The sequence below is a fragment of the Acinetobacter sp. CAU_H_29a_1 genome (assembly GCF_058599505.1).
The window spans coordinates 2,822,174-2,878,476 of the sequence record NZ_CM178655.1 but is presented as its reverse complement, the minus strand read 5'-3'; the positions used below and the strand labels follow the sequence as shown (position 1 = coordinate 2,878,476).

The 56,303-nt window shown below is 42.3% G+C and carries 57 protein-coding genes, 2 tRNA genes, 3 rRNA genes and 4 pseudogenes (2 of these 66 running past the window's edge); 44 read left to right on the top strand and 22 right to left on the bottom strand.

Going from position 1 to position 56,303, the window contains the following annotated elements; genetic code table 11:
• Positions 1-93, top strand: partial view of a hypothetical protein gene (locus AC4MDD_RS14550; RefSeq protein WP_490751989.1) — the 3' end only. The gene continues 468 nt to the left of window position 1, outside the view; the window shows 93 of its 561 coding nt (coding positions 469-561); its start codon lies off the left edge, out of view; the stop codon is at positions 91-93.
• A 43-nt stretch (positions 94-136) separates the two neighbouring features.
• Here AC4MDD_RS14550 and AC4MDD_RS14545 read toward each other — a convergent pair whose 3' ends face one another.
• From AC4MDD_RS14545 to AC4MDD_RS14515, 7 genes are all read right to left on the bottom strand, one after another.
• Positions 137-562: an organic hydroperoxide resistance protein gene (locus tag AC4MDD_RS14545; RefSeq protein WP_490751991.1), complete on the bottom strand. Its 426-nt coding sequence runs from the start codon at positions 560-562 to the stop codon at positions 137-139.
• Between the two features lie 217 nt (positions 563-779).
• Positions 780-1,268, bottom strand: a complete 489-nt coding sequence (locus AC4MDD_RS14540) for a transposase (protein ID WP_490753591.1) — start codon at positions 1,266-1,268, stop codon at positions 780-782.
• 44 nt (positions 1,269-1,312) lie between these two features.
• Entirely contained in the window at positions 1,313-1,561 is a 249-nt protein-coding gene (locus tag AC4MDD_RS14535) for a transposase (protein ID WP_248115011.1), read from the bottom strand.
• A 224-nt stretch (positions 1,562-1,785) separates the two neighbouring features.
• A complete protein-coding gene (locus AC4MDD_RS14530) occupies positions 1,786-2,610 on the bottom strand; it encodes a carbon-nitrogen hydrolase family protein (protein WP_168159490.1) in 825 nt (274 codons plus the stop codon).
• 23 nt (positions 2,611-2,633) lie between these two features.
• Complete coding sequence (gene gigB / locus AC4MDD_RS14525) at positions 2,634-3,155, bottom strand: anti-anti-sigma factor GigB (protein ID WP_004692241.1); 522 nt, start codon at positions 3,153-3,155, stop codon at positions 2,634-2,636.
• 112 nt (positions 3,156-3,267) lie between these two features.
• On the bottom strand, positions 3,268-4,236 hold the full coding sequence (gigA, locus tag AC4MDD_RS14520; RefSeq protein ID WP_490751993.1) for an RsbU family protein phosphatase GigA: 969 nt from the start codon (positions 4,234-4,236) through the stop codon (positions 3,268-3,270).
• 98 nt (positions 4,237-4,334) lie between these two features.
• Positions 4,335-5,237, bottom strand: a complete 903-nt coding sequence (locus AC4MDD_RS14515) for an MlaA family lipoprotein (protein WP_490751995.1) — start codon at positions 5,235-5,237, stop codon at positions 4,335-4,337.
• 548 nt (positions 5,238-5,785) lie between these two features.
• Between AC4MDD_RS14515 and AC4MDD_RS14510 the strand changes: the two genes are divergently transcribed.
• The 9 genes and pseudogenes from AC4MDD_RS14510 to AC4MDD_RS14470 all read left to right on the top strand — a co-directional run bounded on the left by AC4MDD_RS14510 (position 5,786) and on the right by AC4MDD_RS14470 (position 13,521).
• A 16S ribosomal RNA gene (locus AC4MDD_RS14510) occupies positions 5,786-7,323 on the top strand.
• Positions 7,324-7,384: 61 nt separating this feature from the next.
• Positions 7,385-7,461, top strand: a tRNA-Ile gene (locus tag AC4MDD_RS14505).
• A gap of 67 nt (positions 7,462-7,528) precedes the next feature.
• Positions 7,529-7,604, top strand: a tRNA-Ala gene (locus AC4MDD_RS14500).
• A gap of 435 nt (positions 7,605-8,039) precedes the next feature.
• Positions 8,040-10,933: ribosomal RNA gene (locus AC4MDD_RS14495) — 23S ribosomal RNA — on the top strand.
• A gap of 175 nt (positions 10,934-11,108) precedes the next feature.
• Positions 11,109-11,223: ribosomal RNA gene (gene rrf / locus AC4MDD_RS14490) — 5S ribosomal RNA — on the top strand.
• Together the 16S, 23S and 5S rRNA genes with 2 tRNA genes alongside form the textbook arrangement of a ribosomal RNA operon.
• A gap of 464 nt (positions 11,224-11,687) precedes the next feature.
• Positions 11,688-11,870: pseudogene (locus AC4MDD_RS14485) on the top strand (aromatic acid/H+ symport family MFS transporter); the annotation flags it as partial.
• A gap of 52 nt (positions 11,871-11,922) precedes the next feature.
• Positions 11,923-12,948 carry an IS30-like element ISAba125 family transposase gene (locus AC4MDD_RS14480; RefSeq protein WP_491881931.1) on the top strand — a complete coding sequence of 342 codons (1,026 nt, stop codon included), beginning with the start codon at positions 11,923-11,925 and terminating at the stop codon, positions 12,946-12,948.
• Positions 12,949-12,992: 44 nt separating this feature from the next.
• Positions 12,993-13,148: a hypothetical protein gene (locus tag AC4MDD_RS14475; RefSeq protein WP_491881930.1), complete on the top strand. Its 156-nt coding sequence runs from the start codon at positions 12,993-12,995 to the stop codon at positions 13,146-13,148.
• 61 nt (positions 13,149-13,209) lie between these two features.
• The gene (locus AC4MDD_RS14470; RefSeq protein ID WP_178927795.1) at positions 13,210-13,521 is read left to right on the top strand and encodes an ankyrin repeat domain-containing protein; all 312 of its coding nucleotides are present in this window, start codon (positions 13,210-13,212) and stop codon (positions 13,519-13,521) included.
• A 55-nt stretch (positions 13,522-13,576) separates the two neighbouring features.
• Here AC4MDD_RS14470 and AC4MDD_RS14465 read toward each other — a convergent pair.
• The 3 genes and pseudogenes from AC4MDD_RS14465 to AC4MDD_RS14455 form a co-directional block, all read right to left on the bottom strand.
• A pseudogene (locus AC4MDD_RS14465) lies at positions 13,577-13,705 on the bottom strand (DJ-1/PfpI family protein); the annotation flags it as partial.
• Positions 13,706-13,771: 66 nt separating this feature from the next.
• A protein-coding gene (locus AC4MDD_RS14460; protein ID WP_227509860.1) for an IS3 family transposase occupies positions 13,772-14,904 on the bottom strand; the annotation gives its coding sequence in 2 pieces (ribosomal slippage) (positions 13,772-14,652 and positions 14,652-14,904; 1,134 coding nt in all).
• 53 nt (positions 14,905-14,957) lie between these two features.
• On the bottom strand, positions 14,958-15,416 hold the full coding sequence (locus AC4MDD_RS14455) for a DJ-1/PfpI family protein (RefSeq protein ID WP_491881929.1): 459 nt from the start codon (positions 15,414-15,416) through the stop codon (positions 14,958-14,960).
• Between the two features lie 325 nt (positions 15,417-15,741).
• Between AC4MDD_RS14455 and AC4MDD_RS14450 the strand changes: the two genes are divergently transcribed.
• The 7 genes and pseudogenes from AC4MDD_RS14450 (at position 15,742) to hisG (ending at position 20,848) form a co-directional block, all read left to right on the top strand.
• Positions 15,742-17,196 carry an RNA polymerase factor sigma-54 gene (locus tag AC4MDD_RS14450; protein WP_005400217.1) on the top strand — a complete coding sequence of 485 codons (1,455 nt, stop codon included), beginning with the start codon at positions 15,742-15,744 and terminating at the stop codon, positions 17,194-17,196.
• Between the two features lie 171 nt (positions 17,197-17,367).
• A pseudogene (gene hpf / locus AC4MDD_RS14445) lies at positions 17,368-17,628 on the top strand (ribosome hibernation-promoting factor, HPF/YfiA family); the annotation flags it as partial.
• Between the two features lie 58 nt (positions 17,629-17,686).
• Positions 17,687-18,388 carry an IS1 family transposase gene (locus tag AC4MDD_RS14440; protein WP_004282344.1) on the top strand — a complete coding sequence of 234 codons (702 nt, stop codon included), beginning with the start codon at positions 17,687-17,689 and terminating at the stop codon, positions 18,386-18,388.
• A 27-nt stretch (positions 18,389-18,415) separates the two neighbouring features.
• Positions 18,416-18,496 (top strand): annotated as a pseudogene (locus AC4MDD_RS14435) (ribosome hibernation-promoting factor, HPF/YfiA family); the annotation flags it as partial.
• Positions 18,497-18,632: 136 nt separating this feature from the next.
• Positions 18,633-18,884 carry a BolA family iron metabolism protein IbaG gene (gene ibaG / locus AC4MDD_RS14430; RefSeq protein WP_004695019.1) on the top strand — a complete coding sequence of 84 codons (252 nt, stop codon included), beginning with the start codon at positions 18,633-18,635 and terminating at the stop codon, positions 18,882-18,884.
• Between the two features lie 6 nt (positions 18,885-18,890).
• On the top strand, positions 18,891-20,150 hold the full coding sequence (gene murA / locus AC4MDD_RS14425) for a UDP-N-acetylglucosamine 1-carboxyvinyltransferase (RefSeq protein WP_004695018.1): 1,260 nt from the start codon (positions 18,891-18,893) through the stop codon (positions 20,148-20,150).
• On the top strand, positions 20,147-20,848 hold the full coding sequence (gene hisG / locus AC4MDD_RS14420; RefSeq protein WP_004984172.1) for an ATP phosphoribosyltransferase: 702 nt from the start codon (positions 20,147-20,149) through the stop codon (positions 20,846-20,848). The genes murA and hisG overlap by 4 nt, the downstream gene beginning before the upstream one ends.
• A gap of 122 nt (positions 20,849-20,970) precedes the next feature.
• Here hisG and tnpC read toward each other — a convergent pair whose 3' ends face one another.
• The 4 genes from tnpC to AC4MDD_RS14400 all read right to left on the bottom strand — a co-directional run bounded on the left by tnpC (position 20,971) and on the right by AC4MDD_RS14400 (position 23,808).
• Positions 20,971-22,596, bottom strand: a complete 1,626-nt coding sequence (gene tnpC / locus AC4MDD_RS14415; protein WP_201949790.1) for an IS66 family transposase — start codon at positions 22,594-22,596, stop codon at positions 20,971-20,973.
• A 74-nt stretch (positions 22,597-22,670) separates the two neighbouring features.
• A complete protein-coding gene (tnpB, locus tag AC4MDD_RS14410) occupies positions 22,671-23,006 on the bottom strand; it encodes an IS66 family insertion sequence element accessory protein TnpB (protein WP_004642106.1) in 336 nt (111 codons plus the stop codon).
• On the bottom strand, positions 23,003-23,386 hold the full coding sequence (locus AC4MDD_RS14405; protein ID WP_491881928.1) for a transposase: 384 nt from the start codon (positions 23,384-23,386) through the stop codon (positions 23,003-23,005). Before AC4MDD_RS14405 ends, tnpB begins: the two co-directional genes overlap by 4 nt.
• Before the next feature lie 71 nt (positions 23,387-23,457).
• Positions 23,458-23,808, bottom strand: a complete 351-nt coding sequence (locus AC4MDD_RS14400; protein WP_490752003.1) for a nuclear transport factor 2 family protein — start codon at positions 23,806-23,808, stop codon at positions 23,458-23,460.
• A 176-nt stretch (positions 23,809-23,984) separates the two neighbouring features.
• Between AC4MDD_RS14400 and hisD the strand changes: the two genes are divergently transcribed.
• Both hisD and hisC read left to right on the top strand, forming a co-directional pair.
• A complete protein-coding gene (gene hisD / locus AC4MDD_RS14395; protein WP_178927802.1) occupies positions 23,985-25,286 on the top strand; it encodes a histidinol dehydrogenase in 1,302 nt (433 codons plus the stop codon).
• Positions 25,287-25,460: 174 nt separating this feature from the next.
• Entirely contained in the window at positions 25,461-26,552 is a 1,092-nt protein-coding gene (gene hisC, locus AC4MDD_RS14390; protein ID WP_178927791.1) for a histidinol-phosphate transaminase, read from the top strand.
• Positions 26,553-26,623: 71 nt separating this feature from the next.
• On the opposite strand, the gene pabB is transcribed toward hisC, so the two are convergent.
• A complete protein-coding gene (gene pabB, locus AC4MDD_RS14385) occupies positions 26,624-27,973 on the bottom strand; it encodes an aminodeoxychorismate synthase component I (RefSeq protein WP_178927790.1) in 1,350 nt (449 codons plus the stop codon).
• A gap of 129 nt (positions 27,974-28,102) precedes the next feature.
• Entirely contained in the window at positions 28,103-28,651 is a 549-nt protein-coding gene (locus AC4MDD_RS14380) for an NUDIX hydrolase (protein ID WP_058868997.1), read from the bottom strand.
• A 123-nt stretch (positions 28,652-28,774) separates the two neighbouring features.
• On the opposite strand from AC4MDD_RS14380, the gene AC4MDD_RS14375 reads away from it, so the two are divergent.
• The 9 genes from AC4MDD_RS14375 (at position 28,775) to AC4MDD_RS14335 (ending at position 37,036) form a co-directional block, all read left to right on the top strand.
• Complete coding sequence (locus AC4MDD_RS14375) at positions 28,775-29,377, top strand: NUDIX hydrolase (RefSeq protein ID WP_004984200.1); 603 nt, start codon at positions 28,775-28,777, stop codon at positions 29,375-29,377.
• Positions 29,378-29,400: 23 nt separating this feature from the next.
• Positions 29,401-29,931 carry a gamma carbonic anhydrase family protein gene (locus AC4MDD_RS14370; RefSeq protein ID WP_058868999.1) on the top strand — a complete coding sequence of 177 codons (531 nt, stop codon included), beginning with the start codon at positions 29,401-29,403 and terminating at the stop codon, positions 29,929-29,931.
• 128 nt (positions 29,932-30,059) lie between these two features.
• Positions 30,060-30,725 (top strand): tRNA (adenosine(37)-N6)-threonylcarbamoyltransferase complex dimerization subunit type 1 TsaB, encoded by a 666-nt coding sequence (tsaB, locus tag AC4MDD_RS14365; RefSeq protein ID WP_010325977.1) that lies wholly within the window; start codon positions 30,060-30,062, stop codon positions 30,723-30,725.
• A gap of 12 nt (positions 30,726-30,737) precedes the next feature.
• On the top strand, positions 30,738-31,562 hold the full coding sequence (locus AC4MDD_RS14360) for an undecaprenyl-diphosphate phosphatase (RefSeq protein WP_078426256.1): 825 nt from the start codon (positions 30,738-30,740) through the stop codon (positions 31,560-31,562).
• Positions 31,556-32,374 carry a class I SAM-dependent methyltransferase gene (locus AC4MDD_RS14355; protein WP_491881927.1) on the top strand — a complete coding sequence of 273 codons (819 nt, stop codon included), beginning with the start codon at positions 31,556-31,558 and terminating at the stop codon, positions 32,372-32,374. Before AC4MDD_RS14360 ends, AC4MDD_RS14355 begins: the two co-directional genes overlap by 7 nt.
• Before the next feature lie 123 nt (positions 32,375-32,497).
• Complete coding sequence (locus AC4MDD_RS14350) at positions 32,498-33,874, top strand: C13 family peptidase (protein WP_491881926.1); 1,377 nt, start codon at positions 32,498-32,500, stop codon at positions 33,872-33,874.
• Positions 33,875-33,897: 23 nt separating this feature from the next.
• Positions 33,898-34,734 (top strand): S-formylglutathione hydrolase, encoded by an 837-nt coding sequence (gene fghA / locus AC4MDD_RS14345; RefSeq protein WP_491881925.1) that lies wholly within the window; start codon positions 33,898-33,900, stop codon positions 34,732-34,734.
• Between the two features lie 126 nt (positions 34,735-34,860).
• Positions 34,861-35,970: a YjgN family protein gene (locus AC4MDD_RS14340; RefSeq protein WP_491881924.1), complete on the top strand. Its 1,110-nt coding sequence runs from the start codon at positions 34,861-34,863 to the stop codon at positions 35,968-35,970.
• 10 nt (positions 35,971-35,980) lie between these two features.
• Positions 35,981-37,036 (top strand): M48 family metallopeptidase, encoded by a 1,056-nt coding sequence (locus tag AC4MDD_RS14335; protein ID WP_491881923.1) that lies wholly within the window; start codon positions 35,981-35,983, stop codon positions 37,034-37,036.
• Between the two features lie 17 nt (positions 37,037-37,053).
• Here the strand turns inward: AC4MDD_RS14335 and AC4MDD_RS14330 are convergent, their stop codons facing one another.
• Positions 37,054-37,329 (bottom strand): DUF2218 domain-containing protein, encoded by a 276-nt coding sequence (locus AC4MDD_RS14330; RefSeq protein ID WP_004984216.1) that lies wholly within the window; start codon positions 37,327-37,329, stop codon positions 37,054-37,056.
• 178 nt (positions 37,330-37,507) lie between these two features.
• On the opposite strand from AC4MDD_RS14330, the gene rpe reads away from it, so the two are divergent.
• From rpe to AC4MDD_RS14285, 9 genes are all read left to right on the top strand, one after another.
• Positions 37,508-38,194: a ribulose-phosphate 3-epimerase gene (gene rpe, locus AC4MDD_RS14325; protein ID WP_491881922.1), complete on the top strand. Its 687-nt coding sequence runs from the start codon at positions 37,508-37,510 to the stop codon at positions 38,192-38,194.
• 431 nt (positions 38,195-38,625) lie between these two features.
• On the top strand, positions 38,626-39,099 hold the full coding sequence (locus tag AC4MDD_RS14320) for a hypothetical protein (RefSeq protein WP_491881921.1): 474 nt from the start codon (positions 38,626-38,628) through the stop codon (positions 39,097-39,099).
• 45 nt (positions 39,100-39,144) lie between these two features.
• A complete protein-coding gene (locus tag AC4MDD_RS14315) occupies positions 39,145-41,013 on the top strand; it encodes a copper resistance system multicopper oxidase (protein WP_491881920.1) in 1,869 nt (622 codons plus the stop codon).
• Positions 41,000-41,293, top strand: a complete 294-nt coding sequence (locus tag AC4MDD_RS14310; RefSeq protein WP_491881919.1) for a hypothetical protein — start codon at positions 41,000-41,002, stop codon at positions 41,291-41,293. Before AC4MDD_RS14315 ends, AC4MDD_RS14310 begins: the two co-directional genes overlap by 14 nt.
• Positions 41,280-42,200 (top strand): copper resistance protein B, encoded by a 921-nt coding sequence (locus AC4MDD_RS14305; RefSeq protein WP_491881918.1) that lies wholly within the window; start codon positions 41,280-41,282, stop codon positions 42,198-42,200. Before AC4MDD_RS14310 ends, AC4MDD_RS14305 begins: the two co-directional genes overlap by 14 nt.
• Positions 42,201-42,433: 233 nt before the next feature.
• Positions 42,434-42,751: a quaternary ammonium compound efflux SMR transporter SugE gene (gene sugE / locus AC4MDD_RS14300; protein ID WP_348928935.1), complete on the top strand. Its 318-nt coding sequence runs from the start codon at positions 42,434-42,436 to the stop codon at positions 42,749-42,751.
• A gap of 82 nt (positions 42,752-42,833) precedes the next feature.
• Positions 42,834-43,151: a quaternary ammonium compound efflux SMR transporter SugE gene (gene sugE / locus AC4MDD_RS14295; RefSeq protein WP_010325989.1), complete on the top strand. Its 318-nt coding sequence runs from the start codon at positions 42,834-42,836 to the stop codon at positions 43,149-43,151.
• 33 nt (positions 43,152-43,184) lie between these two features.
• Positions 43,185-43,670: a methylated-DNA--[protein]-cysteine S-methyltransferase gene (locus AC4MDD_RS14290; RefSeq protein ID WP_491881917.1), complete on the top strand. Its 486-nt coding sequence runs from the start codon at positions 43,185-43,187 to the stop codon at positions 43,668-43,670.
• A 120-nt stretch (positions 43,671-43,790) separates the two neighbouring features.
• Positions 43,791-44,444, top strand: coding sequence for a nuclease-related domain-containing protein (locus AC4MDD_RS14285; protein ID WP_491881916.1), 654 nt, complete (start codon positions 43,791-43,793; stop codon positions 44,442-44,444).
• A 113-nt stretch (positions 44,445-44,557) separates the two neighbouring features.
• On the opposite strand, the gene AC4MDD_RS14280 is transcribed toward AC4MDD_RS14285, so the two are convergent.
• Positions 44,558-45,325, bottom strand: coding sequence for a hydroxymethylpyrimidine/phosphomethylpyrimidine kinase (locus tag AC4MDD_RS14280; RefSeq protein ID WP_419276005.1), 768 nt, complete (start codon positions 45,323-45,325; stop codon positions 44,558-44,560).
• A gap of 93 nt (positions 45,326-45,418) precedes the next feature.
• Between AC4MDD_RS14280 and AC4MDD_RS14275 the strand changes: the two genes are divergently transcribed.
• Complete coding sequence (locus AC4MDD_RS14275; protein ID WP_419276003.1) at positions 45,419-46,063, top strand: HAD-IA family hydrolase; 645 nt, start codon at positions 45,419-45,421, stop codon at positions 46,061-46,063.
• 97 nt (positions 46,064-46,160) lie between these two features.
• Here the strand turns inward: AC4MDD_RS14275 and AC4MDD_RS14270 are convergent, their stop codons facing one another.
• Positions 46,161-46,904, bottom strand: coding sequence for a sporulation protein (locus AC4MDD_RS14270; RefSeq protein WP_491881915.1), 744 nt, complete (start codon positions 46,902-46,904; stop codon positions 46,161-46,163).
• Positions 46,905-46,988: 84 nt separating this feature from the next.
• The gene (locus tag AC4MDD_RS14265; protein ID WP_078426271.1) at positions 46,989-47,453 is read right to left on the bottom strand and encodes an Lrp/AsnC ligand binding domain-containing protein; all 465 of its coding nucleotides are present in this window, start codon (positions 47,451-47,453) and stop codon (positions 46,989-46,991) included.
• 137 nt (positions 47,454-47,590) lie between these two features.
• Between AC4MDD_RS14265 and AC4MDD_RS14260 the strand changes: the two genes are divergently transcribed.
• The 5 genes from AC4MDD_RS14260 to AC4MDD_RS14240 all read left to right on the top strand — a co-directional run bounded on the left by AC4MDD_RS14260 (position 47,591) and on the right by AC4MDD_RS14240 (position 53,260).
• Entirely contained in the window at positions 47,591-48,850 is a 1,260-nt protein-coding gene (locus AC4MDD_RS14260; protein ID WP_004694945.1) for a D-amino acid dehydrogenase, read from the top strand.
• A 36-nt stretch (positions 48,851-48,886) separates the two neighbouring features.
• Positions 48,887-49,984: an alanine racemase gene (gene alr / locus AC4MDD_RS14255; protein WP_201950171.1), complete on the top strand. Its 1,098-nt coding sequence runs from the start codon at positions 48,887-48,889 to the stop codon at positions 49,982-49,984.
• A gap of 37 nt (positions 49,985-50,021) precedes the next feature.
• Complete coding sequence (locus AC4MDD_RS14250; RefSeq protein ID WP_078426274.1) at positions 50,022-50,381, top strand: RidA family protein; 360 nt, start codon at positions 50,022-50,024, stop codon at positions 50,379-50,381.
• A gap of 141 nt (positions 50,382-50,522) precedes the next feature.
• The gene (locus AC4MDD_RS14245) at positions 50,523-51,965 is read left to right on the top strand and encodes an amino acid permease (RefSeq protein ID WP_058869021.1); all 1,443 of its coding nucleotides are present in this window, start codon (positions 50,523-50,525) and stop codon (positions 51,963-51,965) included.
• A gap of 188 nt (positions 51,966-52,153) precedes the next feature.
• A complete protein-coding gene (locus AC4MDD_RS14240; protein WP_491881914.1) occupies positions 52,154-53,260 on the top strand; it encodes an acyltransferase family protein in 1,107 nt (368 codons plus the stop codon).
• An 82-nt stretch (positions 53,261-53,342) separates the two neighbouring features.
• On the opposite strand, the gene hemJ is transcribed toward AC4MDD_RS14240, so the two are convergent.
• Together hemJ and AC4MDD_RS14230 are read right to left on the bottom strand one after the other, a co-directional pair.
• Positions 53,343-53,795: a protoporphyrinogen oxidase HemJ gene (gene hemJ, locus AC4MDD_RS14235; RefSeq protein WP_151836669.1), complete on the bottom strand. Its 453-nt coding sequence runs from the start codon at positions 53,793-53,795 to the stop codon at positions 53,343-53,345.
• 23 nt (positions 53,796-53,818) lie between these two features.
• A complete protein-coding gene (locus AC4MDD_RS14230; RefSeq protein WP_491881913.1) occupies positions 53,819-55,048 on the bottom strand; it encodes a beta-ketoacyl synthase N-terminal-like domain-containing protein in 1,230 nt (409 codons plus the stop codon).
• 278 nt (positions 55,049-55,326) lie between these two features.
• Here AC4MDD_RS14230 and AC4MDD_RS14225 point away from each other — a divergent pair, with 278 nt between their 5' ends.
• Positions 55,327-56,303, top strand: partial view of an EcsC family protein gene (locus AC4MDD_RS14225; protein ID WP_491881912.1) — the 5' portion only. Its footprint extends 481 nt past the window's final position; 977 of the gene's 1,458 nt are visible here — the first part of the coding sequence; the start codon lies at positions 55,327-55,329; its stop codon lies beyond the right edge, outside the window.

Here is a 56,303-nt window from a genome sequence, read left to right as displayed (position 1 = left end):
TTTGATCCAAAAGGAAATTTGATTTTACTGGCAGATGAAATCGATGATCAAAAGAAATTTAAAAAGATATTTCCAAATCCTTGTAAGTTATGAAATCTCTATCCCAAAGCTATGACTTTAGGATAGAAGAGATGACTTAAACAATTACATTCAATGTCACATCAATATTGCCACGTGTTGCATTTGAATAAGGGCAAACAATATGTGCTGCATCCACTAATTTTTGCGCTTCTGCTTGCTCTAAACCTTCTAAATGAATGTTCAAGGTCACTTGAATACCAAAGCCTGTTGGAATCGGGCCAATATCTACATCACCTTCGATATAAACATCAGGTGTAATTTTTAATTGGTCACGGTTAGCAACAAACTTCATTGCACCTAGAAAACATGCAGAATAACCTGCGGCAAAAAGCTGTTCAGGGTTCGTTCCACCACCTGCGCCGCCCATTTCTTTAGGAACGGTGAGTTTTACATCTAAAATTCCATCAGAAGTGGTTGCCCGACCATCACGGCCACCTGTCGCTTTAGCATGTGCTGTATAAACTACTTTTTCTAAAGACATTGTGATTCCCTGAATATTGTATTTGAGTTCTTATCCTGTCCTAAATTGCAGAAAGAATAAGCAGTGTTTTTGTAAATTTATACAGAGTATGCTTGCGTTTAAATTGAGGGTTTAGTTAATTAAAAATCAATGGTATAGAATTTTATTATTGTTTTTTTAACATTCGCAATCGGGGCTTATCGATGTGAATGAAAACTGAGAGTGATTCGAGCTATAGCTAAATACTAAATAAATCATTACAGTAATCTTTAAACAATTTATCAATATCTTTAACTCTAAATTTATTGCGAATCATTTTTACTCGTGACCACATTTTTTCTATAGGATTTAAGTCCGGGCTATATTTAGGAAGCCACACAATGTAATGGCCTGCACAACATATCAACTCCTGAAGCCTTGTTCCTTTGTGAAAGGTGGCATTATCCATAATCAATACACTGGTTTTTTTCAGCTTTGGCAATAAATCCTGTTCAATCCAGCATTCAAATACCTCGGTATTCACTGAACAATCAAATACTCCAACTGTAAGCAATCTATTTTCGATTAATGCGCCAATCGCATTGCTACAATTTTTTAACTGCCAGTTAAATTCAGCTTCAGCTCGCGCTCCTTTAGGGCTATAACTATGCGATCTCGTACTTTCGCTTTGAAAACCACTTTCATCGATATAAACCAGTGGTAATTGTTGTTCTAAACATTCAATCAAGTTCTGAAATTGCCGACGTTGATTTTGATCTGCTTTAGGGTGCTTTAACGTCTTTTTTTACGCGATATTCCTGCAGCATGTAGCGCATTAAATACTGCATGTGTACTGACACCAAAACGTTCTGCCCGTTCACTGATGTAATCATCGGGATATTGTTCAACATCATTCAATATTTGCTCTTTGCTAATTTTAGCTGGGCGACCAGGAATAGGTTTAGTTACAGTGGACTTTTTCCAATTCTGAATCGTCTGTATACAGACGTTAAAATGCTGTGCTGCTTTTCGCACAGACATTTTATCTCTAGTCATAATTTCTATGACTTTGTCTTTAAAATCTTTTGAATATCCCATGTTTCTATTGTTCTATATTTTTAAGTATTTGGCTATACTATTAATTTTAAAGATAAATAGAGTCATGTATTTTATGAGAGCTAGAGCTATTCCATGAAAGAGCAGCAGTGAATCAATATGAAGTTTTTGCGCGAAGACTGACGTTATTTTAAATGATCGTGGCTTGATTAAAATTGCACTAATTTTCGGTGTTGCATTAACGGCATGCTTTCACGGATTTGAGCTTGTTCTGCCAAGTCAAAAGGTACCGTAATCAACTGTGCACCTGGGTTAAGAATCAGATCCAAAACTTGACCACGGCTATTAGTTGCTGCTGCATGTCCCCAAGTCTGTCTTTTTTCACCATGCCAGCCTTGTTGCGCTGCGCCTAACACGATGCTTTGGCTATCCATCGCACGGGCTTGTAATAATAACTGCCAGTGCATTTGCCCCGTAGTGTAGGTAAATGCAGCAGGAGCAGTTAAAATATTTGCACCACGCGCGCGTAAAGTTAAAGCCAGTTCAGGAAAGCGTAAGTCATAGCAAACCATTAAGCCAATATTACCAAAAGGTGTTTTTGCCACAACGACATCTGTACCAGGTTCAAAAAACTTAGATTCTTGGTAGCCACCCACAGCATCGCCAACTTGTACGTCAAACAAATGAATTTTGTCATAACGTGCTTCAGTACGTTCAGGGCTAATGCAAAGACTGACTGTACGAACACGACCATCTTCAATAACAGAACCATCTGGACGGAACGGGCATGGGAGAGTACCTGCGACGATCCAGATCTGATATTGATGAGCAAGATTTTCTAAACGCTTTTGAATGTCTTCAAACTGTGCAGCGGTCTCACGTTGTTTGCCTGCGGCAAAACAAACGAAGTTTTCGGGGAATACAATAAGTTCAGCACCATTTGCTTTACTTTGTTGAATGAGAGACTCAATGACAAGGAAGTTTGCTTCGATGTCATTTTGAGAGTTCATCTGTACAACAGAAAGTAAAGTCATAAATGGGCCTATAAAATTTGTTGTTATGCGTTTTGTTGCTGTGACACTTGATCGAGGCTGTCTTGTTCTTTTTGCAACTGTTTGACCAGCGGTTCAAACATATTTTGATTACTTTGATTCAGTTCCATCAAAGTCTTATGCGCATCTAGTACGGTGTTTAACATATTACGATGTGTAATGTGTTCTTCCATCAGTTCGAGGGTACAAACGTTTGGATCGCCACAGTAGTTTAAAATCACAAAAACCTGCCCTAGCCCCATACTGTTGGCTAAGGTAGTGATATCAGAGTTGGTGGACAACATGACAGCTTGGATATTATGGATCTGTTTAAGCTTTAAGCCTAACTTTGCCAAAATGCCTAACACAGTGCTGTCGATGAATGTAGTTTGGGTTAAATCTACGATTGCACCAACAACATTTGACTGTTGTTCAATACGGTTTAAAAGTTTGTCTAGACTGATACAAGATTGGGCACGCACTTCGCCAATAAGCTTAAAAATATGCGTTCCATTCAAGCTTGCATATTCAACATGACCTGTTGACATATAAATGCCATTTGCAGAGAAGGATAGGAAATTATCCCATAGGGCAAATACTTACTCAAGTATCTAACAGCCTTAGAAGATAGGATATTGTAATAAGTTATTGATAATTTGATTAATTCATTCGACGTAAACTTAAAATGGCAATATCGTCTGCAACATGCTCTGGTGCTTCAAAGGATTGATTTTGCAAATGATAGACCAATTGTGTGAACTGATCGTTCAGTCCACCATTGAAGGGTTCGAGTGCGCCATCGGAACAAATAATGAAGCGGGCATGACGGTTGAGCACACATTCATGCTCTTCAACTTTCAGTTCTTCAGTAAGGCCTAAAGGAAAACTACTGGTATGTAATATTTTAGGAGCTTGATTTGGCTCAAAGATAATTGCGGGGGGGTAATGTCCTGCACTCGACCAACGAAGTTGATGTGTTTCGAGGTTTAAAATCCCTGCAATCATGGTGATGTGCTTTTCAATATTCTCTTGCACTAACATACCATTCAGTTTTTTAATGAGTTCACGCGGTGTTTTGGCACGACCATGAAAAGCCGCCATCCAAGAGGTTAATAAACTACTGGTGACCCCATGACCGGATACATCAGCCAAATAGAACATCACTTCTTTATCGCTAATTTTCCAATAATCAAACCAGTCTCCAGACAAATAAGCAGAAGGCTGAAAAAATGTTTCAACGGTGTAGTTTTGGAGCTCTATAGGGTTTGGTAAAAGTCGCTTTTGTAACTCTGCTGCGGAAGGCAGATCGCGACTGTCTTGATTACGCTTATATTGCGCATCAATTTTGAGTAAGGATTGCTGTGGATTGCTGGGGAGTTTATTCCACATCCAACCTGCTAAAGCACCGAGTTCCCATGCTTGGGCTAAAGCACTACCTTCATTTTCAAAGGCAAGGACAATGGTGGGCAGTGTCCATTTATAATCTAAATAATCTTGGATATCGGCAATAGCAATAATAGTCGGGTCATAAAGATCAAGGTCTTCTATGCGAATCATTTGCACACTTGGCAGTGTGTCTAGCACCTGTTCTAAATATGGAATATGGCGAGAGGGTTGAATGAAATACATAAAAAAAATGGCTTATCCTTAGCATTAAGCTATTGCTTTACTATAACAAGCAAATTACAGCTAGAGAAAAAAAATTCAACTCTAGCTGCAATACATTGTTATTCCGTATCTAACATTTGACGCGATTCATTGGTTGATGGAGAGCTAGAAGAATCATCATCACCGACATCATCAATGAACATCCCTTCAGATTCTTGGCCTTTTTTCTCGGCAATAATGAAGTTTTTACGTTGTAAATAAATATCACGAATTGAGGAATATTTGTCGCCTTGAATCGCACCTTCAATATCAATCAGTTGTGATCGCACATCAATACCACGTAAAGTCTGTTCCGCCCAATACAGGCCTTCTTCATCTTCTAATATGTATCTTTGTGGGCGCGCATAGCCATCAACAACCAAGCCAAAGCCATCACGGAAAGTACTTGGCCCAAAAATAGGAAGTACTAGGTATGGGCCAGATGGAACCCCCCAATAGCCAAGAGTCGTACCAAAGTTTTCATCTTCAGTTTCTAAACCTAAGCGCGAAGCAGGATCTGCAAAACCTAAAGTAGTTACCGTATTAATGGTAAATCGACCTAAAGTTTTTGCGGCACGGCCGGGACGACCTTGTATAAGTTGGTTCACCGCATTCCAAGGTTCACCGAGGTTTTTACGAAAGCCACTATAAGAGTCACGAATCGGAGAAGGGATCTTTTCTTTATATTCCACCGCAATTGGGCGAACGATCGCACGGTCTAAAGCATCATTGACGGCAAAAATTTGTCTATTTAAAGGTTGAAGCGGATCTTTTACATTATCAGGTTGTGCTGCATTGGCATCTACTTTTAAATCTTTTGCTTTAATATCCTTTAATTCTTTAAGCGAAGAAGATTGAGCTGTTTGCGGATCAGCACTGGTATCTATTTCGCTGGCAGCTGTAGGCGCTACATCTTCAGCAAATGCAAATGTTGTAAAGCCTACAAAGAGTAGACCAGCACATAAGTGGCGAATGTGTTGCATATAAAAGAGTTCCGGAACTTTATAATCAGCAGGTGAATTAAAAAAATAATCTTTTAACTATCTTAACAGCTCTTTATTGCTCATTGTTAAATCAAATTTTAAGAAATGTTAGTAAAAAAGCATCATTTTGCTGAATAAATAAACAAGTGGGAGTTTTTTTATAAATAATTGAGAAAAGGGGGTTGTGTTGAGTCGGGAATACTGTAGAATGCACATCCATCGGCGGTGATGTTGATTAAAACTTGTTAAGAAACAAGGATTTAGCCCAAGCGGCAGAATCTGAAAGTCTTGAATGAGTTTAAAATAATTAACAAAACCAGTTGACTTCTTCTTGGAAGAGAGTAGTATAGCCGACCTAGCTTGCTGATGACGAATCAGCAAGAAGATCATTAAGAGATTATGAAGAACAACTTGTGTGGATTTTTACTGATTGATCGATCGAAAATATTTCATTGATTGATGGTAAAAATTACTCGAAGTTTATTTGAGAAATATTTGTCAGAAAATTGATGAGCCAAGATTTGTAGCCATAAGCTACTAATGATTTTTAACTGAAGAGTTTGATCATGGCTCAGATTGAACGCTGGCGGCAGGCTTAACACATGCAAGTCGAGCGGGGAGATGTAGCTTGCTACATTTCCTAGCGGCGGACGGGTGAGTAATGCTTAGGAATCTGCCTATTAGTGGGGGACAACATTCCGAAAGGAATGCTAATACCGCATACGCCCTACGGGGGAAAGCAGGGGATCTTCGGACCTTGCGCTAATAGATGAGCCTAAGTCAGATTAGCTAGTTGGTGGGGTAAAGGCCTACCAAGGCGACGATCTGTAGCGGGTCTGAGAGGATGATCCGCCACACTGGGACTGAGACACGGCCCAGACTCCTACGGGAGGCAGCAGTGGGGAATATTGGACAATGGGCGAAAGCCTGATCCAGCCATGCCGCGTGTGTGAAGAAGGCCTTTTGGTTGTAAAGCACTTTAAGCGAGGAGGAGGCTACTTAGATTAATACTCTAGGATAGTGGACGTTACTCGCAGAATAAGCACCGGCTAACTCTGTGCCAGCAGCCGCGGTAATACAGAGGGTGCGAGCGTTAATCGGATTTACTGGGCGTAAAGCGTGCGTAGGCGGCTTTTTAAGTCGGATGTGAAATCCCTGAGCTTAACTTAGGAATTGCATTCGATACTGGGAAGCTAGAGTATGGGAGAGGATGGTAGAATTCCAGGTGTAGCGGTGAAATGCGTAGAGATCTGGAGGAATACCGATGGCGAAGGCAGCCATCTGGCCTAATACTGACGCTGAGGTACGAAAGCATGGGGAGCAAACAGGATTAGATACCCTGGTAGTCCATGCCGTAAACGATGTCTACTAGCCGTTGGGGCCTTTGAGGCTTTAGTGGCGCAGCTAACGCGATAAGTAGACCGCCTGGGGAGTACGGTCGCAAGACTAAAACTCAAATGAATTGACGGGGGCCCGCACAAGCGGTGGAGCATGTGGTTTAATTCGATGCAACGCGAAGAACCTTACCTGGTCTTGACATAGTAAGAACTTTCCAGAGATGGATTGGTGCCTTCGGGAACTTACATACAGGTGCTGCATGGCTGTCGTCAGCTCGTGTCGTGAGATGTTGGGTTAAGTCCCGCAACGAGCGCAACCCTTTTCCTTATTTGCCAGCGGGTTAAGCCGGGAACTTTAAGGATACTGCCAGTGACAAACTGGAGGAAGGCGGGGACGACGTCAAGTCATCATGGCCCTTACGACCAGGGCTACACACGTGCTACAATGGTCGGTACAAAGGGTTGCTACCTAGCGATAGGATGCTAATCTCAAAAAGCCGATCGTAGTCCGGATTGGAGTCTGCAACTCGACTCCATGAAGTCGGAATCGCTAGTAATCGCGGATCAGAATGCCGCGGTGAATACGTTCCCGGGCCTTGTACACACCGCCCGTCACACCATGGGAATTTGTTGCACCAGAAGTAGGTAGTCTAACCGCAAGGAGGACGCTTACCACGGTGTGGCCGATGACTGGGGTGAAGTCGTAACAAGGTAGCCGTAGGGGAACCTGCGGCTGGATCACCTCCTTAACGAAAGATTGACGATTGGTAAGAATCCACAACAAGTTGTTCTTCATGACGATGTATCTGAGGGTCTGTAGCTCAGTTGGTTAGAGCACACGCTTGATAAGCGTGGGGTCACAAGTTCAAGTCTTGTCAGACCCACCAAATCTGACTAACAAGCATTGTTAAATGCTGAATACAGAAAACAGAAACATTGACTTATTGATAAGCTGGGGACTTAGCTTAGTTGGTAGAGCGCCTGCTTTGCACGCAGGAGGTCAGGAGTTCGACTCTCCTAGTCTCCACCAAATTTTAAGAATAGAAAACTTAAAGCACTGCTTTAAGGCTTTTCCTTGAAATTTAAGCAAGAAGCTATGCTTCGCGCAGATAGGTTGGATTACAGAAATTAGTAAGTAGATAACTTATTAACTTCTGTGATTTATCACAGTTTCCTGACCTGACGAAGGCTGGAAAAATCATTAACAGAATATATTTGAGTTGAAATAATTTGTTCATACTCGTTTTTAAGATCGACATTAACAGTGATTTATTACTGATTGATGAAGATTGAAGAAATGAGTTACTAGCGAAATTAACTGAATCAAGCGTTTTGGTATGTGAATTGAATTGAAGCTGTACAGTGTTTAAGTACACAGAACAACAAACTGTAAGGAAGTGATGAGAAATCATCATAGACTGTCTTAATCCTACTTGTAGGGATTAACGACTGTTTGGGGTTGTATAGTCAAGTAATTAAGTGCATGTGGTGGATGCCTTGGCAGTCAGAGGCGATGAAAGACGTAATAGCCTGCGATAAGCTCCGGGGAGGCGGCAAATATCCTGTGATCCGGAGATTTCTGAATGGGGAAACCCACCTGTCATAAGGCAGGTATCGTATGATGAATACATAGTCATACGAGGCGAACGAGGGGAAGTGAAACATCTCAGTACCCTTAGGAAAAGAAATCAATTGAGATTCCCTCAGTAGCGGCGAGCGAACGGGGAAAAGCCCATTAAGTCATATCAGTTTTAGTGGAATGCTCTGGGAAGTGCAACCATAGTGGGTGATAGTCCTGTACACGAAAGGGCTGATATGATGATGTCGAGTAGGGCGGGGCACGTGAAACCTTGTCTGAATATGGGGGGACCATCCTCCAAGGCTAAATACTCCTGACTGACCGATAGTGAACCAGTACCGTGAGGGAAAGGCGAAAAGAACCCCTGTGAGGGGAGTGAAATAGATCCTGAAACCGCATGCATACAAGCAGTGGGAGCCGACTTGTTCGGTGACTGCGTACCTTTTGTATAATGGGTCAGCGACTTACATTCAGTAGCGAGGTTAACCGCATAGGGGAGCCGTAGAGAAATCGAGTCTTAATAGGGCGTTTAGTTGCTGGGTGTAGACCCGAAACCGGGTGATCTATCCATGAGCAGGTTGAAGGTTGGGTAACACTAACTGGAGGACCGAACCCACTGTCGTTGAAAAGCCAGGGGATGACTTGTGGATAGGGGTGAAAGGCTAATCAAACTCGGTGATAGCTGGTTCTCCCCGAAAGCTATTTAGGTAGCGCCTCGGACGAATACCATTGGGGGTAGAGCACTGTTTCGGCTAGGGGGTCATCCCGACTTACCAAACCGATGCAAACTCCGAATACCAATGAGTACTATCCGGGAGACAGACTGCGGGTGCTAACGTCCGTAGTCAAGAGGAAAACAATCCAGACCGCCAGCTAAGGCCCCAAAATTATAGTTAAGTGGGAAACGATGTGGGAAGGCATAGACAGCTAGGAGGTTGGCTTAGAAGCAGCCACCCTTTAAAGAAAGCGTAATAGCTCACTAGTCGAGTCGGCCTGCGCGGAAGATGTAACGGGGCTAAAACTATATGCCGAAGCTGCGGATTTGCAATTTATTGCAAGTGGTAGGGGAGCGTTCTGTAAGCCGATGAAGGTGTATTGAGAAGTATGCTGGAGGTATCAGAAGTGCGAATGCTGACGTGAGTAACGACAATGCGAGTGAAAAACTCGCACGCTGAAAGACCAAGGGTTCCAGTCCAACGTTAATCGGGGCTGGGTGAGTCGACCCCTAAGGCGAGGCCGAGAGGCGTAGTCGATGGGAAATTGGTTAATATTCCAATACTTCTATGTAATGCGATGAGAGGACGGAGAAGGTTAAGTCAGCCTGGCGTTGGTTGTCCAGGTGGAAGGTTGTAGGCATGTATCTTAGGCAAATCCGGGGTACTGTATGCTGAGAACTGATAGCAAGCTGTACTTGTACAGTGAAGTGGCTGATACCATGCTTCCAGGAAAAGTCTCTAAGCTTCAGTTACATAGGAATCGTACCCGAAACCGACACAGGTGGTCAGGTCGAGTAGACCAAAGCGCTTGAGAGAACTCTGCTGAAGGAACTAGGCAAAATGGTACCGTAACTTCGGGAGAAGGTACGCTGCCGACGGTGATAGGATTTACTCCTTGAGCTATTGGCAGCCACAGAAACCAGGCCCCTGCAACTGTTTATTAAAAACATAGCACTCTGCAAACACGAAAGTGGACGTATAGGGTGTGATGCCTGCCCGGTGCTGGAAGGTTAATTGATGGGGTTAGCGTAAGCGAAGCTCTTGATCGAAGCCCCAGTAAACGGCGGCCGTAACTATAACGGTCCTAAGGTAGCGAAATTCCTTGTCGGGTAAGTTCCGACCTGCACGAATGGCATAATGATGGGGGCGCTGTCTCCAGCAGAGACTCAGTGAAATCGAATTCGCCGTGAAGATGCGGTGTACCCGCGGCTAGACGGAAAGACCCCGTGAACCTTTACTGCAGCTTGACATTGAACTTTGATCTTACTTGTGTAGGATAGGTGGGAGGCTTTGAAACCGAGACGCTAGTTTCGGTGGAGCCAATCTTGAAATACCACCCTGGTAATATTGAGGTTCTAACTCTGTCCCGTTATCCGGGACGAGGACCATGTCTGGTGGGTAGTTTGACTGGGGCGGTCTCCTCCTAAAGAGTAACGGAGGAGTACGAAGGTGCGCTCAGCGTGGTCGGAAATCACGCGTAGAGTATAAAGGCAAAAGCGCGCTTAACTGCGAGACCCACAAGTCGAGCAGGTACGAAAGTAGGTCTTAGTGATCCGGTGGTTCTGTATGGAAGGGCCATCGCTCAACGGATAAAAGGTACTCTGGGGATAACAGGCTGATACCGCCCAAGAGTTCATATCGACGGCGGTGTTTGGCACCTCGATGTCGGCTCATCTCATCCTGGGGCTGAAGCAGGTCCCAAGGGTATGGCTGTTCGCCATTTAAAGAGGTACGCGAGCTGGGTTTAGAACGTCGTGAGACAGTTCGGTCCCTATCTACCGTGGGCGTTGGAAATTTGAGAGGATCTGCTCCTAGTACGAGAGGACCAGAGTGGACGAACCTCTGGTGTACCGGTTGTGACGCCAGTCGCATCGCCGGGTAGCTATGTTCGGAAGGGATAACCGCTGAAAGCATCTAAGCGGGAAGCCTACCTCAAGATAAGATTTCCCTAGGACTTTATGTCCTCTAAAGAGCCGTTGAAGACTACGACGTTGATAGGTTGGATGTGGAAGCATAGTGATATGTGAAGCTGACCAATACTAATTGCTCGTGAGGCTTGACTATACAACACCCAAACAGTTGGTGTTGTGGTTCAAATCACTGCAAACAACTTGATTTAGTTATAAAGCTAGATAAAATATCCAACTCAAATATACCTGTTAATAACTCATTTGATGAAAGTTAGGCACGAAGAGCACTGCTCTGAGGTTAGACCCAACGAATAGTCATAAACAGTTGTGCTGGCGACAATAGCAAGAGTGAACCACCTGATCCCTTCCCGAACTCAGAAGTGAAACCTCTTAGCGCTGATGGTAGTGTGGAGTTATCCATGTGAGAGTAAGTCATCGCCAGCTCATTAATTCTAAATCCCCCTCCGCTAAGCGCTGAGGGGGATTTTTTATGCTGAAAATATTAAATAATAAACGAATCAATCGTCTAATTGAGATTTATCGTAATTAAATAAAACATCCTAAATAGTCATAATTATTATTTAAATTAAACTTTATATTTTTTATTCCTATTTTGAATTAATTTTTACTCTCAGCTAAATACTATATCTAATTTAAGTTAGGCTTTTATTGTAGATTTTTATTTTCTACAAGAAAATCGAGTATTAATAGTTGGTTTTATTTATTTTTAATGCGAATTAAATCACTTATTTAGACTAATGTTGAATTTTTATATCACTATAAATTGTGTGAATATAACACCAAATTACTTTGGTGAATGACTTCTGTTTGGGCTGAATTAGCACATTATAAAAACTGAAGGGCGCTAGTTAAAGTGCAATGAAACAATAGCTCATAGGAGGTGAATAATGTCAGCTAAAGCAGTTAATGTGAATGATATTATTGATCGTGCAAAATTTTCGGGTTTCCATTTTCAAGTTGTTGCTTGGTGTCTGCTAATTATTTTATTTGATGGTTATGATTTGGCAATTAATGGTGTGGTATTGCCATTATTAATGGAAGACTGGGGCTTAAGTGCTGTACAGGCGGGGCAGAGTAAAACTTGAAGTGCGACATAAACCACCTAATTAATTTAAAGGGTTTATGGAGTATATAAAATTGTCATACCATCATCTTAACTTTGAAGATCGTACTGCATTAATGCTTGAGTCAAGAAAAGAAGGCTTTTCAGCCAGAAAATTTGCTGAACTCATTAAAAGACATCCTAGTACGATCTATCGTGAGCTTAAAAGAAATAGCATCAATGACGTTTATCAAGCTCAATATGCTTCTGATAACACCTTCGCTAGACGTAGACGTGGTCATAGAAAACTCAAAATCGATTCAATCCTTTGGAAATTTATTGTTGAAGCGATCCGTTGTTTATGGTCTCCTCAGCAAATAGCAAAGCGTTTAAAGACATTTCCTGATTTGGATCAAACAATGAATGTAAGCCATACAACGATTTACTCAACTATACGAGCATTACCAAAGGGTGAGTTGAAAAAAGACTTATTATCCTGTCTGCGTCATGAAAATAAAAAGCGAAAAGCTAACGGTGAACCTAAAAAAGATTCTATATTACAGGATATTAAAACTATTCATGAGCGCCCAGCCGAAGTTCAAGAAAGAAAAATACCGGGTCATTGGGAAGCTGATTTAATTAAAGGTAAAGACAATAAAAGTTCGATAGCAACACTTATTGAACGAAATACACGGCTCTGTATCTTGGCAACATTACCTGATGCAAAGGCAGAATCCGTGCGCAAGGCTTTAACTGAAGCTCTGAAATATTTACCTGCAGAACTGCGTAAAACGTTGACCTATGACCGTGGACGTGAGATGTCAGAACATAAAAAACTCGAAGAAGATTTAGGCATAGATGTATATTTCTGTGACCCACATTCACCCTGGCAAAAAGGCACATGCGAAAATATGAATGGTTTAATTAGGCAATATTTACCTAAAGGGATTGATTTAAATCAGGCAGATCAGCATTATTTAAATCAAGTTGCCATGTCACTGAATACTCGTCCTAGAAAAGCGTTAGATTGGCTTACACCATTAGAGAAGTTTGCTCAGCTTGTTGATTATCATAAGGCTTTTGAAACTGTCGCACCTCATGTTTGAATTCGCCGTTGTATAAAGGGGAAATTCATCGGAAAGTTGCGTTAATGGCACGTAAGGGTAAATTTGAACATTGGCATGATGATTTTACTGATATTTATAACCAAAGATATGGTTATCGGCATCATGGTAAGTATGATAAGAACTTTAAAGATGCATTTAATATTGTGAAAAATAATATTGAAAAAAATGGAGAGCTTTAATATTTGTTGACCACAGAGTACTTTATGCATTTAATAAATCCAAAGCTTTGGAATAAAATATATGAAACTTACCTCATTCTCCCCAATTCCTGAAAACGATGATGAACTGCATTTACCTGAACTGGTGTATTGGGCATCTTTAGGTGAACTCGCTGAAGTAGAAAAAAGTCTCGCCAATGGTGTAGATGTGAACTCGACAGATGATGAAGGCTATAGTGCACTCCAAGCGGCGGCTGAAAATGGCTATCTAGATGTGGTGAAACTACTGGTTGAAAAAGGTGCGAATATCCACTACAAAGGTGAATATACTGCGCTTCAACTGGCTGAAATGGCAGAACAAGTAGAAATTATTGAATACTTAAAAAGTCTGTAACTTTTAAAAATGAATAAAAGAGCCTGCTCAATATCAGGCTCTTTTTTTTTGCATCTTAAATGGACGAATTGGATTCGAGTTCTTTTAATATTGCTTGATTAAAAGCGGGAATATCCTCTGAACTACGTGAACTGATGAGTGTCCAACCACCTACTTTACATTTGTGAACGGCTTCATCGACCCATATAGAGAGGTGGTCCCACTTGTTTGAACAACTAAAAGCGTATTTATAAGTGATATTCCGCTCTAGTTAAGCCACCTTGTTTTGTTGGGGTAGCTGATCATAGTAAAACTCATTTGGTGTCAATTTGTCTAGACTCGAATGAGGTCGTTTCAAATTATAAAACTCAAAATATGCACTCAATTGCTTTTTCGCATCTGTGACACTGCTATAAGCTTTGAGATACACCTCTTCATATTTAACGCTCCGCCATAATCGTTCAACCATCACATTATCAATCCATCGACCTTTACCATCCATACTGATTTGAATGCCATTTGATTTCAATACATCAATAAATGCATCACTGGTGAACTGACTGCCTTGGTCTGTATTAAATATTTCAGGTGATCCATATTTTTCAATTGCTTCATTTAAAGCCGAAATACAAAAATCCACCTCCATACTAATCGATACCCTATGCGCAAGTACCTTGCGGCTATGCCAATCAATCACAGCACATAAATAAACAAAGCCTTTTGCCATAGGGATATACGTTATATCCGTAGACCACACTTGATTACTGCGCAGAATAGCCAACCCTTTGAGCAGATATGGATATTTACGGTGAGCTTGATTAGCCTGGCTTAAATTTGGTTTGCAATATAACGCCTGAATACCCATTTTCTTCATTAAAGTACGTGTATGACGTCGTCCTATATGATGCCCTTGACGATTCAACAAATCACGCATCATACGACTGCCTGCAAAAGGATATTGCATATGTAATTCATCAATACATCGCATCAGTTTCAGATCTGATGAGCTAACAGGTTTTGGGCGATAATAATAACAACCACGAGAGACTTTCAGTAACTTAGCCTGTTTAGATACTGAAATCTGAAGTGAGTGATCGATTAACTTTTGTGGTTGAAGCGGCCCAGTTTCTTCAACACACCTTCTAAAAAATCAATTTCTAATGCCTGCTCACCGATTTTTGCATGTAACTTTTTAAGATCAATGGGGGGTTCTGATGGAGCTTTTGATTGATCGAAAGCTTGCGAGGAAGCTGAGATCAATTGATTTTTCCAGTCAATAATTTGGTTTTGATGAACATCAAACTCAGAACTCAATTCAGCAAGTGTTTTTTCTGCTTTGATCGCAGCAAGTGCTACCTTAGCTTTAAAGTCGTTTGAATGATTTCTTCTTGGTCTACGTGCCATAAAATACTCCATATATTGATGTTTATAACATCATTTGAGGAGCAGAATATCACTTATAGGAGTTGTTCAAATTTCCGGATCCATCTCTTAGCACCTGCATTTTCCAGATCGAGTCGTATACTTTGATGCGAAGTCAGATGCTTAGTTTTAATCCGTTCAGCATTAATCAAAACCCAAGCCGCATGACAAATCACAGCTATCGGTTTGGCTTGGTTGCTAAAACTTTGGATAATTTCGAGCGCTTTAGGATGGTGGCGTAAGAGATCAGCATTAACTGCACCGCCGGGGATAATTAGCAAATCGTAGTCGTCATAATGAACATGATCCAAATCGACGTCTGGAGGATAGCTTGCTGCCGATTCTGAGTCCATTTTGACAGTTCGAACATCGTGAGCTTCAATCGCGGCATGAATGCATTCTATGCCTTTGGACTGTAGAAAATGGAGAGGCTGAATTAGCTCATCATACTCTACGCCTACATTTGAGGTTATAAACAATACTTTTTGAGTCATATAAACCCCCTAAAAAATGTCTATGCTTTAGCCTAACAAAGCAGCATGATTCAGATGTTTTGATTTAACGGACTCTTGTAAGTAAGTGAAAGTAGCCGATGCAGTGTTTCGTGTAACTTTAGACTGTGTGAGGGTTTTAATGAGCCTTTTCAATAATTGATATGCATTAATACATCCATAAAATCTAAAACTAGGTAGGAAATAAAAAACAATCTGCTCAAAAAATGTAGGTTTTTTGAATTTTCTATGCTATAAAAAATAAAACGGCACAAAAATTGCTTATAAAGCGTGCTTTAAAAATAGTTGTATTGATGAGTAGAGTTTTATGAAGTTATCGGTTGGATTGAAAGTTTCGAACTCTTTGTCGTTAACCCCCCAATTACAACAAGCTATTCGATTGCTTCAATTGTCGAGCCTTGAACTTGAACAAGAAATTCAGATTCAACTCGACAGCAATCCACTCTTAGAAAAAGTAGAAGAACAGTCATCTATCGAAAGCTTATCCAGTGTGCAAGAGCAAGAACAGGATAAGAAAGATTTGACCAACGAACTCAACGCCGACCATTTACCCGATGATTTACCCGTCGATACCGACTGGGATGATGTCTATACGCATCAACCAACCAGTTTGGGCGCGGCAGAATTTGAAGAGCGAGAAGATAATCGCCAAGGTCATTTGGGCTTAAAAGAGCATATGCTTGAGCAAATCAATCTGTTGCATTTTTCGCAAGTAGATATGTTGATTGCTTATTGCATTATTGACTCGTTGGACGATAAAGGTTTTTTAGACAGTGATATTTCAGAAATAACGACTTCAGTTCAACATCTTTTAACCAGCATGGACTATGACGACGAAGTCGAAGATGACGAAGTGGTTGTGGTGCTCAAGCATATTCAGCGTTTAGACCCACTTGGCGTTGGGGCGCGGAATCTTGCAGAGTGCTTAATGGTACAGTTGGAAGCCTTGCCGATGCAGACCGCATGTCGAAATGATGCCATGAATCTGCTGAAAAACTATGAACTATTGATCAGCAATGAACTAGCGAAACTGATTAAACAAACGGGTTTAAATCAAGAGCAGCTCAAGTGCGCGGTTGATTTATTGAAAACGCTAAAAGCACATCCAGGACTTGAGTTTGAAGATAAAGACTCGGATTATCAAATTCCTGATGTCGTGGTAATGAAGAAAAACGAACAATGGCAAGTGGCTTTAAATCCTGATGTGATGCCAAAACTTCGTGTGAACTCGTTTTATGCCAATATGATTAAGCGCGCAGATCAAAGTGAAGATAATCAATACTTACGTAATCAAATGTTGGATGCGAAGAACTTTATTAAAAGTGTCGATGAACGCCATAAAACTTTACTGAAAGTGGCGACGTGTATCATTGAACATCAGCGTGCATTTTTAGAAATTGGTGCTGAAGGGATGAAGCCTTTGGTACTTCGAGATATTGCAGAAGAAGTTGAATTGCATGAGTCGACCGTCTCTCGGGTGACCACGAACAAATATATGCTGACGCCGCGCGGCTTGTTCGAGTTGAAATATTTCTTTTCAAGCCATGTGGGCACAACTTCAGGCGGTGAAGCATCTTCAACTGCAATTCGTGCCAAGATTAAAAAATTGATTGCTGAAGAGAATGCACGTAAACCGTTGTCTGATAACGCAATTGCCAATCTGTTAAAGGACGATGGGATTGATGTAGCGCGTCGGACAGTGGCAAAGTATCGCGAATCGTTACATATTCCGTCATCTTCTGAACGAAAAGTCTTGATCTAAAATTTAAAATCTGACTATTCTAGAGGTTCATTATGACAACATAATGAACCTCTTTTTTCTTTAAGGAATGGCGAAAATGATTTGATGTTTCTATGCGCGCTGGTTGTTTTGCAGTCATTAAATCGTCTTGGCTTTTCCTCATTAATCCTAATGAAGGTGAGGGATAGATATATGCAAATAACAATTCGTGGACATCATTTGAGCATTACCCCAGCTATTGAAGATACCATTCGCTGCAAATTTGCAGAAATGACCAAGCATATTGATCAGGTGAACAGTATGCAGGTGAAATTAACCAAGGATCATCAGGTCGATAAGCACACTAAAAAAGGCAGTAGCAATCATATTGCAGAAGCAATTATCCGTTTACCGGGCATTGAATTTTTTGCTCAGGCTTCAGCAGATGATATGTATACGTCGATTAAAAAATTGGTGGTGTATCAAAAAGTATGCTAAAAAAAAGCAGGTTGAATTTTGATAAAATAGAGAAATGCAAATAACTCTAGAAATCAAATGTCCAACCTGCCTCAGTGACAGTATAAAGAAAAATGGCATCAAAGTAGATGGGAAACAAAACTACCAATGCAAAGACTGCAAACGTCAGTTTATTGGTGACCATGCTCTGAGCTATCTAGGATGTAATTCTGGCATTACTCGTAAAATATTACAGTTAATGGTCAGAGGCAGCGGTATACGAGATATCGCTGAAGTTGAGCGCATTAGTATCGGTAAAGTCTTACGGACTTTAACTGAATCGGCCTATCAAATTCAGCCTAAACAAAGTCATTATGAATCTCTCGAAGTAGATGAATTCTGGACTTTTGTTGGAAATAAAAATAATAAACAATGGCTTATTTACGCTTACCATCGAGAAACAGGTGAGATTGTTGCTTATGTTTGGGGTAAGAGAGATTTAGCTACAGTCCAAAGGTTGAAGACAAAGCTTAAACAATTAGGTATTCACTACACCCGAATTGCAAGTGATCATTGGGACAGTTTCATCACTGCTTTTAAAAACTGCAAGCAAAGTATTGGTAAGTTTTTTACTGTAGGAATTGAAGGTAATAATTGCAAAATAAGGCATCGAATAAGGCGTGGTTTTAGAAGAAGTTGTAATTTCTCCAAAAAGCTTGAAAACCATTTTAAAGCCTTCGACTTAACCTTCTTTTACATCAATAATGGCTTCATTTAATGTCAGCATACTTTTTAAAACACCACCAAAAAATTATCAGAAAAACTAAAAAGACAGCTCGATAAGCACCGTAAAATGCAGCAAGTTTACCAACCGATCGCCATTTAGTTTGATTTTTATGCAAAAAGAGGTTTTTTAAAACCTCTTTTTTTATATATAAAGTGTGCGGGTTTATGATTTATTTTTCAGATTTATAGTAAAATGGCAGGTTTTTACACCGTTGGTCCTATAAGAGGTCTTTGTGATGAATAGTGAACAGCTCACTGAAATTTTAAAAGCTGCTTTTCCTGAAGCTGAAGTTGCAGTTAGTGGGCAAGGCGGAAAGTTTGACTTACGTATTGTCGACGACCAATTCGAAGGCAAACGTCCTGTTGCACGTCAGCAAGCTGTTTATGCACCATTAAATTCTTATATCGCAAGTGGCGAAGTGCATGCGGTGACTATTCGTGCAATGACTAAAGAAGAATGGCGTAAAGCAAGCTTATTCGGAGCTTAAAATTAGATGGATAAATTTTTAATTCAAGGTGGCACTAAGCTCGAAGGCGAAGTTCGTATTTCGGGTGCTAAAAATGCTGCCTTGCCGTTGCTTGCAGCAATGATTTTGCCTGAAACCCCAACCAAGCTCACCAACGTGCCGCATTTAAAAGATGTAAATACCTTGGTGCAGTTGATTGGTGGTCTAGGCATTACCATGACCTACGAAGGCGACACGGTTACTGCGGATACATCAACACTAGACAATCAGTTTGCACCGTATGAGTTGGTGAAAACCATGCGTGCATCTATTTTAGTGCTGGGCCCATTGGTGGCGCGCTATGGTAGTGCAAAAGTGTCTTTGCCGGGTGGATGTGCGATTGGCTCGCGCCCAGTCGATCAACATTTAAAAGCTTTAGAAGCTTTAGGTGCAGAGATTGAAGTTGAAGCGGGTTATGTACACGCTAAAGTCGATGGTCGCCTAAAAGGTGGCGAAGTCGTTTTTGATATGGTGACCGTGGGTGGTACCGAAAATATCTTAATGGCTGCGGCATTGGCAGAAGGCGTGACTACGATTCGTAATGCGGCACGTGAACCTGAAATTACGGACCTTGCGAAAATGTTGATCGCGATGGGTGCAAAAATTGAAGGATTAGACACAGATACCTTAGTGGTCACAGGTGTTGAAAAACTACATGGCTGTGAATATGCTGTGGTTGCTGACCGTATTGAAACGGGTTCGTATTTGGCTGCTGCGGCCATTACCGGTGGTCGTGTAAAAACTACACATACTGATCCAACTTTGATGGAATCGGTCTTAGAAAAGTTTGAAGAAATGGGCGCGGAAGTGACCCGTGGTGATGATTGGATCGAGCTTGATATGATGGGTAAACGCCCGAAAGCAGTGAGTTTCCAAACGCTTCCACATCCAGACTTTCCAACTGATATGCAAGCACAGATTATGGCGGTTAATGCCATTGGTCGTGGTTTTGCTACTATTTCTGAAACGATTTTTGAAAACCGTTTTATGCACGTACCTGAATTGTCACGTATGGGTGCCAATATTCAGGTCGAAGGTAATGATGCTGTTGTGACGGGTGTAGAGAAACTTTCTGCAGCACCCGTGATGGCAACAGATTTACGTGCTTCTTTCTCTCTAGTGTTAGCTGCACTTGCTGCTGATGGTGAGACGCTGATTGATCGTATCTATCATATTGACCGCGGTTATGAAGATGTCGAAGCGAAATTACAAGGTATAGGCGCCCAAATTAAGCGAGTAAGTTCATGAGCGATATGAGAAACGATGATCCAAATTTTGATGTAATGGGCAATTTTGATCATGGTTTAACATTGGCATTGAGTAAAGGTCGTATTTTAAAAGAAACCCTGCCTTTACTTGAAACGGCTGGAATTAACTTACTGGAAGATCCTGATAAGTCACGTAAGTTAATTTTCCCAACCACCCATAAACAAGTCCGTATTTTAATTTTACGTGCTTCTGACGTACCCACCTATGTGGAGAATGGTGCGGCGGATATTGGTGTTGCGGGTAAAGACGTGCTTATGGAACATGGCGCGCAAAACGTTTATGAACCGCTCGATCTAAAAATCGCAGTATGTAAACTGATGACTGCAGGCAAAGTTGGCATGGAGCGTCCAAAAGGGCGTTTAAAAATTGCCACTAAATACGTAAACTTAACCCGTCAGTACTATGCAAGCTTAGGTGAGCAAGTCGATGTGATTAAGTTGTACGGTTCAATGGAACTTGCACCGTTGGTGGGTTTGGGCGATTATATTGTTGACGTGGTCGATACTGGGAATACTTTACGTGCCAATGGTTTAGAACCTTTGGAAGAAATTTGTAAAGTGTCTTCACGTCTGATCGTGAACAAGGCAAGTTTCAAACGTAAGCAAGCACTGTTAAACCCAATTCTTGCACAGTTAGAAACAGCAGTCGCTGAACGTGAAGCGTTAAAAAACAAATAAGTTGATCTTTTTTGTTTAAAGAAACCGCTATCGATGATGGCGGTTTTTTTGTACCTGCTCATTTTTTAATATTTTTATTGGATTGAAATACGTAAGCGTCCGCTGAACCCCATGTCTATTTTTTAATTTGAGTTGGATTTCCAGCGGTGTGGTAGCAATTCTTCTATTTGGGTCACTTTATGGGTCGGCAATCTTTTCAGCACATCACTTAAATAGGCATACGGATCCAGCCCATTCAGCTTTGCTGACTGGATTAAAGTCATGATGTTTGCCGCTCGCTGACCACTACGCAGCGAACCTGCAAATAACCAGTTCTTACGTCCCAACGCCCAAGGCCGCACCTGGTTTTCCACCCAATTATTGCAAATCGGTAGATTGCCATCATCCAGATAGCGGCTTAAAGCTGGCCAACGCTTCAGAGTGTAATTGATGGCCTTGGCGGTTGGAGAACTCGATGGCACCGTCAGTTGATGCTGGTTGAGCCATTCATACAGTTGTTGCATCACCGGTTGACTATGCTGTTGTCGGTATTCGCGGCGCTGTTCTGCTGTACCATCGGTCTTTCTCCTGAGTTCTGCTTCTATGGCATACAGTTTCTGAATCAGCACTAAGGCCTGTTCAGCGACCTGACTTTTCTTGGTCACATGCAGTTCATGGAATTTACGACGAGCATGCGCCATGCAGCCCACCTCAATGACTTGGCCTGATTTAAAGCGTGCTTTATAACCACTGTAATCATCACAGACTAGATGGCCCTGCCAGTCTTTCAGGAACACTTCAGCATGCTGGCCTGAACGACTATCCTGAAAGTCATAAATCACGGCTTGAATTGGATTATATTGGGTTGTTGCATAGGCCCAGACATAACCTTTCTTCGGTTTTTTCTCATCATCACTCATCCGCATGATGGTGACCGGCGTTTCATCGGCATGGATCACCCGCTGTTGCAGCACCACCTCTTTTAAAGCATTGGCCAGAGGTTCCAGTTCTACACCGCAGCGACCTATCCAGTCAGATAAAGTTGATCTAGAAAGCTCGATTCCCGCCCGCTGATAGATCAGACGTTGACGGTACAGCGGTAAATGATCTGCGTATTTCGAGACCAACACATGGCTAAGCAGTTCAGGACTGGCAATGCCTTTATCAATCACATAGGCGGGCATCGCTTGCTGAGTCAGTGTGTCACACTGATCACAGACCCATTTGCCACGCACATGCTGTTCCTTATAGAACTGTGCCGGTCTGAAATGTAGTTTTTCACTGATATCTTCGCCGATACGACGCAAGGTGCAGCCACAAGCACATTGGGTTGATGTTGGTTCATGCTCGATACGGATGGTGTGTAGATGATCGGGCAGCAGTCGACGTTTAGGTTTGTTGACTGTGGCTTTGTGTGTCGCTGCATCAGTTTTATCTGCATTCAGCCGTTCCAGTTCCAGATCAACAGCGGCAATATCTTCTTCGACCGCTTCATCCCAGAGATGGATTTGTTTTGCGGTGAGATGTTCGTTTTTACTGTCGAATTTGTGCTTTTTAAACAGCGCAAGTTCATGCTCGTATTTTTGATTGAGAATGGAAAGATGCTGAACTTTGGCATCTAATTGCAGATTGGATACTTCAAGATGCTGAACTTTGGCATCTAATTGCTGGTTTGATTGTGCCAGAGACTGATGTTGCATTGCCAACTGTCTAGTAAATTCCAGCAGTTGTTCATGGGTCAGTTGGCTTAAATCAGGCAGTGTATTCATGACCGCAGTATGCCTGAGGTCATGAGAAGAATGAAATAGAACGTTTGGAGAATAGCAACTTGGACCAAGCTAGTTTAGAGCATTGTGACCACTTGCTGTCGTCCAATGCGCTGCCAAGGCAAACCCTGGATCAGTGCCTGTAACTGTTCTGGGCTGAGGGCTACGCTTTCACCCTGATGAACTTTAGCCCAGTGAAATTTTCCCTGTTCCAACCGCCGAGCACACAGCCAGATCCCCAGTCCATCATGTACCAGCACTTTCATGCGATGGCCACGTTTATTACAGAACAGGTAAGCACAATGCGGTTTGATGTAGCCAAAGGCTCTCACCACCTGAGCCATGGCCGTATCCATACCTGCACGCATGTCCATGGGCTGGGTAGACAACCAGATTTCATCGATACGGATCATGTTGTAAGTGCCTTGAGTAATTCTGCTAAAGCAGATATTTCTGATACTTGCCATTTCAAGCCAATTTCTGCTTTTGAGTGGGGTAAAGTAATTTGAACCGTTAACATGCCAGTAGAAATAGGATCTAATGGTGCAGAGCAAGATAAGGCAATAAATGCAGGTTTATTCGGTAGTAGTGAGCGATCATTCCCTGGCTTAGCATCAATTAAGCGAATCCATTTGGATACAAGATTTGTATTCAATCCATGTTGCAAAGCGACCGAAGCAATTGAAACCTCCGATGCTTTACACGCCTGAACGATCTGCTGTTTAAATTCAGCACTATATGTTCTTCGTATTATCGTAAGAGATGCGATGGATGTATGGTTATTTGTAGTCATAAATTTAAGTTCCCACTTGTTTTTAAGTGAGGACTAAATTAAGGCTTATAGGACGAATTCATAAGGTGTGTTCAGCGGACGCTTACTGAAATACAATAGGATTGAATTTGAGCCAGTTGATTCAAATTGTTAAAAGTATAGACATCACAAGCAGAAATTCGCGATGTCTGCTGGGTGTTATGAAATTGCGCTTCACCTTGAACAATCACATGATGACCCGTTTGATGAATTGCTTGAATATGGAACTCATGCGCGACCGTCGTAAAATAATGCTCGATAGACTGGCAATGCTTAAGTACTTGATCAAAACCTGAAAGCCGTTGTTCACCCACAATTTCCCATGTAATGGCTTCCGAAAAATGCTGTTGGATTCGACTAAATTGCCCCGTTGAAAAGTAGGTGGCTATGTCCGTGAGGATCATCTCGTTTTGCCTGTTTTTTAGTCATGTTTAATGATTCTAGTTTAAAAATATTGAATCAGATTCATTTCCCGATGAAGTTAAAAGTAATTTTTCATTACACTCCGTGTTTAGCTGGAGGATTGTTGCCCACAAAATACAGGAAACAAGGTAAACTAAAGCTTCCCTTTATTTTCATTGTGGATAAATTGATGCGACGTTTATCGACTCAAGATCAGAACTTTAAACAAGTCTTTGCTGATTTGTTGGCTTTTGAAACCGTGAGTGACCCAGAACTTTTAAAAACCGTAGATCAAATCATCGCTGAAGTTCGTCAGCATGGTAATGCTCATGTTCTTAAACTCACTCAACAGTTCGATCGACATCCCGCGCATCAATTCTCCGATTTAGAACTGACTCAAGAACAATTAAAAACCGCTTTTGAGGGTTTGAGTACCGAAGTCCGCGAGGCGTTAGAGCTTGCTGCAAACCGCATTCGTGAGTTTCACCAAGCGCAAAAACAAGAAGGCTGGATCTATGTGGATGCCTTGGGGAACACACTTGGGCAAAAAGTAACGCCTTTAGATCGCGTTGGTATTTATGTACCTGGTGGTTTGGCATCTTATCCGTCTTCTGTACTGATGAATGCTGTACCTGCGCATGTGGCGGGTGTACCTGAAATTATTATGGTCGTGCCTGCACCGAATGGTGAGTTGAATCCTTTGGTATTAGCAGCCGCTTATTTGGCTGGTGTCAGCCGTGTCTTTACCATTGGTGGGGCACAAGCGGTTGCGGCTTTAGCCTATGGTACAGAAACGATTCCAGCGGTAGATAAGATTACAGGGCCGGGCAACCGTTTTGTCGCGGCTGCGAAACGTGCAGTATTCGGTCAAGTCGGTATCGACATGATTGCAGGGCCGTCTGAAATCTTAGTTTATGCCGAAGGCGTGAATAACGCAGAATGGCTGGCAATGGATTTATTGTCCCAAGCTGAACACGATACTGTGGCACAAGCAGTGTTTATTACACCAGATGAGCAGTTGTTAAATGAAGTAGAACTCGCTATTGAAGCGCATTTACAAGCTTTACCTAAGGCGGAGATTGCGCGTACATCGATTGCCAATCGTGGCGCATTAGTGCTTGTGAAAGACCGCGCTGAAGCAGTTGAGCTGATTAATCAGGTTGCACCAGAGCATTTAGAGCTTTGCTTGGATGAAGCACAGGAAATGGCCGAAGAGATTCGCCATGCAGGCGCAATCTTCATGGGGCGTTATACCCCAGAGGCAATCGGTGATTATTGCGCAGGGCCAAACCACGTTTTGCCAACTTCTGGGACCGCACGCTTTTCATCGCCACTCGGTGTATATGATTTTCAAAAGCGTTCAAGTTTGATTATGTGCTCAGAGCAAGGTGTGAAAACTTTGGCAAAAACCGCGGATATTCTAGCGCAGCAAGAAAACTTAGATGCGCATGCGCGTTCGGCACGTTATCGTTATCAATAATATAAATTTAGATCCCTCATTTGTTCAGTAATGAATGTTCCTCTCCCTATGGGAGAGGTTAGGAGAGGGGAAAATATTTAATTCAGTTTGGGACATCATAAAGCTCTCCCAAACCCTCTCCTAGCAGGAGAGGGCTTACATAAAAGTAAGTTGAGTACATAAATGAGATAGACAATGTCTAACATTACTACAGAACAAATGCGTTTTTGGAGTCCTGAAGTACGTGAATTAGAACCGTATGTGCCAGGCGAACAACCGAAAATTCAAAATTTATTGAAGCTCAATACTAATGAAAATCCATATCCACCCTCACCAAAGGTGGTGGAGGCTGTTCAAGCAGTCTTGGTAAACTCAGCAGATGTACTGCGTTTATATCCAGATCCAGATGCTTCTGCGTTAAAGCAGGCGATTGCGAAACAACAAAATGTTGCAGTTGAACATATTTTTGTCGGCAATGGTTCAGATGAAGTCTTAGCACATATTTTTAAAGCATTTTTTGTGCAAGAGCTGCCTGTACTTTACCCCGATATTACCTATAGCTTCTATCCTGTTTATAGCCAATTCTTTGGGGTCAAAACCAAAATTTTGCCACTCAATGATGACTTTGAAATTGTGGTGGATCACTATAAACAAGCCAATGGCGGCATTATTATCACCAATCCAAATGCGCCAACCAGTATAGATATTGGTTTGGCAGCAATTGAGGAAGTGCTTCAGGCCAATCCAAATTCAGTGGTGGTGATAGATGAGGCTTATGTAGACTTTGGTGCTGAATCGGCAGTCAGTTTGGTGGAAAAATATGAGAACTTGGTGGTGTGCCAAACCACGTCTAAGTCTCGCTCACTGGCGGGTTTACGGGTTGGTTTTGCGATTGCTCAACCGCATTTGATTGCGGCACTTGAAGCGGTGAAGAATAGTTTTAACTCTTATCCGATGGACCGTTTTGCGATAGCCGCTGCGGTTGCATCATTTGAAGATCAAGCTTATTTCGAAGCACAAAATCAAAAAGTGATTCAAAGCCGTGAACATTTGGTTGAACAATTGACCGCACTGGGCTTTAACGTTTTACCATCAAGTGCCAACTTTATCTTTGCATCATTGCCTAGCAAAGATGCGGGTGAATTAGCGGCTGAATTACGTGAACAAGGCATTATTGTGCGTTATTTCAATAAACCGCGTATTAACCAGTTTTTACGTATCACGGTTGGAACTGATGAACAAAATCAACGCTTAGTCGATACATTGAAAAATGATATTTTAAAATAAACTTTCAACAGTTGTGATCTTTGAAAAGTGAACGTTCATTAATATGAAGGTTCACTTTTTTATTTTGGAGGCTATTCATTGTCCGTTTGTACAAAGGTATTGAGTAAATTAAGCAGTGCTGAGACCTTGTCAAAGCATTCTTGGTATTCAGCCTCATACTCTGATGCAATAGTGATTCCACCGCCAGCCCAAAGCGAAACCTCATCTTGGAATTTTTGAATAGAACGAATCAGAATGTTCCAAGAACCCGTACCATCGAAATTAAAATAACCCATTGAGCCACAGTACGCTCCGCGTGGTGCACCTTCGAGTTCTTCAATAATCTGCATTGCTCGAATTTTAGGTGCACCTGTAATAGACCCGCCAGGTAGCGCAGAGAGCAGCACATGAAAGGGATGAACTTCTGCTTTCAGTGTTGCTTCGACTTCGCTGACCATATGATGGACTTGATTAAAGCTTTCAATATTAAACAGTTTAGGTGTTTTGACTGAGCCTGTTTCTGCATAAACACTCAAGTCATTACGCAGTAGATCAACAATCATTACATTTTCAGCTTGATCTTTTTCCGAAGCCATTAAGCGTTGTTTAGATTGTTCATCTAAGACTGGATCTGCATAGCGCGGCATGGTGCCTTTAATCGGCTTAGTGATGATTTTACGATGGGTTTGAAAATCAATAAACAACTCGGGCGAACAACTTAAGAGTTCAAAATCATCGCTACGAAGATAGCCTGAGTAAGGTGCATTGGTCAATTGCCAAAATGCTTCGACTGCACTTAGGAGTTGACCGTGTGCCTTGGCAGTGAACTCTTGTGTCAGATTGATTTGATAGCAATCCCCAGCTTTGATGTATTCCTGTACTTTCTGAAAGGCTTGTTTGTATTGGGTTTCAGTCCAGCGTGCTTGGCAGATCGACTTGAGTTGGAGTGGATGGGTTAAGGCAGATGGCTGTAATAAATACGATTCAATTTTGCGATAAATGCGTTCTGCTTGTGAATCACTACTGCAAAATAGCCAGCCTGCATCAGTCCATTGTAGATAACTGCTGTATAAACCTAAAAATAGGCTTGGCTGTGACTTAATTTGAACCGGAACGTGTTTCTGGGCGGCATAATCATAACTGACGAATCCAATGAGTCCGCCACTAAAAGATGCTTCTTTTTGTTCTGAGCTTGGCTGAATATTACTGGAAATGTCTATTTCTTCATGATCACGGATATAACAAAAATCCCGTGTGCGTTGAAAGAAAAAGTGCTGGTTTTTTTGAAAAACTTGATAACGCTCGGGTAAAAAAGCAATGACAGGTGCATCGACATTTTGTAAATAGACTAACTGTGTGAGCTCATTCAATGCCTGTAATATATGAGATACAGAGAGGCTTGAATCACAAATTATCTTTTTAAATGATTGGCTTAGAGTCATGCTAACGCAAATAGGATTAAATAATTCAGGCTATTTTACCTCATTGTACGTGTACGCATAGAGGAAATACCGTTTATCGGTAAGCTATGGATTGCATCATCGATGGGCTTTTTTTGATATTAGGCAACATTAACCTGTATGGTCTAAGCGTGTACCTAGGGTTTCGAGATGAAAATTAAATTGATTACTTTTACGGTCGGCAAAATAGTGACGTAAGGTATGTTCGACACTTGGGAAAGCCAGTTCTGACCAAGGAATTTCATCTTCTTCAAATAAACGACATTCAATGCTTTCTTCGCCAGCACCGAATTTTCCATCTACTAAGTTCGCTTTGAATAGCACATAAATTTGACCAATACGCGGAATATTGTACATGCAATATAGCTGTTCAATTTCAACTTCCGCTTCCGCTTCTTCACGGGTTTCTCGTGCAGCACCTTGTTCCATAGTTTCAAACAACTCCATGTAACCTGCTGGTAAAGTCCATAATCCATAACGCGGTTCAATGGCACGGCGGCATAACAATACTTTATTTTCCCAAAGTGCGAGTGCGCCACAAATCACTTTAGGGTTCACATAATGAATAGAACTACAAGAGGTGCAAACACGACGCAATTGATGGTCGCCAAGAGGGATTTGTTCTGTTGTTTTTTGTCCGCAATTGCTGCAAAAGTCCATATTCATCATCAATGATAAAGTTCAGACTCAGCATAACTTAAAAATTAAATTTTGGCATCATTTCTCTTTTTTCAGTATTAAATTCAGCTATGATGAAAAAAAGAATGATGGGGACGACGTTCAATGGATGAACATTCATTAACACGCATACTGCAGCAACAGTTACGGTTTTCAAGCAAAATCAAATCGGCAGATGCAGCTGTGTTAATCGCGATCACCAATGAAGACGATCCCAAAGTTTTACTGACCCGCCGCTCTGTTTACCTATCTAATCATGCTGGCGAAGTGTCTTTTCCTGGCGGAAAAAGAGATCCGCAAGATACCAGTAATATCGTGGTTGCCTTACGTGAAGCCTATGAAGAGACCGCGCTGAATCCTTTTGATGTGCAGCTACTCGGTGATTTGCCAATGCAAAAAGCCCGTAATGGTATGCTGGTCAAACCTGTGGTCGGGCTGATTCCGCCTGAAGTTGAACTAGTTGCCCAGCCGACAGAAATTGATCGTATTTTCTTTGCATCACTCAAACAGCTGATGGAAGTGCCTGCGGTGCCTTATGAAGTTCGTTTTGCTCATCAATCGCTCTATTTTCCGAGTATGCGGGTGGAAAATGAAATTGTTTGGGGGCTGACAGCACGTATGTTGGTTGCATTATTTCAATATGGTTTGGGCTACCATAAAGAGTGGCCATTTTTAGTCAATTCACCGACTTTTCGGTTCCCCAAGTAAGTTGAGTATTTTAAGGAAGAAATATGTTGTACAAATTTAAAGGTCATGCCCCACAAGCAATGCATCAACCATGGAATGGCTGGGTTGCGGAAAATGCCACAGTCATCGGTCAAGTCGAATTGGGGCAGCAAGTCAGTATTTGGTTTGGAGCAGTCGTACGTGCAGACAATTGCAAAATTCGTTTAGGTGACTTTACCAATATTCAGGAAAATGCGGTTTTACATACCGATGCTGGGATTGAAATGAATATTGGCAATTATGTCACGATTGGGCATCAAGCCATGTTGCATGGTTGCACTGTGGGGGATAATAGTCTGATTGGGATTAATGCTGTCGTTTTAAACAATGCTGTGATTGGGAAAAATTGTATTATTGGTGCGAATGCACTGATTCCGGAAGGTAAAGTCATTCCAGATAATTCTCTGGTTATGGGCTCACCGGGTAAAGTGGTCAAAACTTTGGATGAAACGGCTGAGGCTCGTTTGAAAATGAGTGCACTGCATTATGCAGAACACTTTAAACAATTTATCGATTTAGAGCCGGCACAGTTATAAGCTTATTTTTCCTATTCAGCCTAGATTTTTCTAGGCTTTTTTAGCTCTGTTTTGAGAACATCTCGCCTAGTGCTTTTGAGTGGAGTATCATAGCCACGTTTTTATAGATTAAATCATTAAGGTTGTGCATGAAAGTGCTGGCATTGGAATCTGCAAATGAGCAGTGTTCCGTCTCTATTGTAGATGAAAATCAAGAACTTTTTTTCCAATTGGATACGCGCGCAAAAGCACAAACGCAAACGATTCTCCCAATGATTGAACAAGGGTTTTTACAGTTGGATATTAAGACAGAAGATTTGTCTTGTATCGCTTTTAGTCGTGGTCCTGGTTCTTTTAGCGGCGTTCGTATTAATGCTGCTGTGACTCAAGCTTTGGCATGGTCGAATGATTTGCCTGTGGTTCCTGTCTCAACTTTACAAGCGCTCGCACAAGCTGCACATCGTGTGCATGGTCTAACCACAGTCACCGCAGTTTTAGACGCTCGCATGAGTGAAGTCTATATTGCAAGTTTTCAATTAGATACGGACGGCATCATGCAAGCCGTCGATGAAGAACAGCTTTTAAGCTATGCAGCGGCTACTGAATGTACACCGTTTACTTTAGTTGGTTCAGGCGCAACCTTAATTGATCCATCACAAATACAATACAAAGATTTAAGTGCAACTGCGCAAGATATTGCCACAATTGCGCGCAAGAATGCACAGCAACAACACTGGGTGAGTGCTGAACTTGCACTTCCAGTCTATTTACGTGATAACGCTTGGAAAAAAATCCCGGAACAGGGTAAAGCATAATTAGGGTTTTTTATGGATCTTTTACTGCTGCTCAAAGCGGCAATTATGGGTATTGTTGAAGGTATTACTGAATTCCTACCCATTTCGAGTACTGGACATTTAATTTTAGCTTCAGAACTCATGAATTTCTGGACCAAAGAAAAAAGTGATGTCTTTGTGATCGCCATTCAAATGGGGGCAATTGCAGCCGTCATTTATGAATATTGGGCACGTTTGTGGGGAGCGGCAACGGGGATTTTTAGTGGTGAACCCCAAGGTCGCCGTCTTGGGATTGGGCTAATTTTAGCGTCGATTCCTATTGTGCTGATTGGTCTGACATTTGGTCAAACGGTGAAAGAGCTTTTATTTAATGATATTGCCATTGCCATTGGTTTGATTGTGGGTGGCTTGATTATTATTTGGATTGAAAAGCATCCACCACAAGAGCGCGTCCATGAAGTTGAAGACCTGAGTGTAAAAGATGCGATTTGGATTGGTCTGATTCAAGTGTTGTCTTTAATTCCAGGGACATCACGTTCGGGGGCAACCATTATTGGCGCGATGTTCTTAGGTGTATCGCGCAAAGCAGCCACTGAGTTTTCATTCTTCTTGGGTATTCCAGTAATTATTGGTGCGGGTCTGTTAGATTTGTACCAAAGTGCGCATGTGTTTGACGGACAACAAGATTGGATCGTATTGGCAACAGGCATTATTGTTTCTTTTATCTCGGCTTTACTGTTGATTCGTGCTTTAGTCGCTTATGTGGCGAAGCGTGATTTCATGATTTTTGCATGGTATCGCATCGCTTCAGGCTTAGTGATTCTATTGTTTGTCTTTACGGGTTGGAAGTTATGGTAAGCCCAATGCGCTTATATGTGGAACAAGAGCATTTAGAAAAAGCACAGCACTATGTTGCTGTGCTTTTTTCTCGTGGTGTCGAGGTCAGCATCGAAGTCGCCGAAAAGTTAAATGCACGTTTCTTACGTTTTCATCCTGAACTGGGTTTGTGCGCCGATGCGGAAGGGCTTTGGCTTTGTGCCAATGGCATGAAAATGCAGCCGGATTGGAAAGCTGAAGTTCCACGTTTAAAGCGTGCGTCGTTAAAGTCCGAAATGATTGCTCGTGCTTGCCACTTGACTGAAAAACCTAAGCTCATTGATGCAACAGCAGGGCTTGGGCATGACTCACTGCTCATGGCATATTTGGGTGCCAATGTCACTTTGGTCGAACGCCATCCCATTTTATTCACCCTGTTAGAGTCAAGTAAGGAACAGGCTTTGCAGGATGCATTTTTAAATCCTGTGGTGACTCGAATTGACTTGGTTTTTTCAGATTCCGCACAGTATTTGCAGCAACAAGCAGAGCAGGGCAATACGGTTGATGTGGTTTATCTAGATCCGATGTTTCCACAACGTGATCAAAATCAGCAAGTGGTGAAAAAACAGGCGCAAGTAAAAAAGCAAATGCAGCTTTTACATATGTTACTGCCTGAAGATGGTGAAATGGATTTGGGTGATAATCTGCTTGGCTTAGCGCAAAAAGTGGCAAAACGGGTGGTGGTCAAACGTCCTCGCTTGGCCGTATTTTTGGCAAATCAAGAAACCACCCATCAGTGGCTGGGTGATGCATGCCGTTTTGATGCCTATTTTCAGCATGAACGCTTAGACTGAAGTGGAAGATTGCTTCAAAAGTATGCAAAGATTTGTTATATAGTTAAAAACATCATTGATAAAATGCTGATCAAGCATAAACTTAGTGTGTCCCTACGCAAGTCACAATTTAATTAGAATCTTATGATCGACTTCAAACCCTCCATCAACTTTTGGCATGATTTTAAAAGCAACCAAACTGCGGGGATGTGGTTGTTTCTAGGTTCACGACGCTCTTTGCAAATTGTCCATCCTTCGATTATGCAGCTCATCTTTTGGGGGATTTTAGGTGGCTCAGCCAATACTTTATTTAGCTGGTTAAGCGCAGGAGAGATCGGTGACTTTAACCCACAAGGTTTGGTCAGTTACGCACTTTGGCCTTTCATCGCCCTGATCGTTGGGATTTTTCTGTCTCAACGGGTGAATAATCCACGTTTGATGTTGGTGCCAGCACTCCTTTGGCTCGTGTTGGATACGCATATCGCGTTATTACAAAGTTTTATCCAATATTTAGGCATGATTGATGTCCTGCCGTATTTCTTCTACGACTACCTACCGAATGTGTTCATGGTACTGTTTGTTTGGCAGAGTTTGGCTGTGGTGTGGGTATTTTCGCGTGAGCTGAAATGGCCTTGGTGGGAGCGTGCCCTGATTGTCTTGGCCACGCTATTTACCCTTGTGGTTTGGCAAATGTCAGTGACCAGTCAGCCGATTTGGAAAGTAGAAGAAACGCCACCAACCTTTGCAGAAGATGCCTTTTATGCACAAAGTCGCTTACTCAATAAAGCACTAGAGTCTGTGCAATACGGCGAATTTGCACAGTCACATTGGTACTTCCTTGGTGTGGCGGGAGCGAGTTATCAAGATGTATTTCGTTCGGAAGTCGAGCGAATCAAAGAACAGTTCGACACGCGTTTTGGTACGTTGGGCCGTTCGATGATGTTGGTGAATAACCCTGCAACACGGACAGAAATTCCGATTGCCTCTAAACACAGTATTGAAATGGCGCTGCGTCGTATGGGACAGCAGATGAACCGTGAAAGTGATGTGTTATTTTTATATATGACTTCGCATGGTTTACCGAACCAGTTCGAAATGGAAAATGCACCTTTAGACTTAACTCAGGTCGACCCGAAATGGTTACGCGAAACCTTAGATGCATCGGGTATTCGCTGGCGTGTGATTGTTATTTCATCGTGCTTCTCTGGAAGCTTTGTACCAGCACTGCAAAATGACAATACTTTGATCATTACCGCTTCGGCCGCAGACCGCCAGTCTTTTGGTTGTACCAATGAAGCCGACTATACTTATTTTGGTCGGGCGTTTTTTGATCAAGCAATGCGTGAACAAAACAGTATAGAAACTGCTTTTAACCAAGCACAAAAAACTGTGAGCCAATGGGAAACAGCACAAGGCTTTGAACCCTCTGAACCGCAGTGGTCGATGGGTAAAAATATGGAGCTGATGCTTCCTCAACTTGAACAGCGCTTGTTTCCACCTAAAGCTGTTGCAAACCCTTAATTTGGATCTAAAAAGGAACCCTGATGGAATTAGTACAATCTAACCGTAGTTTTGATGGTGAACAGCGTATTTACCGATTTAATTCCATCAGCCTTCAAGGCGAGAGTAAGTTCGGCATTTATTTGCCGGCTCAAGCGCTAGCAGGGCAAGCGTGCCCAACATTATTTTATTTGGCAGGTTTAACCTGTACCGAAGAAACCTTTGCTATTAAAGCGCATGCGCAGCGTTTAGCATCACAGCTAGGTCTGATTTTGGTAACGCCTGATACTTCACCCCGTGGTGAACAGGTTGCGCAAGGTGATCATTGGGATATTGGGCAAGGGGCAGGTTTTTATATCAATGCCATCCAAGCGCCGTGGGCTGAGCATTTCCAGATGGAAAGCTATGTCGCTGAAGAGTTATATGATTTAGTGATTCAGCAGTTTGCTGTACAAGCAGAGCGTATAGGTATTTTCGGGCACAGCATGGGCGGTCATGGCGCTTTAACCTTGGCCTTGAAATATCCTGAGAAGTTTAAGTCGGTGTCTGCATTTGCTCCGATTTGCGCACCAAGCCAATGTCCTTGGGGCGAAAAAGCGTTTTCAAACTATTTAGGTTCAGATCAAGCTGAGTGGCTGAAACATGATGCAAGCGCTTTGGTCCAAACAAAAACAGCTCATTTTGCCGATATTTTAATTGATCAGGGTTTGAGTGATCAGTTTTATAGCCAGCTCAATCCTGCATTATTTCAGCAAGCCTGTCAGGCTGCGGGCCAGCCACTGACGCTTCGCGAACATGCAGGCTATGACCATGGTTATTACTTTATTCAAAGTTTTATTGATGATCACCTGCAGTTTCATGCCGTACAGCTCGAATCTTAAATCTTGATTTGTCATATTTATTCTTAATTTTTGACTAGAAATCATCCAGCGCTGGCATTAACATGGTTGGGTGATTGGTTTTTTGTTCTTAAAAAATAAAACAGTAAAATAATAGATAGGGTATACATGCAAAATTCAGAGGCATCTTTGCCACCTGTAGAGGCTTCTTTTGAAGCAAGCTGGCCACCTCCACCAGCCGTTCCCACGGATGAGCCAAACGCCTATTTGGGAGAGACCTTTCGTTTCCAATTCCGTGGTAATGCCCGAGAGTACTTTGGCATTTGGATTGTGAATATCTTATTGACCATTGTTACCTTCAGTTTATATGCACCTTGGGCGAAGGTTAGACGCTTACGCTATTTTTATGGCAACACGGTGTTTTATCGCCGCAAGTTTGATTTTACGGGTGTACCTACACGCATTCTGATTGGTCGAATTATTGCTTTGGGCGTGTACTTTGGCGCTTCAGCTTTGGCTCAGGTATCTTGGCAAGCTTCTTTAATTGGTTTCCTCATCATATTTCTACTTGTACCGTGGTTGGTACGTTCTACTATTCGCTTTCGTGCCAGAAACAGTAAATTTGGTAATAGCCGCTTTTATTTTACAGGCACGACCAAAGAAGCCTATATCTTGGCGCTGAAAGGCATTTTGATTTACATCTTTACCCTCGGGATCTTTTTCCCTGTGCTGTTTTGGTATTTTAAAAAATATACGCTGGATAATTTACAACTTGGGCAGTTACGTTTTGAGTTACATGCCGATTGGCCTGACTATATGCGTGCCATGTATGTGCCCGTGTTTTTGTTTATTGGAATTGTCTTTGTTTTAGGATTATTCGTTGCCTTCACCCTTCAAGTGGGGAGCAGTTCTCCAACCCAGTTTGGGATCATCGTGGCGGTGATTTATATGATTGCTGCTTTTATGATTTGGCCGCTGATGATGGCGCGTATTTTTATTACCACATGGAATAAAGCCACGTTGGGGCGTAGTGCTTTCCAAACGGACTGTGGTCAAATGCATTATGCATGGATCGTGATGACCAACTGGATTTTAAAAATTCTTTCGCTCGGTTTGTTATCGGCATGGGCTGCTGTGCGTTTGTATCAGTATCAAATTGAGTCATTAACTTTAACCCTAAAAAATGATCCAGATCGTATGTACAATTTGGCTCAAGATGACCCGAATGCGATAGCTGAAGAGCTGAGTGATATTTTTGACATCGATATTTCGCTGTAACGAGGCTTAAATGCAGGAACAAAACATCACCTTTTATGATGGGCAGATTTCTAAGCCTTATCCAGCCACGATTGCACCGATAGATAGCGAAACGGTGTTGATCTGTTATAACCAGCAGCAACGTCGTTATTACTATGCAGATATGCAGTTGATTGGGGCATTGGGGCAGATTCAACCTGTGATTGAGTTGAAAGATGATGCACGGATTGAATTTCCACAAGCATTGCCTGACTGGTTTGAGCTGAACAAAAAGCATGTACAGCATTCGATTTGGAAATTAGAACGCTCACCAAGTCTCATCTTGTTTAGTGTGGTGTTTGTTGCCGCTTTTATCTTCGCCATTTTAAGATGGGGTATTCCAAGCGCAGCACATTATGTCGCGATGCAACTACCTGCCGATACCATCTATAAACTCGGCGATGAAGCGCAAGAACAAGTGTTTAATCTGACGGGACCTTCGACTATCCCCCTTGCGCGTCAAAAACAAATCATACAAAGCTATCAAGACCTTGTTGCCAATGGGCAACCTGCCAAAGTACTGTTTCGTGCAGGTGGACAAATTGGAACGAATGCTTTAGCGCTGCCAAACAACACCATTATTTTGACCGATGAACTGGTTAATTTAGCCAAAGATGATCATGAAATTATTGGGGTTTTAGCACATGAGCAAGGGCACTTGGTCGAGCGACATAGCTTACAGCAAGCCTTATCCAGTTTAGGTTTTAGTGTGCTGTTGATTGCGGTGACGGGGGACAGTTCGGCCTTATTTACAACTTTGCCTGTGGCTTTGGTTGGTGCCAGTTATTCACGCAATTTTGAAAGTGATGCGGACTTGTATGCCATGCATGTCTTGGATAAAAACCAGATTTCAAGCTTACATTTAGCGAATTTCTTGGCACGTATGGAAGCCGATGCACGTGCCGAAGAGGAAGAAAAGCAGCCGCAAGGGAAGTCTGAAGAAGAGGAGGAAGGTGGCATTGGTTCATTCTTCCAAAGTCACCCTGCGACCCAAGAGCGTATTGCGGCTATTCGCCAATTTAACCAACAGCAACGCTTATCAAACTAATTCATTCAGCCGCTGACTTAAACTTGTGTCCATGTTGCTGTGAGTGGCGTTTGTCCCATACGGATCAGGTGATCTAAAACTACGTGTTCTAAGTGACTCAATTTTTCTTCACTCGCCTCAATGCTGACATGTAAATGTTCGGCTTGAGGACTTAAAAGGACCCGTGCTTCAGGCATGATAATGGTAAAACTACTGGGTTCTTGTTCGATTTCAAACTTATGTTTCCAATGATTCACCAGTCGTTTTGCAATTCGAGCCGCATCTGTCGTGACAATATCCGCAGTACTTTTCATATTTACCTCGTCGATTGATCACTTACCATAGCAGTTTCAAGCCAAATGAAAAGTTGAATGTTGCAACGCTACGTTGCAAATTTAGAAAGCTTAACGCTTTCTTTTTTCACAAGTCCCAGTTCAAAAGCTGAATTTGCTATAATGCCTTTATTCCCTTTTGTATAAGCCAGGTACACGCATGTCCAAGCCTTATTTAATTGCACCATCTATTCTCTCTGCTGACTTTGCTCGTTTAGGTGAAGACGTTGAACATGTACTTGCAGCAGGTGCAGACGTGGTTCACTTTGATGTGATGGATAACCACTATGTGCCAAACCTGACTTTTGGTGCGGGTATTTGTAAGGCCCTCAAGAACTACGGCATCAAAGCCCCGATTGATGTGCATTTGATGGTTAAACCTGTCGATCGCATGATTGGTGACTTCCTAGAAGCAGGCGCGGACATTATTACCTTTCATCCAGAAGCCTCTGACCATATCGACCGTTCTTTACAGTTGATTAAATCAGGCGGTGCAAAAGCTGGTTTGGTCTTTAACCCAGCAACGCCGCTCCATTATTTAGATTATGTGCTCGATAAAGTCGATCAAATTTTGTTGATGAGTGTGAACCCAGGTTTCGGCGGTCAAAAATTTATTCCGATGACTTTAGATAAACTACGTGAAGCGCGCAAAATTATTGATGCTTCAGGGCGTGATATTCGTTTAGAGGTGGATGGTGGTGTGTCACCTGCAAATATTCGCGAGATTGCGGAAGCGGGTGCAGATATATTTGTTGCTGGTTCAGCTATTTTTGGAAAACCAGATTATAAAGCTGTGATTGATGATATGCGTGCAGAGCTTGCAAAAGTGGGTGCGGTAAAGGTTTAAGCTCATAGGTATAAATACTATGCGTTCTGTGGATAACTTTATGGATAAACTGGTGGATATCTATGTTGATAACGATATGGATAACTTGATTAATATTCAAACGTTTACACAGCAATGGTTTAGTATTTAGACGTTAAATGTATAAAAAGGACTCATTTGAGTCCTTTTTTATGGTGTGAAAGCTTTATAGTTACTGGTGCTTTATTCATCTGTACTTAAAAATAGCGCTGTTTAAAAAATAACTTTATTGTTTAAGTGTGCGTAGGCGCTAAACTGTCGCAGTAATTGAATTTAAATTTATAATCTTGTGTATAAGCCATTCTTTGCTTATCCTGTTGATTGGGATCAGCAACAAAAGCTCAGGCATTTACATGCAAAGAGCGTTTTGTTGCGTTGAGATATCATTCTTCACTGACTAAATAGGATTGATTGTGCGTTCATTGCTCAAGACACATTCTTGGTTTGTCTTACTCATTACTTTGGTAATGGGGTGGAGTGGTATTGCCCAAGCTTCGGCAGCGCCGATGCATCAAATGATGCAACTAAGTATGCAGACTGCAACCAGTGAGCAAAGTTCAGCGCATGCAACAGGTATGCAAAGCATGCCAGACTGTCATCAAACGAAATCATCGAGTCCAGTCTCTGGACATCAAATGCATATGGCTCAGACTGACATAACAGCGAAGAGCAACTGTCATGCCTCGGATATGCTGCAAAATAAGCAAGTTCAGTGTCAGGAGTGTGCACAGTATCACTGCCAAACAATGCTGACACTTTTAGACGTTGAACCGCTTGCAGTGGTTCAGCTTGAAGCCGCTTTAGTACAATCATCCCCCCATTTTCGTTATCAAGCTAAACATCTAGTGGGCTATTGGCAAGAAATTCTACGTCCTCCTAAAGCCTAATCCTGATTTTTAAAACTTTATTTTTAAAATTATTAGGATTTAGTCATGTCTATTCAATTTAAACAAAGCCTCATCCTTGGGGCATGTCTGATGTCATCTTCTTGGAGCTTTGCCGCAGTCAAAGAATACCAATTGGTGATTGATGAAAGTCCCATCAATTTAACGGGAAAGTCGTTAAAACGCATTAGCGTTAATGGGCAGTTTCCTGCACCTCTGCTTGAGTTTGAGGAAGGCGATGATGCGGTCATTCGTGTTAAAAACAACCTCAAAAAACAAGATTCATCGATCCACTGGCATGGTTTGCTTTTGCCTGGGTTGATGGATGGTGTACCAGGTTTTAACGGTTTTAATGGCATTCAACCGAAGAGCGAATTTGTCTATAAGTTCAAAGTGCGCCAAAGTGGCACCTATTGGTACCATGCGCATTCTAAAGGACAGGAACAAGATGGGCTGTATGGCGCATTGGTTATTTATCCCAAAGACAAAAAGCCTTTAGCTCAGCATGAAAAAGCCGAGCGTGATTATGTGGTGATGCTGTCGGACTTCCATGAGCAGAGCAGTGAACAAATTCAGAAGAATTTGAAAATTTCTGCCGAGTATTATCAAAATCAGCGTGAAACCGTTGGTGATGTGTGGAAGCAAGTGCAACGTGATGGCTTAAAAGCCGCGTGGCAAGACCGTTCCATGTGGAACCAAATGCGCATGCTAAAAACGGATCTGTCGGATGTCACGGGTTATACCTTCCTGATTAATGGTAAAACGCCTGAGCAGAACTGGACAGGTATGTTTAAGCCGAATGAGAAGGTTCGGTTGCGTTTTATCAATGCTTCAGCCATGTCATTTTTTGATATCCGTATTCCTCACTTAAAAATGACGGTAGTCAGTGCAGATGGTCAGCCTGTTAAACCCGTTCCTGTGGATGAGTTTCGGATTGGAACTGCTGAAACTTATGATGTGATTGTGGAACCGAAAGCAGGGCATTATCAAATTGAAGCAGAGTCGATTGACCGTTCAGGCTACGCCATTGGAACTTTACACAATGAGTTGACCCCAATCGCACAGAGCATAGATATGCCTGCGCCACGTCCACGCTCATTGTTGACCATGGAAGATATGGGACACAGCTCAGAACATTCAGGTATGGATCACTCAAAGATGAGTCATGAAGCGATGCCTGCAATGGATCACTCCAAAATGAACCCTGAAGCGATGCCTGAAATGGATCATTCGAAGATGAATCATACGGCGATGGCTGGTATGGATCATTCAAAGATGAATCATGAGACCATGTCTGAGATGGATCATACACAGATGGGTCATGCGCAACAGAATACGACAGCAATTTCGGTACAGGAAGCTGTTACACCAGTGTATGGGTGGGCGAATGCCTCTACTCCTAAAGGTGATAAGGCATTGCAATATAGCGATCTGAAATCCTTAGAGCCTCAAAAAGATACCCGTGAGGCGACGAGCGAGTTAGTGATTCGTTTGGGTGGAACTATGGAGCGCTATTTGTGGACCATCAATGGGAAAAAATTTAGCGACGCTGAACCGTTGAAAGTGAAGTACGGTGAGCGTATTCGGATCAAATTTATCAATGACAGTATGATGGCGCATCCGATGCATTTGCACGGTATGTTTATGCAACTGGAAAATGGACAAGCCGCTGTTGATATGCCGAATAAGCACACTTTGATTGTGCCACCGGGCAAAACAGTGACTGCTTTACTGACCGCAGATGAGTTAGGCGAATGGGCCATTCACTGTCATCTGCTTTACCACATGAGCTCAGGCATGATGAATAAACTGATTGTGGCTAATGTGAGTGATAGTCAAGTGTCCACCACCCCAATTCAAGAGCAAAAAACAGCAGCTCAAGTTGAACCAAAAGGAGATGAACATGCGCATCACTAATCTTCTTTCAGGTTTTACTTTAGCTCTTAGTGTCTTATTTAGTTCGTTAGCTATGGCTGCCGAATCTCATGCACAGCATGAAAAACAAAAAGCCAAATCTACAAGCCAAGTTCAGTCCAAAGATATGGCACATGAGCATCATCAGCATAGTGCCGATGAGCATACTCAGATGCTGAAACAGAAAAATGCGGTTGGTCTGCCTTCATCGGAGAAGCAAGCTCAGACTCAACCAAGCAAACAGTCGAAGGCTCAGAAAGGAGATCATCATGTACACCATTAATCTTTTTTCTAAAAGCATAGTGAGTAGTTCTTTCGTGTTGATGAGTGCTGCGGTTATGGCGCATGAAGGGCATCATATGCCTGCTGAAGCAAATGTAAATATGTCCATGACCACTGACTCTGTGATGTCACAACATACACAGCATCAGGTGATGACTACTCCAACTCAAGCTGCTCCGCAGTCTAGCGCACAACATGTACAGCATCATGATTCAACAGCACATACGCATGATCACCGCAAAGAGCACGGTGCGCAAATTTATGCGGTCAGTACCGTCGATAACAAGTGGTTGCTGAATGAAGACGGCGATGGCAGTTTAAAGTCTGAGTTTGAAACCCGTATCGGGACAGATGAAAATAAGCTGTTTATCAAAGTACATGCGGATAAGCAGGAATCGCTTAAGGCTGAGTATGATGCCAAAGTGCTGTATAGCCGTATGATCTCAGACTTTTGGGATGTACAGGCGGGTGCACGTTACCGAGCTGAAAAAGTAGAGCATGAACAGCTGGGATGGGATACGGAAGACAAAGTGGATGGGGTGCTTGGCTTACATGGTTTAGCGCCATATTTCTTTGAAACTGATGCTTACGTATATGCTGGTGCAGACAACTATGCTGCGTTTAGTTTAGAAACTGAGCGAGACTTGTTGCTGACCCAAAAGCTGATTTTCAAGCCTTATTTAGATCTGAATATTATTTTCAATGATGACTCTAAATATGCCAAAAAATCGGGTCTCAGTAGCGCAGCCGTCGGTCTTGAGACACGTTATGAGATCAGCAAAAAAGTCATGCCTTATGTGGACATTGCCTATGAATATAGCAAAGGCAATGAAGCGACGGCTTGGCTGGCTGAAAGTGACGAAGAGAAAGGTTGGCAGTACGGAATGGGTCTCCGCTTTAAATTTTAAGCCAGAAGTTTAGATTTAAAGTGAATATCTAAGATTGCACCAAGGTTGTGCTGAAAGAGTGATCTGCTGGTTCAGATCACTCTTTTTTGCGCTTTAATGATTTCTAAGTGTGAAAATCATTCATTTTGGTGCGTGTTTTGCTATAATTTGAGGCATATTTAGGAGGAACGACCTCCCTCATATTGAGAAAATTCGTCAGGACGGCCTGACTCTAGTGAAGAGGAGTCAGTGGCATGGCTTGGGTTTTTCTTATCTTTGCGGGTCTGTTTGAAATCGTTTGGGCATATTCAATGAAGCTGTCCGAAGGGTTTAGCAAACTCACACCCAGCATCATTACCATTGTGTTCATGATTTTAAGTTTTGGTTTACTGGCCTATGCAATGCGAACCTTGCCGTTAGGGACCGCGTATACCATTTGGACAGGAATTGGTGCGATAGGGGCTTTCTTGGTGGGGATTTTTATTTTAGGTGAGCCCGCGACAGCTATGCGGATGTTTGCTGCGGTGCTGATTGTATCGGGACTGATTTTGATGAAACTCTCATCAAGCTAAATTCATTCAAATATGTAGAGCTTCAAGCGATCCTTCGTTTGAAGCTTTGTTGTTTCTGCTCGGAATAAAAGGTGTTTTGCGTATGGCGTGGGTGATTTTAATTGTTGCAGGTTTGCTCGAAGTGGTTTGGGCCTATGCGATGAAAGTATCGGATGGTTTTACTAAACTGACACCGAGTATTTTAACCCTCGTATTTATGGTGGCCAGTTTTGCGCTGCTGTCTTATGCCATGAAGACCTTACCTTTGGGCACAGCCTATACGGTTTGGACAGGGATTGGCGCGATTGGTTCATTTTTGGTTGGTATTTTGATTTTGGGTGAACCAGCCAATGCCATGCGGATGCTCGCAGCGGTTTTAATCATTTCTGGACTTGTACTGATGAAACTTTCATCGTCATAATGTTGCATACATAGAGAATTTTTGTGGTGAACCATGCGCTTATTTTTTAAATATATGCCATCTCCTGTCGGGGTACTGAGACTGGTGGCACATGATCAAGCCTTGGTTGCCGTATTGTGGGAAAATGAAAACCCAAAACGGGTACGTTTAGCTGAGCTGATCGAACACAATCAGCATCCGATTTTGTTGGAAACAGAGAAACAGTTGAGCGAGTATTTTGCGGCAAAGCGTCAAAATTTTGATTTGCCTTTGGATTTTGCGGGGACAGATTTTCAGAAGCAAGTTTGGAAGGCTTTACTGCAAATTCCGTTTGGTGAAACCCGAAGCTATAAAGATATTGCGCTACAGATTGGCAATGTCAAAGCTGTTCGTGCTGTGGGCGCAGCCAATGGTAAAAATCCGATTTCAATTATTGCGCCGTGTCATCGGGTGGTAGGGGCGAATGGAAAATTGGTCGGCTTTGCAGGTGGTCTGGACAATAAAGATATTTTATTGACGCTTGAGAAAATTGCGAATTAAGCTCTTTTTCGGAGTTTTTATGCTCGTATTTTAGTTTAATAATTTTAAAATAAGTATGTTGTTTTTTAATCTGTATTCTTTTGAAGAATCGTGTCTCTAACTCAAATAACGATGAATAATATGATGAGTCAAATTGTAGGGAATGTGTTTTCAGAACTGTGGTGGATGCTACTGATCTTGTTCGGGATTGGCCTTTTAAAAGCGTTTAAGCCCTATCTGAAAGGTAAGTTTGGCGAGTTCGCGGTTCAAGCACATGTAAAATTATATTTGGATGAGCGTTATATTCTAATTAATGATGTGACTTTGCCTGATGAGCAGGGCGGAACGACTCAAATTGACCATATTGTATTGAGCCCCTTTGGTGTTTTTGTGATTGAAACCAAAAACTATAAGGGGTGGATTTTTGGTGGTGAGCGTCAAAAGATGTGGACGCAGAAAATTTATAAAAAGAGCTTTAAATTTCAAAATCCGCTGCATCAAAATTATAAACACGTCAAAGTTTTGCAAAGTGTGTTGCAAGATATTGTTGATGTAGATTATATCCATTCTGCTGTGGTGTTTATGCCTGAATGCGAGTTTAAAACTGCGATGCCCAGTACGGTATTTAAAGGTAAAGCATGGGTCGATTATATTAAGACCTTTGACACAGTGGTGATTCCAGCGATGAAACTGAAACGGATTCAGCTTCGGATCGAAAAAGAAGTGTTAGAAAAGTCATGGAAAACCAACCGTGAGCATGTGGCACATTTAAAGCAACGCCATCAAGATGGTTAAATACTCCATTTCAAAGGTGACTCATTCATTTTGTGCCGAAAATAAAATCTAGAATTTAAAAAAGCCAGTCCATTTCTTATTGGACTGGCATTCACCTATGTAGCTTTTTAAACTCAGAAACGCTTTGGAATTTTTTGACCGTCTTCAACAGGTGTTTCTGCCTGTTTTAATACACCAAAGAGCCAAGTTTCGGCATGATGTACTGCGACTTTAACACTGTCACCTTGTGCCAAACGACCAGCAATAAAACTTGCCAGTGAGCAACCTGAACCGTGATATTCGCCTGCTAAACGCGGGCAGCGAGTTTCGGAAATGAGCTCGCCATTCACAAACAGGGCATTACGAATATAGTCAGGTGTGTCTTCATGACCACCTTTGACCAGTACCGCTTTGGCACCCATTTCAAACAGTTTTTGTGTTGCGGCATCTAAGTCATCGAGACCCGTTAACGCCCGTAATTCAACTGTATTTGGGGTAATAATGTCCGCCAATGGGATCAGCTCAACAAAGGCTTTGACTAAGGTGGCTTGATCACCCAATGAACCGCCACTGTTCGCCACTAAAACAGGGTCGAGCACATACTTGTACTCAGGATGTTCACGTAGAAACTCAGCCAGTGCTGCAATATTATCTGTGGTGCCTAACATGCCAGATTTTATGGCTTTAATTGGTAAATCTCCGACAACAGCGTGCGCCTGAGCTAATAGCAATTCTTTTGACGTCGCCTCAAAGCCAAACACTTGTTGCGAGTTTTGAACAGTGAGTGCTGTACACGCAATGGCTGCATGCGCACCACTTTGACCAATCGCTTCGATATCGGCCTGTAAACCAGCACCACCTGAAGGGTCTAAACCAGAAAAGCACAGTACGGTTGCGCGCACAGAAATATCCTTGTTGCGAAAATTTGCGATAGTATAGGCAACTTTGGCAGAACTCTCGATAGTATTTTATTTAAAGCCCAAGAAGGATCAGCTGTGATTAAACATATTTTGCTAGATTTAGATGGAACATTAACAGATCCGAAAGTTGGCATTACCACCAGTGCGCGTTATGGTTTAAATAAAGTCGGACATCCCATTGCCGATGATCTAAACATTGACTGGATTATTGGGCCACCACTAAAAGCGTCTTTGGCAAAACTCTTAAATGTTGCAGTGGACGATGTTTTGGCAGAGCAAGCTTTATTGGGCTATCGTGAGCGCTTTGCGGTGAAAGGTTTATATGAAAACCATTTATTTGCCGATGTTGAACCGACCTTAAAAAAACTGACCGAGCAGGGCTATCACTTGTATTTGGCGACAGCAAAACCAGAAGTCTATGCCCGTCAAATTTTAGAGCATTTCAATTTACTGCAATATTTTGTGCACCCCTATGGCAGTGAACTGAACGGTGAGCGAACCAATAAGGGAGATTTGATTGCTTATATTTTAGAAAAAGAGCAGTTAAAAGCAGAAGAATGTCTGATGGTTGGCGATCGTGAGCATGACATTTTGGGTGCACGTCGCAACGGCATTGAAACCATTGCGGTGAAATACGGTTATGGTTCTGATCAAGAGTTGACGGAAGCCGCACCTAAAGCACGAATTAAAACCTTTGCCGATATCTTGGACTTGCTTTAACTCAGACAGAATTTAATTCGGACAGGGTTTAAATAACGTCTTTTTCGACTGCGCACGACTTTTCTACATTTAAACAGTCGTGCGCAGTGATTAAAAATTAAAGTCCTAACATTCGTCTAATTTCATTTGCTAACAGTGCAGGATTGGCCTGTTGATGCGGAATGGTAAGGCTGTTGAAGCCATCACCACGAAATTTACGATCCACTTCTAAAAGCACATGAGTCTGATGTTGCTCTGCCACAAAGAACACTTCAACTTCATTGATGCTGTTGAACAATTGCGTAGGTTTAAATTCAAGTTCTTGATAACAACCAATGCTCGAGTGGAAGCCATTGCCTCGTAGTTGACCTTTTTCAACATCGACGGTCATTAACTGAAAACCACATTGCTGCATGGCTTGAATAAACGCCTGCATAGCTGGTGTCGGTAAAATTTGTAAATAGTCTTTGTCAGTTGCATCGAGCCCCCAGTCCACATCTAAATGTGTATGTAACCACACTCGGGTTTTATTGACACGGCAAGGCACATCTGTAACTGGCGTTTCAAAGGGCAGTTGAATCGAAAAAGGAAATGCATGTGACTGATGGGCTTGTAACTCAAAAGCCCCGCTAATGTGCCATTCGGCAATACTTAACGCACTATTGTATTCAGCATCGTCTGACTCAACTTCAGCTGTGGTCATGAGCTTTAAATAAATACCGTTGATAATTTTATTAGACGCGGCACCTTTAAAAATAACCTCACCCTGAATGGCTTGACCCGCTTGTGGCGCGGTGGTGTGTAGACGAGTATCCACTTGAATGCCTTGTAAGCCAAGACTAGACATGAGTTTGTTAAACATGGTGCAGAACTTCCAATAGGGAATCGATAAGTTTTAAACATTTAAAGTGAATGCATTTTTAAAATGCATATTTTTAATAAGCTGTTAGCGAATGTCCAAATAAAAACTTTCTTTGACTTCTTCCATCACAATATAACTGTGCGATGATGCTGAAGAGGGCAGTTTTTTTAGTAAATCGCCCAATAGGCGTCGGTAGGCACTCATTTCTTTTAAACGGGCTTTGACCAAATAATCGAATTCACCTGAAATCAGATGGCATTCTAAAACCTCAGGAATTTCGACCAAGTCACGTGCCACTTGATCAAACACATCGCCAGACTTAGCTGATAGCTTAATTTCTAAAAATACCAATAAGTTTCGATCGACCAGTTGTGGATTGAGGCGTGCGTAGTAACCCATGATAATACCGTCCCGCTCTAAGCGTTTGACACGTTCTGAACAGGGTGTGGTTGAGAGGTTGACGCGAGAGGCCAATTCACTAATCGCAATTCGTCCATCGCGCTGCAAAATGTCTAAAATCTGCTGATCAATCCGATCTAATTTAAGCATTATAAATTTCCTATGTTTAGAATTTTAGCGCGACAAAAATGGCGATTTACCTAGATTATAATGTTAAAAACAGTGAAAAAAACTATTAACCTAAAAATATACTAGTGAAATAAACTAGTGTGTGTAAGGGATCAGTCATGCGTGTAATTGTCTTAGGTAGTGGTGTCATCGGTGTTGCAAGTGCGTATTACCTTGCACAACAAGGCGCAAGCGTTACGGTTTTAGACCGTCAAGCTGGTCCTGCTGAAGAAACTAGCTTTGGTAACGCAGGGCAAATCTCTCCAGGTTATTCTACACCGTGGGCTGCACCTGGTATTCCATTTAAAGCCGTAAAGTGGATGTTCCAACACCATGCACCGTTAGCGATTAACATCGATGGTAGCATGTGGCAGTTGAACTGGATGGCGCAAATGTTGAAAAACTGCAATCCACAAAGTTATGCCATTAACAAAGAGCGTATGACGCGTGTTGCTGAATATAGCCGTGACTGCTTACGTGAACTGCGTAAAGAAACAGGTATTCACTATGAAAACCGTGCGAAAGGAACTTTGCAGGTTTTCCGTAATGAAGCTCAATTGGATGCCGTACAACGTGACATCCAAGTATTAAAAGAATGTGGCGTCGACTACGAACTATTATTAAAAGATGACTTAGCCAAAGTTGAGCCAGCTTTAGCCTATGCCAAAGACAAACTGGTTGGTGGTTTACATTTACCGAATGATGAAACAGGTGACTGTTACCTATTTACCAATGCTTTGGCAAACCTTGCGAAAGACATGGGCGTAGAATTTAAATTTAACCAAAATGTTGAAAAACTAGTGGTTGAAGGAGATGAAATCAAAGGCGTAGTGGTTGATGGTCAAGTGCTTACAGCAGACCGTTATGTGCTTGCTTTTGGTAGTTATTCACGTGATTTCTTAAAACCATTGAATTTGAATTTGCCTGTCTATCCTGTAAAAGGCTACTCACTGACCATTCCAATTGTAGATCCTGCATTTGCACCGCAGTCTACGGTGCTTGATGAAACTTATAAAATTGCCATTACGCGTTTTGACCAACGTATCCGTGTGGGGGGGATGGCTGAACTGAGTGGTTTCAACCACGGTTTAAATCAAGACCGCCGTGCAACCTTGGAAATGGTGACTCAAGACTTATTCCCAGGTGGAAATTTAGCTGAAGCAAGTTTCTGGACGGGTTTACGTCCAATGACACCAGACTCTACACCAATTATTGGTGCGACTCGTTTTAAAAACTTATTCTTGAATACAGGACATGGCACCTTGGGTTGGACCATGGCATGTGGTTCAGGCAAGCTCATTAGTGACTTGGTGATGAACCATCAACCAGACATCAGTACTGAAGGTCTATCGATTCAACGTTATCCTTCAGCAGCCTAATTCGTTTTAGGTCATATTGATTCAAGGAAGAAGAAAATGCCACGTCCAATTACTGCAGTGATTCATAGTCAATCACTGCAGCATAATTTAAATGTTGCTCGCACGAAAATGCCGAATAGCCAAGTCTATGCGGTGGTCAAAGCCAATGCCTATGGTCATGGGATTGAACGCGTCTATCAAGCGTTCAAATCTGCCGATGGTTTTGCGCTGCTCGATTTGGCAGAGGCGAAACGCATCCGCGCTTTAGGCTGGATAGGTCCGGTTCTGTTACTCGAAGGTATTTTTTCAGAGCAAGACCTATTTGACTGCCATGAGCTGGGCCTAAGTTTCAGTATTCATAGTGAATATCAACTCGAATGGTTAGCGCGTTTTCCTTTAGAGGCGCAGTTCGATGTTTATTTAAAAATGAACAGCGGCATGAATCGTTTAGGTTTCCGTCCTGAACAATACCGTCAAGTGTGGCAGCAGCTTTCCAGTTTGCCTCAAGTTCAACGCTTGACCCATATGATGCATTTTTCGGATGCCGATGGTGAGCGTTTCGGACGTGAAGGCATTGCGCATCAATGTCAGTTATTTGATGCCATCACCCATGATCTACCGGGTGCACGTTCAGTCAGTAACAGTGCAGCCATTCTCCGCCATGAACAGTTGCAGTCGGATGTGATCCGTAGCGGCATCATGCTCTATGGTAGTTCTCCAGATTATCCAAGCCATTCGATTCAGGACTGGGACTTGCAACCAGCCATGAGTTTGCGCAGCGAGTTGATTGCCATTCAGCAATTAAAAGCAGGCGATAGCGTCGGTTATGGCTCAAAGTTCATTGCTGAAAGCGACATGCGTGTGGGTATTGTGGCTTGTGGTTATGCCGATGGTTATCAACGAATTACCGCAACAGGTACGCCTATTTTAGTTGATGGACAACGCAGCAGCTTGGTCGGGCGTGTCAGCATGGACATGTTGGCGGTCGATTTATCTCACCTTCCAAATGCCCAAGTCGGCAGTGAAGTGGTGCTGTGGGGTACATCGAAACAGGGTGCTGTACTCAGCATTGATGAAGTCGCAGCAGGTTCAGGCACGATTGGCTATGAGCTGATGTGTGCTGTCACTGCACGTGTCAATTTTATCCAAGATTAAATTTTATTTTTATACAGTTTCATACAAGGAAAGACCTATGTCACATTCAGACATTCAAAAATTCAACACCAACGAAGTCATGAGTGCAGTCACTGTGTTTAATCAAGTGGTGTATTTGTCAGGGCAAGTGCCAAAAAATACCGACAATGATGTCGCAGGTCAGACCCGTGAAATTTTAGCAACAATTGATGAGCTTTTAGCTTTGGCAAATACAGATAAATCACGTTTGTTATCTGCTCAGCTTTACATCAAAAATCTCTCTGATTTTTCAACAGTCAATACGATTTGGATTGATTGGATGAAGGGTTGTGTAGCGCCTTCACGTGCCACGATTCAGGCTGATTTGGTTAATCCAAATTGGTTGATCGAAATTGCAGTGACGGCTGCACAAAACTAATTTTTTTAAACTCTCCCTGTGTATATCAGCGCTTGGGTTTCAACCGAAGTGCTGATGAGCGTATAAATGCCGCCCGTTAGGATAACGAGCACTGTATGAACATGGTTTATACGCAAAAGGACTTTAACAGGATGTTAAATTATGACGACTACCCCACAAGCTGACGGTGCAAATGCATCATCGCATGAATTACAACGGAAATTATCCAACCGCCACCTGCAATTGATTGCCATTGGTGGCGCGATTGGTACGGGCCTGTTCATGGGTTCGGGCAAAACCATCTCTCTTGCTGGTCCTTCTATCCTAATCATTTATATGATTATCGGGACCATGTTCTTCTTCCTAATGCGTGCATTGGGCGAAATTTTATTGTCAAATTTGCACTATAAGTCGTTTATCGACATGGCTCATGATCTGATTGGGCCGGGTGCGGGTTACTATATCGGTTGGTCCTATTGGCTCGGTTGGGTCTTGGTCGGTATTGCGGACTTGGCAGCCATTATTAACTATCTTGGTTTTTGGCTCCCGCCAGACATGGCCTTTACTCCCATGGGGCAGGCTTTAATCAGTGTTGGCTGTGTGCTGTTTGTCCTTGGGTTAAATTTGCTGACTGTGAAACTCTTTGGTGAAATTGAATTTTGGTTTGCTTTAATCAAAATTTTAGCCATTTTAGGGCTGATCGTGATAGGCGGCTTTATGGTATTCAGCCATTTTCACTCACCGGATGGCACGGCTTCCAGCTTTACCAATGTCTGGTCGCATGGCGGCATGTTTCCTAAAGGTGCCGATGGCTTCTTGGCCGGTTTTCAAATTGCACTCTTTGCCTTTGTCGGTGTAGAGCTAATTGGAACCATGGCTGCTGAAACCAAAGATCCTGAAAAGAACTTACCGAAAGCAGTGAATGCGATTCCAACCCGTATCATTTTGTTCTATGTCTTGTCATTATTTGTAGTGATGTCGGTGACTCCGTGGAATCAAATTCCTGCGGATCAAAGCCCGTTCGTTTCACTATTTTTACATGCAGGTATCCCAACTTCAGCCATCATTATGAACTTGGTGGTGCTGTCTTCAGTGATGTCTTCAATGAATAGTGGTGTGTTCTCTACATCACGTATGCTGTTTGGTTTGGCAAGAGAAGGGCAAGCACCACAGAGCCTAGCGCGTCTATCAAAACGTGCGGTGCCAGCAAAAGGCTTATTCTTCTCATGTGCTTTTATCATGGCAGGTGCTGCGCTGCAGTACTTTGTACCAAACACGGTTGAAGCCTTTACATTAGCCAGCTCATTGTGTGTGATTCTGTTCATCAGTATCTGGAGCATTATTATGGTGTGCTATATCCGCTACCGTAAATTGCGTCCTGAGCTCCATGCAAAATCGACCTTTAAGATGCCGGGCGGTGTTTGGATGTCTTATGTGGTCTTAATTTTCTTGTTCTTTACGTTGATTATTTTGAGTTTAGAGGCGGATACGCTTCGTGCACTCATGATCAGTCCATTATGGGTGATTATTTTAGCCGTGACGTATCAACTGCTGTACAAACCGCGTATGAAAAAACGTCTGTTAGGGCAGCAATTGGATAACTAAGTAACATTTATTCTGTACTCGTGATGTTTAAAAGAAAGCCCTGCATAAGTAGGGCTTTCTTTTTTGCTTGAGCTGAATCAACGGGTTCTAATTCAGTGTTAGATCATTGTATGATTTTATATATAAAAGCTGTCTAAATCAGGCGATTTCACTTTTAATGAGGCACTTTAAAATTTTAATAATGATTTATGCGTAATTATAAAATTGACATCCTGCGTGGCATGTCCATCCTATTGGTGCTGATTCACCATTTCAATATTCCGTATAAATTACACGATACCTTTCTCGGCATCCCCATTGGGAGTGAGAACTTAAGTACCTTGATTGCAAGAAATGGCAACTATGGTGTGACCATGTTTTTTGTCATTTCAGGTTTTTTGATTACCCAACATACTTTACAGCGTAGTGGATCTTTGGCTCAGATTAAGCTGAAAGATTTTTATATCCGTCGTATTGCCCGAATCATGCCGTGTCTGGTGTTATTGGTCGCGATGGTCAGTGTGCTCGGAAGTTTAGGATTGCAACCCTTTATCAATCAGTCGCCCAATGGTGTAGAGGTGTCCTATGCTGTGACTGTTCTTTCAGCTTTGAGTTTCTGGATGAATCTATTGATTATTGAATACGGCTGGGTGAACTATGCCTTGGGCGTATTGTGGTCTTTATCGGTTGAAGAAGTTTTCTATTTAGCATTTCCTGTCCTGTGTTTAGGGTTTGGTCGAGGCAAAGGCTTTATTGTTTTTTTGTTCGCTGTCATCGCGTATGCACCATATTTTCGTGCCCTCCATTTTGGCGAGGAAAGCGGCGCTTATCTGTATCACTATTTTTCTAGTTTCGATGGAATTGCCATTGGCTGCCTCACCGCAATGTATGCGCAACATTTTAAAGCTGCTATTTACAATCCAAAAGTAATTGTTGCTGTGACAGTGTTGCTGATGACCGCTTTATATTTTTATGCACCCATCAAAGAGGTGAGTACTTGGGGCATCAGCGTATTTGCTTTACTTACGGCGATACTCATCTTTTGTTTTACCCAAGACCCGAAAGTTAAACCTACCTCATCCACGGCCCGCAGTTTGGTCTGGATTGGACAGCGTAGCTATGAAATGTATTTGTTTCATTTGATTGTTCTCGGCTTAATGAAAGTGGTGTATTTCCCAAAAGACACTTTAGCGGCTGAAAAGTTGATGTTGTTGCCTATTTATTTTATCGCGGTGTTTATTTTGAGTTGGGCGATTGAGAAATATTACTCAACCCCGCTCAATTTAAAAATTCGTCAATCTTGGATGCGCTCGTAGCGCGGATCTTGAGTTGTACTGTTGATTTATTTATAGATATTAAAAAGCCCCAAATCAATCGGGGCTTTTTAAGTGTGGGATTTTAAAATGTCGGTTTCACCACGACTAAAATCACCACAGCAAATAAAATGAGGGTCGGCATTTCATTAAAGAAGCGCCAGAACTTGTGTGACTTGTAGTGGGCGTTACCAATCAATTTCTTGCGGTAATAACCGCAAACAAAGTGGTAAATCACCAACAGTCCAACCAAACCGACTTTGAGGTAGAACCACAGGGCTTCATGGTAGTGGCGCATTGCATCACCCCAATCCACCAAGAAATGTGCCGTGATCAGTGTTGCAATCATCGACGGCCACATAATGCCACGGTACAACTTACGTTCCATGACCTCAAAACGTTGATGACTGACGGCATCATCACTCATGGCATGGTAAACATAGAGCCGTGGTAAGTAGAACAATGCAGCGAACCAACACACCACGGCAATAATATGTAATGCTTTTACCCACAAAAAAGCATCAGAAGGAGCATCCATCAAGTCACCCTAAAATGGGCGGCTTAGCCTTCCCACTTTTTGAAAATGAGACATGCATTTACGCCGCCAAAACCGAAACTGTTACTCATCACAGTATTCAATTTTGCGTCACGTTTTTCAAGCACGATATCAAATGGTTTTGCGCCTTCATCCAGTTCAGTCACGTTGATGTTGGGTGCAATAAAATCATTTTGCATCATTAGGACCGAGTAGATTGCTTCTTGTACGCCCGCTGCACCTAAGCTATGACCTGTCATTGACTTGGTTGAGCTGAGTGGAGGAACTTGATCTTCGCCAAATGCACGTTCCATTGCTTTTAATTCAGTGATGTCACCGGCAGGCGTCGACGTACCATGCGTATTCACATAGTCAATTTTGTCTACGCCGTGTTGTTTTGCTTCTTCAAGTGCCATCAGTACACAACGTGTCGCACCTTCACCCGATGGCGCAACCATGTCTGCACCATCACTGTTTGCCGCATAGCCCACAACTTCAGCCAAAATGTTGGCACCACGTGCTTGCGCATGTTCTAAAGACTCAAGCACTACAAAACCGCCACCGCCAGCAATCACGAAACCGTCACGGTCAGCAGAGTAAGGACGAGACGCTGTTTCTGGTGTGTCATTGTATTTTGAGCACAGTGCACCCATCGCATCAAATAACAAGCTTTGAGACCAGTGATCTTCTTCACCGCCACCTGCAAGCATGAGGTCTTGCTTGCCCAATTGAATCAGGTTATAGGCATAACCAATTGCATCAGCAGACGTTGCGCATGCGCTGGTAATGGTGTGTGCAACACCTTGCATTTTAAAAGCAACGCCAACGTTTGCCGTAATTGTGTTCGACATATTACGAGGTACGAAGAACGGACCAACTTTACGTGCGCCTTTGGTGTCTAACAATTCTTTCATTTCAACTACAGATGCAGTTGAACCACCACCTGAACCACCCGCGATACCATAGCGTGGATTGCCACCAATTTGCTCTGCTGTTAAGCCTGCATTTTCAACCGCAGCAACCGCAGCATTGTATGCATACATGGCACAAACACCCATAAAGCGTTTTAGCTTACGGTCGATGCCATCAAAGTCTTGTTCAGCAGCAGCGCTGATATGGCTTTTAAAATTGAGTTCAGCATAGGTTGGGTTAAAACGTGTCCCAGAAATCCCGTTTTGTAATGCATGAGTAACTTCTTCCAAAGTATTACCGATACATGAGTTGATACCCATGCCAGTGATTACTACACGTTTCATTTAAAGATCCCTTATATGGTGGTTTTGCAGAGTTGCGCTTAAAGATGAATCAACAATTTATTTCTAAGCCAATTGCAACTCTTATGTTTTCAATGCAGATCATAATAGCAGAAAGAATTTTTAATTCTTATGGCAAATCCTATGCCAATTTGACTTGTCTTAAAATCGGGAGCAGGGCATTTCAACTTTACTAAAAGACACATATTCTTATTGAGATAAATGCGTACTACACCTAGTATTTAGCTAGAAATGAAAGATTATAAAGTACGGGGTACGGAATGGCGGATTCAAACAATAAACAGCGCAGTGGTTTCTTTACAAATGCCTTCGGAGTGGCTAAAAAGCTCAGCCATACAGGTTTAAACATATTAAACCAAGTAAGCCCAGATACGGCCTCAGCACTGACCAATGCTATAACTGGTGATAGTGCGAGTACAAAAACAAAATCGAAAAATAAGCGTTATGAACACCCGCAGCAAGTCTTAAGAGACCATCTGCCGACAGTATCACGTCATTTATTAGGACGTCATTATGTCAACGCAAATCGAGTGGCACATTTTGTGTCGCCACAACTTTCCGATAAAGCCGCAGATTATTTTTTTAGCCAGCTCAATCAATTTAGCTCGAGTATGAGCTCGGTCGATGCCGTTTTAGATGAAGCGGGCGTGCGTGATTTAGAAATGCTGACCCAAGATGTCGACCGTTCAAAACGGATTAGTCAGGCACTGTCCGAACAAAATAAAATTATTGCTATCTTGCAAGGTGCACTGACTGGAGCAACGGGCTTTGTGGGCTCAACCGTAGATGTCCCTGCTTCCTTGGTGATGTCGTTACGTATGATTTACCAAGTGGGACGTTCTTATGGCTTTGACTTAACTAAAGAGTCCGATCAAGACATCGTTCAGTTTATTTTTAAACAGATTGATCTTGGGCTGATTGCGGAAAAACAAACTTTGTTGATGGCGATAAAAGCCATTTCAATTACCTTGCAAACCCATGATGTCTCTCAGTTACAACAGCTTTTAGGTTCAAGCAATGATATTGAAGCCTTAAAGAAATGGTTGACCAATGCCGATGGTCAGCTGAAATGGGGACAGTCGATTGTTAACCTATCGCTACTGAATAAGTTAGCAAAACTCACACCAATTGCCAGTGCAGGGGTGAGTGCAGCTTATAGTTGGCGCCTTGTTGATGATGTACACCAAAAAGCACAACTGGTTTTTTCAGAAGCCCGCCAGTATATCATCCAACAAAA

Bases quoted from the DNA above. Each gene is read 5' to 3' on its own strand.
- AC4MDD_RS14375 (WP_004984200.1), top strand. From the start codon at position 28,775: ATGGATGAACATTCATTAACACGCATACTGCAGCAACAGTTACGGTTT.
- rpe (WP_491881922.1), top strand. From the start codon at position 37,508: ATGTCCAAGCCTTATTTAATTGCACCATCTATTCTCTCTGCTGACTTT.
- AC4MDD_RS14265 (WP_078426271.1), bottom strand. From the start codon at position 47,453: ATGCTTAAATTAGATCGGATTGATCAGCAGATTTTAGACATTTTGCAG.
- AC4MDD_RS14290 (WP_491881917.1), top strand. From the start codon at position 43,185: ATGCGCTTATTTTTTAAATATATGCCATCTCCTGTCGGGGTACTGAGA.
- AC4MDD_RS14355 (WP_491881927.1), top strand. From the start codon at position 31,556: ATGGTAAGCCCAATGCGCTTATATGTGGAACAAGAGCATTTAGAAAAA.
- ibaG (WP_004695019.1), top strand. From the start codon at position 18,633: ATGAATAGTGAACAGCTCACTGAAATTTTAAAAGCTGCTTTTCCTGAA.
- hemJ (WP_151836669.1), bottom strand. From the start codon at position 53,795: ATGGATGCTCCTTCTGATGCTTTTTTGTGGGTAAAAGCATTACATATT.
- AC4MDD_RS14380 (WP_058868997.1), bottom strand. From the start codon at position 28,651: ATGGACTTTTGCAGCAATTGCGGACAAAAAACAACAGAACAAATCCCT.
- AC4MDD_RS14335 (WP_491881923.1), top strand. From the start codon at position 35,981: ATGCAGGAACAAAACATCACCTTTTATGATGGGCAGATTTCTAAGCCT.
- AC4MDD_RS14360 (WP_078426256.1), top strand. From the start codon at position 30,738: ATGGATCTTTTACTGCTGCTCAAAGCGGCAATTATGGGTATTGTTGAA.
- AC4MDD_RS14315 (WP_491881920.1), top strand. From the start codon at position 39,145: ATGTCTATTCAATTTAAACAAAGCCTCATCCTTGGGGCATGTCTGATG.
- AC4MDD_RS14480 (WP_491881931.1), top strand. From the start codon at position 11,923: ATGGAGTATATAAAATTGTCATACCATCATCTTAACTTTGAAGATCGT.
- AC4MDD_RS14370 (WP_058868999.1), top strand. From the start codon at position 29,401: ATGTTGTACAAATTTAAAGGTCATGCCCCACAAGCAATGCATCAACCA.
- AC4MDD_RS14545 (WP_490751991.1), bottom strand. From the start codon at position 562: ATGTCTTTAGAAAAAGTAGTTTATACAGCACATGCTAAAGCGACAGGT.
- AC4MDD_RS14270 (WP_491881915.1), bottom strand. From the start codon at position 46,904: ATGTTTAACAAACTCATGTCTAGTCTTGGCTTACAAGGCATTCAAGTG.
- AC4MDD_RS14530 (WP_168159490.1), bottom strand. From the start codon at position 2,610: ATGACTTTACTTTCTGTTGTACAGATGAACTCTCAAAATGACATCGAA.
- hisG (WP_004984172.1), top strand. From the start codon at position 20,147: ATGAGCGATATGAGAAACGATGATCCAAATTTTGATGTAATGGGCAAT.
- AC4MDD_RS14310 (WP_491881919.1), top strand. From the start codon at position 41,000: ATGCGCATCACTAATCTTCTTTCAGGTTTTACTTTAGCTCTTAGTGTC.
- gigB (WP_004692241.1), bottom strand. From the start codon at position 3,155: ATGTCAACAGGTCATGTTGAATATGCAAGCTTGAATGGAACGCATATT.
- AC4MDD_RS14400 (WP_490752003.1), bottom strand. From the start codon at position 23,808: ATGATCCTCACGGACATAGCCACCTACTTTTCAACGGGGCAATTTAGT.
- AC4MDD_RS14405 (WP_491881928.1), bottom strand. From the start codon at position 23,386: ATGACTACAAATAACCATACATCCATCGCATCTCTTACGATAATACGA.
- hisC (WP_178927791.1), top strand. From the start codon at position 25,461: ATGTCTAACATTACTACAGAACAAATGCGTTTTTGGAGTCCTGAAGTA.
- AC4MDD_RS14245 (WP_058869021.1), top strand. From the start codon at position 50,523: ATGACGACTACCCCACAAGCTGACGGTGCAAATGCATCATCGCATGAA.
- AC4MDD_RS14330 (WP_004984216.1), bottom strand. From the start codon at position 37,329: ATGAAAAGTACTGCGGATATTGTCACGACAGATGCGGCTCGAATTGCA.
- AC4MDD_RS14350 (WP_491881926.1), top strand. From the start codon at position 32,498: ATGATCGACTTCAAACCCTCCATCAACTTTTGGCATGATTTTAAAAGC.
- tnpC (WP_201949790.1), bottom strand. From the start codon at position 22,596: ATGAATACACTGCCTGATTTAAGCCAACTGACCCATGAACAACTGCTG.
- AC4MDD_RS14230 (WP_491881913.1), bottom strand. From the start codon at position 55,048: ATGAAACGTGTAGTAATCACTGGCATGGGTATCAACTCATGTATCGGT.
- gigA (WP_490751993.1), bottom strand. From the start codon at position 4,236: ATGTATTTCATTCAACCCTCTCGCCATATTCCATATTTAGAACAGGTG.
- AC4MDD_RS14305 (WP_491881918.1), top strand. From the start codon at position 41,280: ATGTACACCATTAATCTTTTTTCTAAAAGCATAGTGAGTAGTTCTTTC.
- AC4MDD_RS14475 (WP_491881930.1), top strand. From the start codon at position 12,993: ATGGCACGTAAGGGTAAATTTGAACATTGGCATGATGATTTTACTGAT.
- tnpB (WP_004642106.1), bottom strand. From the start codon at position 23,006: ATGATCCGTATCGATGAAATCTGGTTGTCTACCCAGCCCATGGACATG.
- sugE (WP_348928935.1), top strand. From the start codon at position 42,434: ATGGCTTGGGTTTTTCTTATCTTTGCGGGTCTGTTTGAAATCGTTTGG.
- sugE (WP_010325989.1), top strand. From the start codon at position 42,834: ATGGCGTGGGTGATTTTAATTGTTGCAGGTTTGCTCGAAGTGGTTTGG.
- AC4MDD_RS14515 (WP_490751995.1), bottom strand. From the start codon at position 5,237: ATGCAACACATTCGCCACTTATGTGCTGGTCTACTCTTTGTAGGCTTT.
- pabB (WP_178927790.1), bottom strand. From the start codon at position 27,973: ATGACTCTAAGCCAATCATTTAAAAAGATAATTTGTGATTCAAGCCTC.
- AC4MDD_RS14285 (WP_491881916.1), top strand. From the start codon at position 43,791: ATGATGAGTCAAATTGTAGGGAATGTGTTTTCAGAACTGTGGTGGATG.
- AC4MDD_RS14440 (WP_004282344.1), top strand. From the start codon at position 17,687: ATGCAAATAACTCTAGAAATCAAATGTCCAACCTGCCTCAGTGACAGT.
- tsaB (WP_010325977.1), top strand. From the start codon at position 30,060: ATGAAAGTGCTGGCATTGGAATCTGCAAATGAGCAGTGTTCCGTCTCT.
- alr (WP_201950171.1), top strand. From the start codon at position 48,887: ATGCCACGTCCAATTACTGCAGTGATTCATAGTCAATCACTGCAGCAT.
- AC4MDD_RS14340 (WP_491881924.1), top strand. From the start codon at position 34,861: ATGCAAAATTCAGAGGCATCTTTGCCACCTGTAGAGGCTTCTTTTGAA.
- AC4MDD_RS14470 (WP_178927795.1), top strand. From the start codon at position 13,210: ATGAAACTTACCTCATTCTCCCCAATTCCTGAAAACGATGATGAACTG.
- AC4MDD_RS14455 (WP_491881929.1), bottom strand. From the start codon at position 15,416: ATGACTCAAAAAGTATTGTTTATAACCTCAAATGTAGGCGTAGAGTAT.
- AC4MDD_RS14535 (WP_248115011.1), bottom strand. From the start codon at position 1,561: ATGTCTGTGCGAAAAGCAGCACAGCATTTTAACGTCTGTATACAGACG.
- AC4MDD_RS14260 (WP_004694945.1), top strand. From the start codon at position 47,591: ATGCGTGTAATTGTCTTAGGTAGTGGTGTCATCGGTGTTGCAAGTGCG.
- AC4MDD_RS14240 (WP_491881914.1), top strand. From the start codon at position 52,154: ATGCGTAATTATAAAATTGACATCCTGCGTGGCATGTCCATCCTATTG.
- murA (WP_004695018.1), top strand. From the start codon at position 18,891: ATGGATAAATTTTTAATTCAAGGTGGCACTAAGCTCGAAGGCGAAGTT.
- AC4MDD_RS14450 (WP_005400217.1), top strand. From the start codon at position 15,742: ATGAAGTTATCGGTTGGATTGAAAGTTTCGAACTCTTTGTCGTTAACC.
- fghA (WP_491881925.1), top strand. From the start codon at position 33,898: ATGGAATTAGTACAATCTAACCGTAGTTTTGATGGTGAACAGCGTATT.
- AC4MDD_RS14250 (WP_078426274.1), top strand. From the start codon at position 50,022: ATGTCACATTCAGACATTCAAAAATTCAACACCAACGAAGTCATGAGT.